The 55,015-nt window shown below is 62.7% G+C and carries 56 protein-coding genes, 1 tRNA gene, 1 pseudogene and 1 riboswitch (2 of these 59 cut by a window edge); of the genes and pseudogenes, 27 read left to right on the forward strand and 31 right to left on the reverse strand.

Going from position 1 to position 55,015, the window contains the following annotated elements:
• Together rimO and ACVWWJ_RS15635 are read right to left on the reverse strand one after the other, a co-directional pair.
• Window positions 1–976: the 5' portion of a 30S ribosomal protein S12 methylthiotransferase RimO gene (rimO, locus tag ACVWWJ_RS15630; protein ID WP_063574184.1), read on the reverse strand. 341 nt of this gene lie to the left of the window's left edge; 976 of the gene's 1,317 nt are visible here — the first part of the coding sequence; its start codon is at window positions 974–976; its stop codon lies beyond the left edge, outside the window.
• Between the two features lie 182 nt (window positions 977–1,158).
• On the reverse strand, window positions 1,159–1,767 hold the full coding sequence (locus ACVWWJ_RS15635) for a hypothetical protein (RefSeq protein ID WP_456968611.1): 609 nt from the start codon (window positions 1,765–1,767) through the stop codon (window positions 1,159–1,161).
• 1,061 nt (window positions 1,768–2,828) lie between these two features.
• On the opposite strand from ACVWWJ_RS15635, the gene ACVWWJ_RS15640 reads away from it, so the two are divergent.
• Both ACVWWJ_RS15640 and ACVWWJ_RS15645 read left to right on the forward strand, forming a co-directional pair.
• Entirely contained in the window at window positions 2,829–3,500 is a 672-nt protein-coding gene (locus ACVWWJ_RS15640) for a dienelactone hydrolase family protein (RefSeq protein ID WP_456968612.1), read from the forward strand.
• Window positions 3,497–3,928 carry an HIT domain-containing protein gene (locus tag ACVWWJ_RS15645; RefSeq protein WP_456968614.1) on the forward strand — a complete coding sequence of 144 codons (432 nt, stop codon included), beginning with the start codon at window positions 3,497–3,499 and terminating at the stop codon, window positions 3,926–3,928. The genes ACVWWJ_RS15640 and ACVWWJ_RS15645 overlap by 4 nt, the downstream gene beginning before the upstream one ends.
• Before the next feature lie 171 nt (window positions 3,929–4,099).
• On the opposite strand, the gene ACVWWJ_RS15650 is transcribed toward ACVWWJ_RS15645, so the two are convergent.
• The 3 genes from ACVWWJ_RS15650 to apbC all read right to left on the reverse strand — a co-directional run bounded on the left by ACVWWJ_RS15650 (window position 4,100) and on the right by apbC (window position 6,414).
• Window positions 4,100–4,618: a hypothetical protein gene (locus ACVWWJ_RS15650; RefSeq protein WP_159893888.1), complete on the reverse strand. Its 519-nt coding sequence runs from the start codon at window positions 4,616–4,618 to the stop codon at window positions 4,100–4,102.
• Window positions 4,619–4,704: 86 nt separating this feature from the next.
• Window positions 4,705–5,271: a dCTP deaminase gene (gene dcd, locus ACVWWJ_RS15655; protein WP_159893886.1), complete on the reverse strand. Its 567-nt coding sequence runs from the start codon at window positions 5,269–5,271 to the stop codon at window positions 4,705–4,707.
• 57 nt (window positions 5,272–5,328) lie between these two features.
• The gene (gene apbC, locus ACVWWJ_RS15660; protein ID WP_456968615.1) at window positions 5,329–6,414 is read right to left on the reverse strand and encodes an iron-sulfur cluster carrier protein ApbC; all 1,086 of its coding nucleotides are present in this window, start codon (window positions 6,412–6,414) and stop codon (window positions 5,329–5,331) included.
• A 163-nt stretch (window positions 6,415–6,577) separates the two neighbouring features.
• Here apbC and ACVWWJ_RS15665 point away from each other — a divergent pair, with 163 nt between their 5' ends.
• Window positions 6,578–7,024, forward strand: a complete 447-nt coding sequence (locus tag ACVWWJ_RS15665; RefSeq protein ID WP_159893882.1) for a DUF2147 domain-containing protein — start codon at window positions 6,578–6,580, stop codon at window positions 7,022–7,024.
• 74 nt (window positions 7,025–7,098) lie between these two features.
• Here the strand turns inward: ACVWWJ_RS15665 and ACVWWJ_RS15670 are convergent, their stop codons facing one another.
• Window positions 7,099–8,028: an IS110 family transposase gene (locus ACVWWJ_RS15670; protein WP_456966652.1), complete on the reverse strand. Its 930-nt coding sequence runs from the start codon at window positions 8,026–8,028 to the stop codon at window positions 7,099–7,101.
• A 341-nt stretch (window positions 8,029–8,369) separates the two neighbouring features.
• On the opposite strand from ACVWWJ_RS15670, the gene metG reads away from it, so the two are divergent.
• From metG to nth, 3 genes are read left to right on the forward strand one after another with little or no spacing between them, the layout of a single operon-like run.
• Window positions 8,370–10,481: a methionine--tRNA ligase gene (gene metG / locus ACVWWJ_RS15675; RefSeq protein WP_456968617.1), complete on the forward strand. Its 2,112-nt coding sequence runs from the start codon at window positions 8,370–8,372 to the stop codon at window positions 10,479–10,481.
• A 25-nt stretch (window positions 10,482–10,506) separates the two neighbouring features.
• A complete protein-coding gene (locus ACVWWJ_RS15680) occupies window positions 10,507–11,115 on the forward strand; it encodes an RnfABCDGE type electron transport complex subunit B (RefSeq protein WP_456968618.1) in 609 nt (202 codons plus the stop codon).
• Between the two features lie 20 nt (window positions 11,116–11,135).
• The gene (gene nth / locus ACVWWJ_RS15685) at window positions 11,136–11,750 is read left to right on the forward strand and encodes an endonuclease III (protein ID WP_456969721.1); all 615 of its coding nucleotides are present in this window, start codon (window positions 11,136–11,138) and stop codon (window positions 11,748–11,750) included.
• Between the two features lie 170 nt (window positions 11,751–11,920).
• Here nth and ACVWWJ_RS15690 read toward each other — a convergent pair whose 3' ends face one another.
• The 4 genes from ACVWWJ_RS15690 to ACVWWJ_RS15705 all read right to left on the reverse strand — a co-directional run bounded on the left by ACVWWJ_RS15690 (window position 11,921) and on the right by ACVWWJ_RS15705 (window position 16,296).
• Window positions 11,921–13,438 (reverse strand): SulP family inorganic anion transporter, encoded by a 1,518-nt coding sequence (locus ACVWWJ_RS15690; protein ID WP_456968619.1) that lies wholly within the window; start codon window positions 13,436–13,438, stop codon window positions 11,921–11,923.
• 14 nt (window positions 13,439–13,452) lie between these two features.
• The gene (locus ACVWWJ_RS15695) at window positions 13,453–14,142 is read right to left on the reverse strand and encodes a carbonic anhydrase (protein WP_159893874.1); all 690 of its coding nucleotides are present in this window, start codon (window positions 14,140–14,142) and stop codon (window positions 13,453–13,455) included.
• Window positions 14,143–14,272: 130 nt separating this feature from the next.
• Window positions 14,273–14,611: a hypothetical protein gene (locus ACVWWJ_RS15700; RefSeq protein WP_159893872.1), complete on the reverse strand. Its 339-nt coding sequence runs from the start codon at window positions 14,609–14,611 to the stop codon at window positions 14,273–14,275.
• Between the two features lie 296 nt (window positions 14,612–14,907).
• A complete protein-coding gene (locus tag ACVWWJ_RS15705) occupies window positions 14,908–16,296 on the reverse strand; it encodes a porin (RefSeq protein ID WP_456968622.1) in 1,389 nt (462 codons plus the stop codon).
• Window positions 16,297–16,505: 209 nt separating this feature from the next.
• Between ACVWWJ_RS15705 and rnt the strand changes: the two genes are divergently transcribed.
• The 6 genes from rnt (at window position 16,506) to phoU (ending at window position 21,899) form a co-directional block, all read left to right on the forward strand.
• Window positions 16,506–17,165, forward strand: a complete 660-nt coding sequence (rnt, locus tag ACVWWJ_RS15710; RefSeq protein ID WP_159893868.1) for a ribonuclease T — start codon at window positions 16,506–16,508, stop codon at window positions 17,163–17,165.
• Between the two features lie 146 nt (window positions 17,166–17,311).
• Window positions 17,312–18,328, forward strand: a complete 1,017-nt coding sequence (gene pstS / locus ACVWWJ_RS15715) for a phosphate ABC transporter substrate-binding protein PstS (RefSeq protein ID WP_159893866.1) — start codon at window positions 17,312–17,314, stop codon at window positions 18,326–18,328.
• A gap of 115 nt (window positions 18,329–18,443) precedes the next feature.
• A complete protein-coding gene (gene pstC / locus ACVWWJ_RS15720) occupies window positions 18,444–19,475 on the forward strand; it encodes a phosphate ABC transporter permease subunit PstC (protein WP_159893864.1) in 1,032 nt (343 codons plus the stop codon).
• Entirely contained in the window at window positions 19,475–20,344 is an 870-nt protein-coding gene (gene pstA / locus ACVWWJ_RS15725; protein ID WP_159893862.1) for a phosphate ABC transporter permease PstA, read from the forward strand. Before pstC ends, pstA begins: the two co-directional genes overlap by 1 nt.
• 1 nt (window position 20,345) lies before the next feature.
• The gene (pstB, locus tag ACVWWJ_RS15730; RefSeq protein ID WP_200851784.1) at window positions 20,346–21,170 is read left to right on the forward strand and encodes a phosphate ABC transporter ATP-binding protein PstB; all 825 of its coding nucleotides are present in this window, start codon (window positions 20,346–20,348) and stop codon (window positions 21,168–21,170) included.
• A gap of 21 nt (window positions 21,171–21,191) precedes the next feature.
• The gene (phoU, locus tag ACVWWJ_RS15735; RefSeq protein ID WP_456968623.1) at window positions 21,192–21,899 is read left to right on the forward strand and encodes a phosphate signaling complex protein PhoU; all 708 of its coding nucleotides are present in this window, start codon (window positions 21,192–21,194) and stop codon (window positions 21,897–21,899) included.
• 232 nt (window positions 21,900–22,131) lie between these two features.
• Here phoU and sugE read toward each other — a convergent pair whose 3' ends face one another.
• From sugE to rnr, 4 genes are all read right to left on the reverse strand, one after another.
• Window positions 22,132–22,446 carry a quaternary ammonium compound efflux SMR transporter SugE gene (gene sugE / locus ACVWWJ_RS15740; protein ID WP_456969722.1) on the reverse strand — a complete coding sequence of 105 codons (315 nt, stop codon included), beginning with the start codon at window positions 22,444–22,446 and terminating at the stop codon, window positions 22,132–22,134.
• A 148-nt stretch (window positions 22,447–22,594) separates the two neighbouring features.
• Window positions 22,595–22,879 (reverse strand): CBU_0592 family membrane protein, encoded by a 285-nt coding sequence (locus ACVWWJ_RS15745; RefSeq protein ID WP_159896236.1) that lies wholly within the window; start codon window positions 22,877–22,879, stop codon window positions 22,595–22,597.
• Window positions 22,876–23,622 (reverse strand): 23S rRNA (guanosine(2251)-2'-O)-methyltransferase RlmB, encoded by a 747-nt coding sequence (rlmB, locus tag ACVWWJ_RS15750; protein ID WP_456968624.1) that lies wholly within the window; start codon window positions 23,620–23,622, stop codon window positions 22,876–22,878. The genes ACVWWJ_RS15745 and rlmB overlap by 4 nt, the downstream gene beginning before the upstream one ends.
• Window positions 23,619–26,411, reverse strand: a complete 2,793-nt coding sequence (rnr, locus tag ACVWWJ_RS15755; RefSeq protein WP_456968625.1) for a ribonuclease R — start codon at window positions 26,409–26,411, stop codon at window positions 23,619–23,621. The genes rlmB and rnr overlap by 4 nt, the downstream gene beginning before the upstream one ends.
• A gap of 120 nt (window positions 26,412–26,531) precedes the next feature.
• Here rnr and ACVWWJ_RS15760 point away from each other — a divergent pair.
• The 3 genes from ACVWWJ_RS15760 (at window position 26,532) to lptA (ending at window position 27,840) form a co-directional block, all read left to right on the forward strand.
• A tRNA-Leu gene (locus tag ACVWWJ_RS15760) sits at window positions 26,532–26,616 on the forward strand.
• Window positions 26,607–26,843 (forward strand): hypothetical protein, encoded by a 237-nt coding sequence (locus ACVWWJ_RS15765; RefSeq protein ID WP_456968626.1) that lies wholly within the window; start codon window positions 26,607–26,609, stop codon window positions 26,841–26,843. The genes ACVWWJ_RS15760 and ACVWWJ_RS15765 overlap by 10 nt, the downstream gene beginning before the upstream one ends.
• A 475-nt stretch (window positions 26,844–27,318) precedes the next feature.
• Window positions 27,319–27,840, forward strand: coding sequence for a lipopolysaccharide transport periplasmic protein LptA (lptA, locus tag ACVWWJ_RS15770; RefSeq protein WP_456968627.1), 522 nt, complete (start codon window positions 27,319–27,321; stop codon window positions 27,838–27,840).
• A 159-nt stretch (window positions 27,841–27,999) separates the two neighbouring features.
• On the opposite strand, the gene ACVWWJ_RS15775 is transcribed toward lptA, so the two are convergent.
• From ACVWWJ_RS15775 to ACVWWJ_RS15785, 3 genes are all read right to left on the reverse strand, one after another.
• Window positions 28,000–28,647, reverse strand: a complete 648-nt coding sequence (locus ACVWWJ_RS15775; protein WP_456968628.1) for a dihydrofolate reductase family protein — start codon at window positions 28,645–28,647, stop codon at window positions 28,000–28,002.
• Entirely contained in the window at window positions 28,640–29,323 is a 684-nt protein-coding gene (locus ACVWWJ_RS15780) for an aspartate/glutamate racemase family protein (RefSeq protein ID WP_456969723.1), read from the reverse strand. Before ACVWWJ_RS15780 ends, ACVWWJ_RS15775 begins: the two co-directional genes overlap by 8 nt.
• Window positions 29,324–29,393: 70 nt before the next feature.
• Window positions 29,394–30,839 (reverse strand): DUF1254 domain-containing protein, encoded by a 1,446-nt coding sequence (locus ACVWWJ_RS15785; RefSeq protein WP_456968629.1) that lies wholly within the window; start codon window positions 30,837–30,839, stop codon window positions 29,394–29,396.
• A gap of 214 nt (window positions 30,840–31,053) precedes the next feature.
• Here ACVWWJ_RS15785 and ACVWWJ_RS15790 point away from each other — a divergent pair, with 214 nt between their 5' ends.
• Together ACVWWJ_RS15790 and ACVWWJ_RS15795 are read left to right on the forward strand one after the other, a co-directional pair.
• Window positions 31,054–31,230: a hypothetical protein gene (locus ACVWWJ_RS15790; RefSeq protein WP_456968630.1), complete on the forward strand. Its 177-nt coding sequence runs from the start codon at window positions 31,054–31,056 to the stop codon at window positions 31,228–31,230.
• Between the two features lie 453 nt (window positions 31,231–31,683).
• Window positions 31,684–31,884, forward strand: a complete 201-nt coding sequence (locus tag ACVWWJ_RS15795) for a hypothetical protein (RefSeq protein ID WP_456968631.1) — start codon at window positions 31,684–31,686, stop codon at window positions 31,882–31,884.
• A gap of 28 nt (window positions 31,885–31,912) precedes the next feature.
• On the opposite strand, the gene ACVWWJ_RS15800 is transcribed toward ACVWWJ_RS15795, so the two are convergent.
• On the reverse strand, window positions 31,913–32,368 hold the full coding sequence (locus ACVWWJ_RS15800) for a hypothetical protein (RefSeq protein ID WP_456968632.1): 456 nt from the start codon (window positions 32,366–32,368) through the stop codon (window positions 31,913–31,915).
• Window positions 32,369–32,586: 218 nt separating this feature from the next.
• On the opposite strand from ACVWWJ_RS15800, the gene ACVWWJ_RS15805 reads away from it, so the two are divergent.
• Entirely contained in the window at window positions 32,587–33,189 is a 603-nt protein-coding gene (locus tag ACVWWJ_RS15805) for a pentapeptide repeat-containing protein (RefSeq protein ID WP_456968633.1), read from the forward strand.
• A 5-nt stretch (window positions 33,190–33,194) separates the two neighbouring features.
• Here the strand turns inward: ACVWWJ_RS15805 and ACVWWJ_RS15810 are convergent, their stop codons facing one another.
• The 7 genes from ACVWWJ_RS15810 to ACVWWJ_RS15840 form a co-directional block, all read right to left on the reverse strand.
• Complete coding sequence (locus tag ACVWWJ_RS15810; RefSeq protein WP_456968634.1) at window positions 33,195–33,872, reverse strand: hypothetical protein; 678 nt, start codon at window positions 33,870–33,872, stop codon at window positions 33,195–33,197.
• 58 nt (window positions 33,873–33,930) lie between these two features.
• Window positions 33,931–34,710 carry a LytR/AlgR family response regulator transcription factor gene (locus tag ACVWWJ_RS15815; RefSeq protein ID WP_456968635.1) on the reverse strand — a complete coding sequence of 260 codons (780 nt, stop codon included), beginning with the start codon at window positions 34,708–34,710 and terminating at the stop codon, window positions 33,931–33,933.
• A 1-nt stretch (window position 34,711) separates the two neighbouring features.
• Entirely contained in the window at window positions 34,712–35,803 is a 1,092-nt protein-coding gene (locus ACVWWJ_RS15820) for a sensor histidine kinase (RefSeq protein ID WP_456968636.1), read from the reverse strand.
• Between the two features lie 19 nt (window positions 35,804–35,822).
• On the reverse strand, window positions 35,823–37,031 hold the full coding sequence (locus ACVWWJ_RS15825) for a family 16 glycoside hydrolase (RefSeq protein ID WP_456968637.1): 1,209 nt from the start codon (window positions 37,029–37,031) through the stop codon (window positions 35,823–35,825).
• Between the two features lie 176 nt (window positions 37,032–37,207).
• A complete protein-coding gene (locus ACVWWJ_RS15830) occupies window positions 37,208–37,606 on the reverse strand; it encodes a nuclear transport factor 2 family protein (protein WP_456968638.1) in 399 nt (132 codons plus the stop codon).
• A gap of 27 nt (window positions 37,607–37,633) precedes the next feature.
• Window positions 37,634–38,254, reverse strand: coding sequence for an NADPH-dependent F420 reductase (locus tag ACVWWJ_RS15835; RefSeq protein ID WP_456968640.1), 621 nt, complete (start codon window positions 38,252–38,254; stop codon window positions 37,634–37,636).
• A gap of 24 nt (window positions 38,255–38,278) precedes the next feature.
• Window positions 38,279–39,220: an SDR family oxidoreductase gene (locus ACVWWJ_RS15840; protein ID WP_456968641.1), complete on the reverse strand. Its 942-nt coding sequence runs from the start codon at window positions 39,218–39,220 to the stop codon at window positions 38,279–38,281.
• A gap of 127 nt (window positions 39,221–39,347) precedes the next feature.
• Here ACVWWJ_RS15840 and ACVWWJ_RS15845 point away from each other — a divergent pair, with 127 nt between their 5' ends.
• A complete protein-coding gene (locus tag ACVWWJ_RS15845) occupies window positions 39,348–39,800 on the forward strand; it encodes a winged helix-turn-helix transcriptional regulator (RefSeq protein WP_456968642.1) in 453 nt (150 codons plus the stop codon).
• A 27-nt stretch (window positions 39,801–39,827) separates the two neighbouring features.
• Here the strand turns inward: ACVWWJ_RS15845 and ACVWWJ_RS15850 are convergent, their stop codons facing one another.
• Window positions 39,828–42,968 (reverse strand): S41 family peptidase, encoded by a 3,141-nt coding sequence (locus tag ACVWWJ_RS15850; RefSeq protein ID WP_456968643.1) that lies wholly within the window; start codon window positions 42,966–42,968, stop codon window positions 39,828–39,830.
• Window positions 42,969–43,152: 184 nt separating this feature from the next.
• Between ACVWWJ_RS15850 and ACVWWJ_RS15855 the strand changes: the two genes are divergently transcribed.
• Window positions 43,153–43,710: a cysteine hydrolase family protein gene (locus ACVWWJ_RS15855; protein ID WP_456968644.1), complete on the forward strand. Its 558-nt coding sequence runs from the start codon at window positions 43,153–43,155 to the stop codon at window positions 43,708–43,710.
• Window positions 43,711–43,726: 16 nt separating this feature from the next.
• Here ACVWWJ_RS15855 and ACVWWJ_RS15860 read toward each other — a convergent pair whose 3' ends face one another.
• Window positions 43,727–44,098, reverse strand: coding sequence for a DUF6869 domain-containing protein (locus tag ACVWWJ_RS15860; protein ID WP_456968645.1), 372 nt, complete (start codon window positions 44,096–44,098; stop codon window positions 43,727–43,729).
• Window positions 44,099–44,199: 101 nt separating this feature from the next.
• On the opposite strand from ACVWWJ_RS15860, the gene ACVWWJ_RS15865 reads away from it, so the two are divergent.
• From ACVWWJ_RS15865 to ACVWWJ_RS15875, 3 genes and pseudogenes are all read left to right on the forward strand, one after another.
• The gene (locus ACVWWJ_RS15865) at window positions 44,200–44,703 is read left to right on the forward strand and encodes a hypothetical protein (RefSeq protein WP_456968646.1); all 504 of its coding nucleotides are present in this window, start codon (window positions 44,200–44,202) and stop codon (window positions 44,701–44,703) included.
• Window positions 44,704–44,797: 94 nt separating this feature from the next.
• Window positions 44,798–45,758: pseudogene (locus ACVWWJ_RS15870) on the forward strand (alpha/beta hydrolase).
• Between the two features lie 43 nt (window positions 45,759–45,801).
• Window positions 45,802–46,182 (forward strand): VOC family protein, encoded by a 381-nt coding sequence (locus ACVWWJ_RS15875; protein WP_456968647.1) that lies wholly within the window; start codon window positions 45,802–45,804, stop codon window positions 46,180–46,182.
• On the opposite strand, the gene ACVWWJ_RS15880 is transcribed toward ACVWWJ_RS15875, so the two are convergent.
• From ACVWWJ_RS15880 to ACVWWJ_RS15890, 3 genes are all read right to left on the reverse strand, one after another.
• Window positions 46,179–46,829, reverse strand: coding sequence for a TetR family transcriptional regulator (locus ACVWWJ_RS15880; protein ID WP_456968648.1), 651 nt, complete (start codon window positions 46,827–46,829; stop codon window positions 46,179–46,181). The two genes, ACVWWJ_RS15875 and ACVWWJ_RS15880, sit on opposite strands and share 4 nt — an antisense overlap.
• Window positions 46,830–46,846: 17 nt before the next feature.
• Window positions 46,847–47,626, reverse strand: a complete 780-nt coding sequence (locus ACVWWJ_RS15885) for an SDR family NAD(P)-dependent oxidoreductase (RefSeq protein WP_456968649.1) — start codon at window positions 47,624–47,626, stop codon at window positions 46,847–46,849.
• Between the two features lie 61 nt (window positions 47,627–47,687).
• Window positions 47,688–48,320, reverse strand: coding sequence for a TetR/AcrR family transcriptional regulator (locus ACVWWJ_RS15890; protein ID WP_456968650.1), 633 nt, complete (start codon window positions 48,318–48,320; stop codon window positions 47,688–47,690).
• 79 nt (window positions 48,321–48,399) lie between these two features.
• Between ACVWWJ_RS15890 and ACVWWJ_RS15895 the strand changes: the two genes are divergently transcribed.
• Complete coding sequence (locus tag ACVWWJ_RS15895) at window positions 48,400–49,131, forward strand: SDR family oxidoreductase (RefSeq protein ID WP_159893019.1); 732 nt, start codon at window positions 48,400–48,402, stop codon at window positions 49,129–49,131.
• Between the two features lie 142 nt (window positions 49,132–49,273).
• Here ACVWWJ_RS15895 and ACVWWJ_RS15900 read toward each other — a convergent pair whose 3' ends face one another.
• On the reverse strand, window positions 49,274–50,179 hold the full coding sequence (locus tag ACVWWJ_RS15900) for a LysR family transcriptional regulator (RefSeq protein ID WP_456968651.1): 906 nt from the start codon (window positions 50,177–50,179) through the stop codon (window positions 49,274–49,276).
• Between the two features lie 97 nt (window positions 50,180–50,276).
• On the opposite strand from ACVWWJ_RS15900, the gene ACVWWJ_RS15905 reads away from it, so the two are divergent.
• The 3 genes from ACVWWJ_RS15905 to ACVWWJ_RS15915 all read left to right on the forward strand — a co-directional run.
• Entirely contained in the window at window positions 50,277–51,104 is an 828-nt protein-coding gene (locus ACVWWJ_RS15905) for an SDR family oxidoreductase (RefSeq protein WP_456968652.1), read from the forward strand.
• Window positions 51,105–51,255: 151 nt separating this feature from the next.
• Window positions 51,256–51,351, forward strand: a riboswitch (glycine riboswitch).
• 41 nt (window positions 51,352–51,392) lie between these two features.
• A complete protein-coding gene (gene gcvP / locus ACVWWJ_RS15910; protein ID WP_456968653.1) occupies window positions 51,393–54,263 on the forward strand; it encodes an aminomethyl-transferring glycine dehydrogenase in 2,871 nt (956 codons plus the stop codon).
• Between the two features lie 234 nt (window positions 54,264–54,497).
• Window positions 54,498–55,015, forward strand: partial view of a carbonic anhydrase gene (locus tag ACVWWJ_RS15915; RefSeq protein WP_159893029.1) — the 5' portion only. The gene runs 154 nt beyond the window's last position; the window shows 518 of its 672 coding nt (coding positions 1–518); it begins with the start codon at window positions 54,498–54,500; its stop codon lies beyond the right edge, outside the window.

The raw sequence follows: 55,015 nt of genomic DNA on the forward strand, positions 1-55,015 counted from the left end.
CGAGTTCGGCTTCACGAAGGAAACCGAGCAGTTCCTGGAACTCCGCGTCGGTCTCGCCGGGGAAGCCGACGATGAAGGTGCTGCGGATGGTGAGGTCCGGCACCTGGCGGCGCCAGTTCTGGATGCGCTCGAGCGTCTTGTCGACGTTACCCGGGCGCTTCATCAACTTGAGGATGCGCGGGCTGGCGTGCTGAAACGGAATGTCGAGGTACGGAAGGATCTTTCCATCCGCCATCAGCGGCATGATCTCGTCGACGTGCGGATACGGATACACGTAGTGCAGGCGCGTCCAGATGCCGAGCTCGGAGAGGCCTTCGCACAGTTCAGTCATGCGCGTGCGATACGACTTGCCGCGCCACTCGCGCTCGGCGTAACGGACATCCACGCCGTAGGCGCTGGTGTCCTGGGAGATGACGAGCAGCTCCTTCACCCCGCCCTTCGCCAGCTTTTCCGCTTCCATCAGCACCTGGTCGACCGGGCGGCTGACGAGGTCGCCGCGCATCGATGGGATGATGCAGAAGCTGCAACGATGATTGCAGCCTTCGGAAATCTTCAGGTAAGCGTAGTGCTTGGGCGTGAGCTTCACGCCGATGTCCGGCACCAGGTCGAGGAACTTGTTGCGCGTCGGCGGAATCGCCTGATGCACCGCGCTCATCACGCTGGCGTAGTCCTGCGGACCACTGATGGAGAGTACATCGGGGTAGCTTTCGCGAATGAGTTCCGAGCGCTTGCCGAGGCAGCCGGTGACGATCACCTTGCCGTTCTCATGCAGTGCTTCGCCGATCGCGTCCAGCGATTCCTGCACGGCGGAGTCGATGAAGCCGCAGGTGTTCACCACCACGGCATCGGCCTCGCCGTAGCTCGGGACGATCTCGTAGCCCTCGACCTTGAGCTGCGTGAGGATACGTTCGGAGTCGACGAGCGCTTTCGGACAGCCGAGGCTGACGAAACCGACTTTGGGAGCGGCCTGGGACATTGCCGTGGGTACCGGGGTGTAGGAAGCCGGGCATTATAGCTGGTTGGCGAACATGGGATCGGGCGGCCCTTTACGCCGGTCGAACGACATCCGGGCGCGTCGGCGTTACCGCGCCCTTTCAGGCCCGCGCAAAGGCCCTCAGGGGGACAAACTTCTCGTCACGGCAAAAGCAGCCCGGCGCATCAGTGCGTCCCCGAAAGAGCGGGCGGCGGCGGCGGCGGCGGGACACTTTGCCCGGGCAATGGGCGAGGACTCTCGGGTAGCGCCTGATAGCCGGGACAGCCGCGCACCCCCTTGCCACAGCGATGGTCCTCCCGATTCAGAAAGGCCATCAGCGCGGCACAGGTCTCTTTCGACGCCCCGCAGAGTATCGACCGGCGCAGCTCTATATGGCCTGGAACAACGACATAACGGACGCGGACGACGGAGGGATAGAAGAGGTTTCCCTTAACGAATGCCTCAAAGAACTCCTGCTTGTGCGCAGACCTGAAAGTTACGATTCCATACTCAGGGTGATTTTTCACCAGTATGTAGAGATTCGACTCGTTCGTCAGCGCTGCAATCCCTTCATTGGCCGTGCCAAACGGAATCGGTACCGAGGAATCATGGGATTCATCAATGAGGCCGTCTTGCTTCAAACGATCGTCGATAGATGTGAACCCGGTCTTCTCGGGTGATTTGGACTGCGCCGCACCGTACTCAGGTGCCACTGCCAAAGGCGGCTGATTGAGCACCTGCGCATATGCAATTTCACTGGTTAACAGCATCAGCAAAGAAGCTAGGACCTTCACGAATTCCCCCCTATTGGACAGCACAGATTTGCGCGACTCGAAGACGCTGACTCACAGAAGCGTGCGCTACGGAAGGCTTCAATCCTCCGGCGCAGTTACACACCCGATGCGCATCAGAAAGCCCTAGCCCCACGTCTGAGGCCTGCTCTCCGTCGGAAACGGAAATTTCAGGCGGGCAGCTTCGCTCATCGCCCTCTGCCTAGCAATGGGCTGTACCGGCTTCGATTCGCTTCTGGAAATGCGTATGGCAAGCGGCGCGATATAGATACCGTAGCCTAGGGACAGCCGAGGCTGACGAAACCGACCTTGGGAGCGGCCTGGGACATTGCCGTGGGTACCGGGGTGTAGGAAGCCGGGCGTTGTAGCCGGTTGACGGCCACGCGGCCGGCCCTTCACGCCCGCTCCAACGGTATCCGGGCACCCCAGCGTTGCTGCCCACCTTCCCGGACCGTGCAGCGCCCCTCAAGGGACAAACTCCCCATGATAAACACTCTGCTGGAGGATCCGCCGTCCGAAACAGTCACACGCTGGCTGAGACATCCGCGACGCAAGGTCCCGCTATGGATCGAAAGGGGACATTGAAAATTGGCTCATCTACTTCCGACTTTTGAGGCGATCGAGCAAGTTTTGCGTCAATTGGTTAACTCGGCAGCCACGCAGTCAGTCGGCGACACAGCAGCGCAGGCTACGGCGGAAAAAGTTTCCAATCTGACTGTGCATACTGACGGCGCCGCTGCCTCTATCGAGTACGACTATGAGATTCCCCAAGGATATGGGCATACGTACTGGACATTGGTCGCAACTAAGGACGCCTGGAAGATTACCTCTATTGTTTATTCGATCAACATAAGACCGTCAGCGAAGTAGCCCTTATTGACCATCGCAGGGCCTTGATCAGTCTCGAAGGGGTCGTGGCCTATGAACATAAACAGCCCGGCCTGGGACATTGCCATTGGTACCGGGGATAGGTAACGGGCGTTATATCCCGTGGCCGCCACACCATGGACACTCTCCGCCGGTTACGCTTGGAGAATCTTTCTCACAGCCACGGAGACCCACCCATGGGCCGCACGCTTATCCTCGATACCTCCCGCCCCCACGAGAGCATGGACGCCTACCTGGCCGAGCCCGAAGGCGCGCCCAAGGGCGGCGTTGTGGTGATCCAGGAGATCTTCGGGGTCAACGCCCACATCCGCAGCGTAGCCGACCGCTTTGCCGCCGAAGGCTACGTCGCCATTGCACCCGCCCTGTTCGATCCGGTGCAAAAGGATGTGGAACTGGGCTACGACCAGGACGGCATGCAGAAGGGCTTGAAGTACATCTCCGAGCTGGGCCTCCTCCGCCCCATGCAGGACGCAGGCATCGCCGCCAGCCTCATCGCCGACCAGTACAAGGTCAAAGTCGGTACGGTGGGCTATTGCTGGGGCGGCACCGTGGCAGCATTGGCCGCATTGCGCCTCGGCCTGCCTTCATCGAGCTACTACGGCTCGCGCAACGTGCCCTTCCTCACGGAGCCGGCCAAGGCCAACGTCATCTTCCATTTCGGCGAACGCGATCACTCCATTCCGCCGGAAATGGTTGTGAAGCACCGCGAACTGAAGCCGGAGATGGACACGTGGGTGTATCCGGCCGACCACGGCTTCAACTGCGATGTCCGCGCCAGCTACGACGAGCCCAGCGCAAAACTGGCCTGGGAACGCACGCTGTCGTTCTTCGCACGCGAACTGGCATGAGCGCAGGGTTCGACCTGGATGCGAGGCTTGCCGGCGACACCCTCGTCGTCGGCGACCTTCCGTTATGCCGGGTGCTTCTGATGAGGGACAGCCGCTATGCGTGGCTGATCCTTGTGCCGCGCCGGCCGGGACTGGCCGAGGTGTCCGACCTCGGCGAGGAGGAGCGCGCCCTGCTCTGGCGCGAAGTCGACACCGCCGGAGCCGCGATTCGGGCTGCCGCGCCCTGCGACAAGCTCAACATCGGCGCCCTGGGCAATATCGTCCGCCAGCTGCATGTGCACGTCGTGGCACGGCGGGAGGGCGATGCCGCGTGGCCCGGGCCCGTGTGGGGCTTCGGCAAGGCAGAGGTCTACGCTGAAGGCGAGGCGGAGCGATTGGTTGCAGCGTTACGCGAGAACCTCGACCTACCCGCTGGCGACTCCCTGTAGGAGCCGCTTCAACGGCGAACCGCGGCAGCGGGCCGGGTTATCGCAAGCACCCTATCGCCGCTGAAGCGGCTCCCACAGACAGAGACAGGCACAGACAGAACAGACACACAAAGAAAAGCCCTGCTGCGAGCCGCCGGGGCGGTCGCAGCAGGGCTCTTTTACCCGAACAGCTTAGCGCTGGCCGGCGCCGGCGTTGCCGCCACCACCGTTCTGGGTGTCGTACGGGCTGCTGGAGGCTTCCTTACCCGCCATGCGGTCAGGCAGGGCGCCCTTGTTCGGGGTGTCTTCCAGCTGGCGGGCCTGGGATTCGACGGCGTTCAGGCGGACCAGTTCGCCCTTCTTGTCGTAGTACACGGCGAAGTTGTAATCGAGCGCCATGCGGGCCATGAAGCCAAGATGGTTGTCACGAATCTTCGAGTCGTCGCTGGGCAGCACGAGCACGGTCTTCGGCAGCTTGCCCTGGTCCTTCAGGTAGGCAAAGTGGCTGCCGGTATCGGCGGCCGAGAGCACGGCACCGTCGACGATGAACTGGCCGCTCTTGTACGCCTTGATGGTGTAGTCGAACTGACCCTGCGTCGTCGAGATGTGGTCGTTCTTCGAGACGCCACTGTGGCAGCCGGCAAGCACGAGCATGCTGGCGAGAAGAATCGCCGCGGCGGCGCGGGCCATCAGGGTGGGAACTCGGATCATGCGTGTCTCCGTGCATTCAGTTGGGCGTGAAAGGGGCGAGTTTAACTCGCGCCCGTGTCGGGCGCGTCTGCGACGTGAAGAGTCGTTCAGGTGGTCGGCAGGGTGACGCCGCGCTGTCCCTGGTACTTACCGCCACGATCGGCGTAAGAAACTTCGCACTCTTCGTCAGACTCGAGGAAAAGCATCTGGGCGACGCCCTCATTCGCGTAGATCTTGGCGGGCAGCGGCGTGGTGTTCGAGAACTCCAGCGTCACATGACCCTCCCACTCCGGCTCGAGCGGCGTCACGTTGACGATGATGCCGCAGCGCGCATACGTGCTCTTGCCCAGGCAGATGGTCAGCACCTGGCGCGGAATACGGAAGTACTCAACGGTGCGGGCTAGCGCGAAGGAGTTCGGCGGGATGATGCAGACATCGGACTTCACGTCGACGAAGCTGCGTTCATCGAACGCCTTGGGATCGACGATGGTCGAGTTGATGTTCGTGAACACCTTGAATTCGGCGGCGCAGCGGACATCGTAGCCGTAGCTCGAGGTGCCGTAGGACACCAGGCGGTGACCGTCGCGCTCTTTGACCTGGCCAGGGGCGAACGGCTCGATCATGCCGTGCTCCGCGGCCATGCGGCGGATCCACTTGTCGGACTTGATGCTCACTAACTGATCTCCCTCGCTGGAGCCGGAAAGGTATAGGAACGCCGTCGAACACGCTACTTACGTGTTCTGGATGACGATCTTGGGGAAGGAAATGGCCTTGTTGCGCGCCTGCAGGGACAGCCTGGCGGCGGTCGAGCGGGCGATGGCGCGGTAGCGTGCGGCCAGGTCAGAGTCGGGGATGGCGGCCACGGTGGGCTTGCCGTCGTCCGACTGCTGGCGGATGCGGATGTCCAGCGGCAGATCGCCCAGGTAGGCAATGCCGGCTTCCGCCGCCATGCGCGCGCCGCCACCCTGCCCGAAGATATGTTCCTCATGACCGCAGTTCGAGCAGATGTGCGTGGCCATGTTTTCGACCACGCCCAGGACCGGCACCTCGACCTTGCGGAACATGCCCAGTGCCTTGCGGGCATCTAGCAGGGCGATGTCCTGCGGCGTGGTGACGATGACCGCGCCGGAAACCGGCACTTTCTGCGAGAGGGTCAGCTGGATATCACCGGTGCCCGGTGGCAGGTCGATGATCAGGTAGTCGAGTTCTTCCCAGCGGGTGTCTGTCAGCAGCTGCATCAGCGCCTGGGTGACCATGGGGCCGCGCCAGATCATCGGCGTGTCCTCCTCGATCAGGACGCCGATCGACATGGCCTGCAGGCCGTGCGCCCGCATCGGGACGATGCTCTTGCCGTCCGGCGAGCTGGGCTTGCCGGACAGGCCGAGCATGCGCGGCTGGCTGGGGCCGTAGATGTCGGCGTCGAGAATGCCCACTGTGGCGCCTTCGGCCAACAGGGCCAGCGCCAGGTTCACCGACACCGTGGATTTTCCGACGCCACCCTTGCCCGAGGCCACGGCGATGATGTTCTTCACGCCCGGGAGCGGGGCGAGCTGCCCCTGGACCTTGTGCGCATGGACCCGCCAGGTGACTGATACGGCTGCCGCTTCGATGGCAGGGTCAGCTTCCAGGGCAGCCTTCGCCTCGGCGGCGGCCTGCTCGACGTAGCCCACCGCCGGGTACCCGAGCTGGATATCGACTGACACACGGCCGCCATCGACGCCTACAGCGCGAATCGATGTGCCGAGCGCCTGCCCGGAGTGAGGGTCGATGACGCGATCGAGCAGACCGCGTACGAGGGTTTCGGTGGGCTGGGTCATGGGGAGATTTGGGCAAAATCGAAGATCGCCCATTATGCCAGTGCGTGCCCGACCCCGCCGGTTTACCTATGGCGGCCGCCCTCTGGCGCGATGCAGCTTGACGACTGCGGCGCTCCTCGTCAGTCTCCGGCCATACCTGACCGTATGGGGAGCTCCGCACCACATGAAGCCGCTGATCCGCGCCACCTTCGCCCTCGCCCTCGCCGCGAGCGCCCTCCCCGCCCTGGCCGCCAACGACACCCCGGTCGGCAAGTGGAAGACCATCGACGACAAGACGCAGGAAGTGAAGTCCATCGTGGAGATCACCGAGAACGGTGGCCTGCTCGAAGGCAAGGTGCTCCAGGTACTCAAGTCCGAGCACGGCCCGCACCCGGTCTGCTCCGAATGCGATGGCGAGCGCAAGAACAAGCCCATCGAAGGCATGACCATCATGTGGGGTCTTAAGAAGGACGACGGCGAATGGTCCGGCGGCCAGATCCTCGACCCGGCGAAGGGCAAGATCTACAAGGTCACGCTGAAGCTCGTCGACGGTGGCAAGAAGCTCGACGTCCATGGCTACATCGGCTTCTCGCTGATGGGCCGCAGCCAGGAATGGGTGCGGGCCGACTGAGGCCGGCCTGTTGGCCTGTTGGCCTGTTGGGGCCTGACGGGTTGGCAGGCTTTGTGTGGGAGCAACTGTCTTTTTCAGACAGCCGCCTCATGCCGCCAGCCGACCTGGTCACGGACCATCGCATTGATCGCCGTGATCAGCCATCGCATGCAGGCGACGAGAGCCACCTTGGCCACTTTTCCTCGCGCCCGTAGGGCGCGGTAGCGCTCTCCGAGGGCGCTGCCTTTGGTTCGGATGGCTCCCCAAGCCGCCATATACAGCGCGCGCCGCACGATCCAGCGGCCGGCACGCACATGCCGGGCGCCGTCGCGGCGACCGCTCTGGTCGACGTAAGGCGCCACACCGACCAGGGCGGCAATCTGCTGCCGTGTCAGCTGGCCCAGTTCGGGTAAATACGCGATCAGCGTCGCTTGCACGACGGGTCCGACGCCCGGCACCTCGCGCAATCGCGATGCCGGATCAACGTCCTTCGTCGCCGTTGCAATCTGTCGGTCCAGGTCGCGGATTTGCATGCTGGCCGCATCGATCATGGCCTGTAACGCTTGGCGAGCCGCCGTCAGCCTCGTCTGCTTCAGCCGCCGGAAGTTATCGTCGCGCTGGCTCACCATCTGCAAACGGCAACGTACCAGCTCGGCCAGGTCGGCGCGCTCGGGTGCCGGCGTCTGATAAGGCTGCGGCGTGATATGCGCGGCCATCCGCGCCAGGATCTGCGCGTCGAGCGAGTCGTTCTTGGCGAAACGCCCCATCGCTCTTGCGTAAGCCGTGGCGCGATGCGATGCCAGCCGGGTGACGCAATAACCCGCTTGCGCCAAGGCATCGACGATGCCTCGCTCGTAACCGCCCGTCGCTTCGATCGCGATATGCGGCACGTCCAAAGGCGCCAGAACGTGCAGTAAAGCACGGTGGCCTTCGGCCGTATTAGCGAAGCGCTCGCAGCGCTCCCCAGGAAAAAAACCCACGTCCAGCATGGATTTACCGGTGTCGATTCCTACATGGATGCTCATGACTTCACTCCGGAGTACGATCGGAAGTGAGAGCACCTCCACCATGCCCCGGCTTGTGAATTCGAGGTACGACTCGGGCAACTGTTCGGGCTATTGGTGGAGGGAGTGCGGCAGCCCCAGCTCCCACACGTGCTCGCAGCACCGCCGATGACGGGCTTGCCGCACTCCGCTCTCACCCCTAAGCCTACGCCGGTCCTAAGACACAAGCCGATTCATCGGCGATTGACCTTCCGGCTAAGCCGCTCCGTTGGCCTTTCGCCGCTGAAGCGGCTCCCACATGAAGCGGCTCCCGCATGGCCTACATGCCATAATCCCCGGTCCATCAGCTGACCGCGCGAATCATGGCCCGCCGCATACTCGTTACCAACGCACTGCCCTATGCCAATGGCCCGCTACACCTGGGCCACATGCTCGGCTATATCCAGGCCGACATCTGGGCGCGGGCGCAGCGAATGCAGGGCAACGAGGTCTGGTATGTCGCTGGCGAAGATGCCCACGGCACGCCGATCATGCTCGCGGCCGAGAAGGTCGGTAAGACGCCGGAGGACTACATCGCGGATATCCGCGCGGGCCACGAAGCGGACTTCACCGACTTTCATTTCAGCTACGACCAGTACCACACGACGCATTCGCCCGAGAATCGCGAACTCGCGACGACGATCTACACGCGCCTGCGTGACGCCGGCTACATCGCCCGTCGTGACATCCAGCAGCTGTACGATCCCGAGCGCGACATGTTCCTGCCGGATCGCTACATCAAGGGCACGTGCCCGAACTGCGGCACACCCGACCAGTACGGCGACAACTGCGAGAACTGCGGCGCTACCTACGCGCCCACCGACCTGATCAACCCGTATTCGGTGATGTCCGGCGCCACGCCGATCCTGCGCGACTCCGAGCACTACTTCTTCGAACTGGGCAAGTTCGAGCAGCTGCTGCGCGACTGGTTCGCCGGCAAGCTCACCGGCGGCAAGGCCGTCGCCCACAGCAGCGTTTCGGCGAAACTGGCCGAATGGCTCGACGGTGGCCTGCGCGACTGGGACATCTCCCGCGACGCGCCCTACTTCGGCTTCCCGATTCCGGACGCACCGGGCAAGTTCTTCTACGTGTGGCTGGACGCGCCGGTGGGTTACCTCGCCTCGTTCAAGGCACTGTGCGACCGCACCGATCTCCGGTTCGACGACTTCCTCGGTCCCGACAGCACCGCCGAGATGCACCATTACGTCGGCAAGGACATCATCAACTTCCACGGCCTGTTCTGGCCGGCGATGCTGCATGGCGCGAACATGCGCGTGCCGACCGCGCTGCACGTCAACGGCTACCTCACCGTTAACGGCGCGAAGATGTCGAAGTCGCGCGGCACCTTCATCCAGGCGCGCACCTATCTTGCGTCGGGCCTCGATCCGGAAGCGTTGCGCTATTACTTCGCCACCATGCTCAGCGCCATGCCGGTGGACGTCGACCTCGACCTGAAGTCCTTCGAGGAGCGCGTGAACTCGCACCTCGTCGGCAAGTGGGCGAACATCGCCAGCCGCACCGCCGGCTTCCTGCACACGCATTTCGCCGGCAAGCTCGCCGATCGCTTCGATGACGAAGCCCAGGCGATCTGGTCCGACCTGCTCGCCCAGTACGACGGCATCGAAGCGGTCTATGAAGCGGATGACTTCGCCGAAGTCTCGCGCCGTTTCGTCGCCATGTCCGACGCCGTCAACGGCTACATCGCCGCCAAGGCGCCGTGGGTCATCGCGAAGGACGAAGCGCGCCGCGACGAATTGCAGCAGGTCTGCTCGTTCGCGATCAACGCTTTCCGTCTGCTCTCCGGCCTGCTCAAGCCGATCCTGCCGACCACCGTCGCCGCAGCCGAGGCCTTCCTCGGCGCGCCGATCAGCAACTTCGCCGACGCCCGTCGCGAGCTGCATGGCCACACGGTCAACGCGTTCTCACCGCTTTTCAGCCGTCTCGATCCGAAGAAGATCGAAGCCATGGTCGAAGGGTCGAAGGAATCGCTGACGCCCGCCGAGCAGGCCAAGGCAAACGCGCCGGCCACCAAGAAACCGTTCAAGTCCAAAGAAACCGCCAAGCCCATGACCGACACCGCTCCCGCTGCCGCCGATACGGCTGCCACCATTTCGATCGACGACTTCGCCAAGCTCGACCTGCGCATCGGCAAGGTCCTCGCCTGTGAGTTCGTCGAAGGTTCCGACAAGCTGCTGCGCTTTGAGCTGGACGGCGGCCCGCTGGGCAACCGCCAGATCTTCTCCGGCATCCGTGCCGCCTATGGCGAACCCGAGAAGCTGGTCGGTCGCAACGTGGTGTTCATCGCCAACCTTGCGCCGCGCAAGATGCGCTTCGGCCTGTCGGAGGGCATGATCCTTTCCGCAGGCGACGGCGGCGCCGACTTGTTCCTGCTCGATGCCGACCAGGGCGCGGCACCGGGCGCCACCGTCCGCTGACCCACCTTTCGGCTACGCGCCAGCCATGACGCCAACGCTCGCCGATACAATCGACGCACTGCTTCCGCAGACCCAATGCGAGCAGTGCGGTTTCCATGGGTGTCGCCCTTACGCGGAAGCGATCGCCGAGGGCGAAGCCGGCATCGACCGTTGCCCACCGGGTGGCCGTGCCGGTATCGCACGACTCGCCGCCCTGCTCGATCGTCCTGTCGTGCCGCTCGACACCTCGCGCGGGATCGAGAAGCCACGGACGCTCGCCCGCGTGGTGGAGGCCGATTGCATCGGCTGTACCAAGTGCATCCAGGCCTGCCCGGTCGACGCGATCGTGGGCGCGGCGAAAATGATGCATGCCGTGATCAGCGACCTTTGCACAGGCTGCGAGCTTTGCGTTCCCGCATGCCCGGTCGATTGCATCACGCTGGATCCGATGCCGTTAGCCCAGGCCGGAGACGGCCTGCATGCAGACCAGGCACGCACTCATTTCGTGCGACGTGAGGCGCGACTGGCCCGGGAACGCGCCGCACGCGAGGTACAACTCGCCACGAGCAAGAGTGATGTTGCGACGCCCGCCGTACGCAACGCCGTGCTGGAAGCGCTCGCCCGCGCCAGGGCGCGGAAAAAGGACAATCCGTGAAGAAGGCCAACATAGTCGAGATGTTCAGCCGCCTCCGCGAGCTGAATCCGCATCCGAAAACCGAACTCGAGTACACGACGCCTTTTGAATTGCTCTCCGCCGTTGCGTTGTCGGCACAGGCCACCGACGTCGGCGTGAACAAGGCCACGCGGAAACTCTTCCCCGTGGCGAACACAGCGCAGAAGATCCTGGATCTCGGGCTGGACAAGCTCAAGACGTATATCAGCAGCATCGGGCTCTATAACAACAAGGCGAAGAACCTCATCGCCATGAGCCAGATCCTGGTCGACCGTTATGACGGGGAGGTTCCACCGTCGCGCGAGGCCCTCGAAGAGCTGCCGGGCGTGGGACGAAAGACCGCCAACGTGGTCCTCAACACCGCGTTCGGTCAGCCGACCATCGCGGTCGACACGCATATCTTCCGCGTCGCCAATCGCACCGGCCTCGCACCCGGCGCCGACGTGCGCAAGGTGGAGGACAAGCTGGAGAAGGTGATCCCGAAGGAATTTATCCAGGACGCGCATCACTGGCTGATCCTGCACGGCCGTTACGTGTGCAAGGCGCGCAAGCCCGAGTGTCCGAACTGCGCGATCATCGATCTCTGCGCTTACAAGCACAAAACAAAACCGGCCTGAGGCCGGTTTTGTTTTGCTCCTGTCGGAGCCGGCTTTGCCGGCGAATGTGGGAGCCGGCTATGCCGGCGAATGTGGGAGCCGGCTATGCCGGCGATCCCGCGGCAGCGGGCCAGGTTGCGGCAAGCACCCATTCGCCGCTGAAGCGGCTCCCACAGTCACGCTGCCCTCCATCAGGCCGCTTGTCGGGAACCCTCCACACGCCGGTTGAGTTCCTGCCAGTCGACGACGAGTTCGCAGCCGCGCTTGGACGCGTTCTGCCCCCACTCGCGCAGAAGTTCCAGCGACGCCTGATCCACGTGCTGCAAGCGATCCATCACCACGCTCAGGCGGGTATTCGGCGGCACCGTAGCAAGCGTGCGCGCCATGCTCGGCACCTTCAGGAACGTTGCCGAGCCCTCCATGTGCAGCGTGGCCTTGCCTGGTTCGTCATGATGTTCGACATCCATGCGCATCTTCGACGACAGCAGCGCCAGGCGGAACAGCGACAGGCCGAAACCGACGATCACACCGGTGAGCAGATCGGTAGCGACGATGGCCACCGTGGTCGCGACATACACCGCCGCCGTACCCTTGCCGTAAGCCGCCAGATCCTTGATCTGCTTCGGGTTGACCATCTTCACACCGGTATAGACGAGGATGCCTGCGAGGCACGACACCGGGGTCATCCGCATCAGCCACGGTAGCAGCATGACGAAGGCCAACAGCCAGGCGCCGTGCATGATCGCCGCCATGCGCGTGGCGGAGCCCGCCTGCACGTTGGCCGCGCTGCGCACGATCACGCCAGTCATCGGCAACGCGCCGAGAACACCGCAGATCATGTTGCCGACGCCCTGTGCAGTCAGCTCACGATCGTAGTTCGTGCGGACGCCGTTGTGCATGCGATCGACCGCCGCTGCCGAGAGCAGCGTCTCCGCACTGGCGATAAAGGCGAACGTGACGGCCGCGATCAAAAGCGACGAATCGAAGAGGCCGAACAGGCTGCCCATGCTCGGCAGGTGCACGGCCTCGAACAGATTGGCCGGGACATCCACGCGCTTCACGTCGAAGCCGCCGAGCTGCGCCGTCAGTGTCATGGCGACCACGGCCAGCAAGGCGCCCGGAACAGAGCGAAGCTTCGCCGGCCGCAGCTTCTCCCAGAACAGCATGATGGCAATGGTGCCGATGCCGATCAGCAAGGCTGCGGGCGCCTGTCCTTCTGCGGCGCCAGTAACCGATTCCCACGCGGCCGCCGGAAGCGCCGCAAAGTTCTCGAGACCACGAGCCTTGGGGATGGCATCGAGTAGCACATGCGACTGCGACGCAACGATGAGGATGCCGATACCCGACAACATGCCGGCCACGACGGCCGGCGAGGTCATCCGGAACCAGACACCGACCTTACACAGGCCGGCGGCGACCTGAATCAAGCCAGCCAGGAGCACGACGGGACCGAGGGCAGCCACGCCGTGCTCACGCACCAGTTCGAATACCAGGACCGCGAGCCCCGCCGCCGGCCCACTGACCTGCAGCGGCGATCCGGCGATGGCTCCGACGATGAGGCCACCGACGATGCCGGAGATCAGTCCCGCGCTGGCCGGCATGCCCGACGCGATCGCGATACCCATGCACAACGGCAGAGCGACAAGAAAAACGACCACCGATCCGAGGAGGTCGCGGCCAAACAGGCCCTGGGAAAAATAGGCGCGCATGTATATCTTCCTGATTAAGCGGCAGACGCGATCGGCAGCGGGGTCGAGAAACGCGCGTGCGGGGTGGCATCCGGCACGTTGGCGTCACGCGAATCCAGCGGACGGAAGCGTCCTTCGAGCGGGTCGAAGGCGGTGATCTCCGTGTTGGCGATATCGTAGATCCAGCCATGGATTCGCAGGCTGCCGTTGGCCATCGCGGCGGCGACGGCCGGCAACGTACGCATGTTTTCGAGCTGGCCGACCACGTTCTCCTCGGTGAGGTAGCGCAGGCCTTCCGTGCCGTGGATAGTGGGACGATTCTTCTCGACCACGTAGCGCGCGACATCGGCATGCTTCAGCCACTGCTCGACGGAGGGTTTGCCCTTGAGCGCGGCCGGATTCTGCAGGGCCTTCATGGCACCGCAGTCGGAATGACCGCAGATGACGATGTGCTGGACGTTCAGCGCGGTCACGGCGTACTCGATGGCTGCGACGACACCGCTTACGTGTTGCGCGTACGGCGGCACGATGTTGCCTACGTTGCGGTAGACGAAGAGGTCGCCCGGCTGAGCGTTGAACATCAGCTCCGGCATGATGCGCGAGTCCGCACAGGTGATGAACATGGTGTGCGGCGTCTGGCCCGAAGCAAGGCGCGCGAACAGTTCGCGGTGCTCCGAGGTCATGTCACGACGAAATTCTTCGAAACCCTGGATGAGACGTTCCATGGTGATTCTCTCTCTTTGGCGAGGATAAGGTGGCGAGCAGACACGCTCGCTGGCGGCCGGCTCTTGCCGACGCGCAGGGATAGGGTTTGGGTACAACAGGGCGCGCGCAGGAAGCGCACGCAGGCGTCGATCAGGCGATGGGAGGGCGCAGATCGAGGCTGGGGTGATGCGCGTGCGGCGCCGGGGCCACATTGGGATGGCCAGCCGTCGTCAGGCGCGGCACGGCGAGCGCGTGCTCCGTCGGAACATCGAAGGTGTCGTCGAGTCCACCGCTGTTGTCTTCGAGCGAAGGCAGCGTTTCGTCATCGATCGACTGGGTGCCGTCGTCGGCAACCAGCGCGACGTGTTCGACCAGACCATCGTGATCCGTGTCGCGGTCGCACGGGAACGCCTGGACACCCATGCATGCGACGAACAACGCGAGAAACACGAAAATCGTGCTCGCGAAGCGGCGCAGGGAAGATGTCATCGACGTAACCATGGAGCCGAACCTACGCGAGGCATCATGACAATCGCAAGTGCGGCGGTGCAGCAGATTCAGACTTCACCCCATTGCGGGGCGGAAGACGTTGGGAGACAAGGCACAGCGGCGTTGAAAAAGACGAAATAGTGCGCTGCCGGTTCAGTATTTGGACGTCCGGATGGGGTGCGCAGCACTGAGACGATTCGCAGCGAGAGGCTCCGAGGCACGGGAAAAACAAAAAAAACGGCGGGCTTTCGCCCGCCGCCGTTTCGTCCTTGAGAAGAACTCCGTTCCGATGCTCGTTAGAAGCTCAGCATGCCCCAGAAACCCACTTCGTTCGTCTTGTAGTGGTACGGGGTTGCAAACGGGCCGTCCAGCTTGTTGTGCTTGTAGACGAGCGCCAGCTTCAGATTCTTCAGCACGTCGTACGAGACGCCGGCGTTGTAGTACTTGTCCTTGATCTTTTCCTGAACCTGGAGAAGGTTGTTGTACTTGTAGTCCAGGTTGTCGTAGCGAGCGAAGACAGCCCACTGGTCGTAGAAGTGCCAGTCAGCCCAGGCCGAGTAACCGTCGGCCTTGTCCTTGGTCGTGTTCGCCGCAGCGCCCACGCCTGGGCCGGTGCCGGCGTACTTCAGGATGTCGTCCCAGTTCGAGGAGTGGAAATATTCCACACCGGCGCCCCAGGTCGAGTCGCGCCAGGCCACCAGGGCGTCGCCACGAGTCGCCGTACGGGTCGGAGCGCCATTCTCGACGTCGTTGCCGCGCTTGCCGGAGTAACCACCGACAGCGATGACCATCTGCTCGATCGGCGAGTAACCGAAGCGGGCTTCCGTATCGACGCTGTTCGAGCGGCTCAGGTTGCGGTAGCCGCGGCCGTTGACCACGGACACCTGGTAGTTGACCGAGTTGTCGCCGGTCGTCGCGCCAAGAGCGTGGACACCCCAGTCGGACGAGTTGCCGAACGCGCCGACGCCGCCGGCGGTTGCGGTACCACCACTACGACCACCTTCGAACGAACGGTCGGTGATGGTGTTCTCGACGTAGCGGTAGCCGTACCACTTCTCGACGAACGGGATCCAGGGCATGTCAGCCGCACCGAAGCGGACCGTGAAGAGCGGATCGAACTTGCCCTGCACATAGGCTTTCTTGACGAACAGGCTGGTGGACGCGATGGCCGACTGATAGCTGAAGTCGGTGGTCAGGTTCGCCGACCAGGTGTCGTTGAACTTGTGGTCGACGGTCAGGTAGAAGCGCTTGACGTCGAAGCCGGTGCCATTGGTCGAACCATGGCCGTCCTTCTTCGTGTTGGCGCCGGCGCCAACCTTCTCGTCGTGCGACTGGTTGGTCGCGTCGAAGAACATCGTGCCGCCGATCTTCGTGTTGTCGACGATCTTGTTCAGCGCATCGAGCTTCTTCGAGAGATCTTCGGTCGGCTTGGTAGCGGCGACCTGGACGTCGTTGACGGCCTTGGCCGTTTCGACCTGAGCATCAGCCTGCGCTTCCTGCTTGGACTGGAGGTCGGCGACCTGTGCCTGCAGCGCGGCGAGCTGCGCCTGCAGCTGCTGAAGGGTGGCGGCGTCGACCGTGACACGAGCCGGCTGCTGCGACGACTTGGAAGTCGCGGCAAGGGCCGAGAAGCTCGTCACGCCCAGACCGGCGGCAATGGCCACCGTGAGCAACTTGGAACGCATGGGATTTCTCCGCTAGGTATGGATTAAGTGTTTTCCCCTGTCCCCCTCCTGAGATCTTTCTGTCCGAAAAACCTCAAGCGGGGCCAACGGCGCGAAGGATGAGCCGCCGGCTTTACCGTTCCATGCCTTTTTTGTTACAGATCGGAGACACGAGCACATCCGCTTAACGTAAGCGCCTCATAGCGGCCCGGGCTGATATCCTTCACGGCATGGATACGACGAGTAACAGCACCGCTACGGCGATGGCCGGGCGGTTCAGGGGGTTCCTTCCCGTGATCGTGGATGTCGAGACCGGCGGTTTCGACTCCGAACGGGATGCGCTCCTGGAAATCGCCGTGGTCGCGGTCAAGATGGAGCCCTCCGGGCTTCTCGTGCCGCAGCCGGCCGTGGCAGCCAACGTGGAACCCTTCCCGGGCGCCAACATCGACCCGCGCTCGCTGGAAATCACCGGCATCGACCCGGACCACCCGTTCCGTGGCGCCCTGCCCGAGCGCCAGGCGCTGGACCATATCTTCAATGCCGTGCGCGAGGCCGTGAAGGCCGCCGAGTGCCAGCGCGCCGTGCTGGTCGGCCATAACGCCGCCTTCGACCTCGCTTTCCTTAATGCGGCGGTGCGACGGGTCGGCCATAAGCGCAACCCGTTCCACCCCTTCAGCTGCTTCGACACCGCCACCCTCGGTGGCCTGGCCTACGGGCAGACGGTATTGAGCAAGGCCGTCATGGCGGCCGGCATCCCTTTCGACAGCCGCGAAGCCCATTCGGCTATCTACGATGCCGAGCGCACGGCGGAGCTGTTCTGCGAAATCGTGAACCGCTGGCGCCGTCTGGAGCTCTTCGAGCGCGATCAGACCACCCCGATCGCGGTTTGAGACGTTTCGTAAGTTCCTGAATATGACAGCGAAAAGGCTGCTGTCATCGGTTTGAAACATTCAGTACGTCTCATTGCAACACGGCAGGGCTGGAATACAGCCCCAGGCGGGCTCCGCCTGACACTCATTCTTCCGAGGACTACTCCGTGTTCACACGCAAACTCCGCATCGCCGCGTTGGTCGCTGCTTCGCTGTTCGGCATGTCCGCTCAGGCCACCGACATCACCGGCGCTGGCTCGAGCTTCGTTTACCCCGTTCTCTCCAAGTGGTCCGCCACGTACGCCGAGAAGACGGGCAATAAGCTGAACTACCAGTCCGTCGGTTCGGGTGCAGGTATCGCCCAGATCAAGGAAGGCACCATCGACTTCGGCGCGTCCGACGCCCCGATGAGCGCCGAAGACCTCACCAAGTTCGGCCTGGGCCAGTTCCCGGCCGTGGTCGGTGGCATCGTTCCCATCGTCAACCTGCAGGGCGTGGCCGCTGGCCAGCTCAAGCTGGACGGCGCCCTCCTCGCCGACATCTACCTCGGCAAGATCGCCCGCTGGAGCGATCCGCGCGTCGCCGCCCTCAACCCGGGTGTGAAGCTTCCGGACGTCAAGGTCACCGTCGTGCATCGTTCGGACGGTTCGGGCACCTCGTTCAACTTCACCAACTACCTGTCCAAGGTCAGCCCGGAGTGGGCGTCCAAGGTCAAGTTCGGCACGGCCGTCGAATGGCCGGCCGGCGTCGGCGGCAAGGGTAACGAAGGCGTTTCGCAGTACGTTCGCCAGATCCCGGGCTCGATCGGTTACGTCGAATACGCCTACGCGAAGAAGAACGCGATCGCTTACACCCAGCTGCAGAACGCCGCCGGTAAGTGGATCGAGCCGAGCGCCGTCACCTTCGCCGCTGCTGCTTCGACGGCTGACTGGAAGAGCGCCAAGGACTTCAACCTGATCATGACCAATGCCCCGGGCGACCAGGCATGGCCGATCACGGCGACGACCTGGATCATCATGTACAAGAAGTCCAAGAACGCCTCGCACACCAAGGTCGCCTTCGACTTCTTCAAGTGGTCCATGGAGAACGGCCAGTCGCAGGCCGCTTCGCTCGACTACGTCGCCCTGCCGGATACGCTGGTCAAGCAGATCGAAGCCTACTGGGCAGCCGAGTACAAGAACTGATCCTTTCTCGACAGGCCGGCTGACACATAAGCGGCCCAGAGTAGGAAACCGGGTCGCCGCTCCCCAGGGAGCGGCGACCCACACTTTTGCATAGGCTCGGGGAAACGCACTCATCATGCATGCGACCGTCAGCAGCAACGCTCCAACCACCGCCCGTGCGGAGGAAGCGGCGCGCAACGCGAGGGATACGCGCAACGACCGCCTGTTCGGAGGGCTGCTCAAGGCCTGCGCACTGATCGTCCTGGTGTCCCTGATCGGCGCCGCCGCGTCGACCCTGTGGCTGGGCCGTGATGCGTTCGCCACCTTCGGCTGGGGCTTCCTGACCAGTGCCGAGTGGGATCCGAGCAACAACCGTTACGGTGCGCTCGTGCCGGTCATGGGCACCGTGACCACCGCACTCATCGCACTCATCTTCGCCGTGCCTGTCAGCTTCGGCATCGCCCTCTTTCTTACCGAGATCGCGCCCGGCTGGTTGCGCGGTCCGGTCAGCTCCGCCATCGAACTGCTCGCCGGTATCCCGTCGATCATCTACGGCATGTGGGGCCTCTTCATCTTCGCCCCGTTCGTCGCCGCGCACATCAAGCCGTGGCTGATGAACAACCTCAGCCTGGACCCGCCGGATGGCCAGGTCTCGTGGCTGGTGCAGCATGTGCCCTTCATCGCGAAGTTCTTCTCCAGCGAATACCCGTTCTTCGGCGCAGGCGTCCTGACCGCCGGCCTGGTACTCGCGGTCATGATCATCCCGTTCATTTCCTCGGTGATGCGCGAAGTCTTCCAGACCGTGCCCACCCGCCTGAAGGAGTCCGCGTATGCGCTGGGCTCCAGCACGTGGGAAGTGGTCTGGGACATCGTCGTGCCGTACACCCGCACGGCCGTGATCGGCGGCATCTTCCTCGGTCTGGGCCGCGCCCTGGGCGAGACCATGGCCGTGGCCTTCGTGCTCGGCAACACGTTCAAGTTCACCCCGTCGATCCTCGAGACCGGAAGCTCCATCGCCTCCACCATCGCCAACCAGTTCGGTGAGGCCGAAGGCCTGCAGAAGTCGGCGCTGATGGCGATCGCCTTCCTCCTCTTCGTGGTGACCTTCATCGTGCTGATGATCGCCCGCCTCATGCTTCGCCGCCTGGCTCAGAAGGAAGGCTCCTGATGTCCGCCTCGCTGTACACCACGCGCCGCATCAAGAACATCCTCGCGATGATCCTGAGTGTCGTCGCCACCTGCATCGGCCTGCTCTTTCTCGCCTGGATTCTCTGGGAGACGCTGAGCCAGGGCATTGCCGGCCTCAAGCCTGCGCTGTTCACCAAGATCACCGCCTACCGCGAGGAAGGCGGCCTGGCCAACGCCATGGTCGGCAGCCTGATCCTCAACGTCCTCGGTATCGCCATCGCCACGCCGATCGGTGTGATGGCGGGCACTTGGCTGGCGGAATACTCGCGTCGTTCGCGCCTCGGACCCACCATCCGTTTCCTCAACGACATCCTGCTGTCCGCACCGTCGATCGTGTTGGGCCTGTTCGTTTACACCATCATCGTGTTGCCCTCGAAGTGGCTGACGAACGGTGACGTGACGTTCTCCGGTATCGCCGGTGGCATCGCGCTGGCCCTGATCGCCCTGCCCGTCATCGTCCGCACCACCGACGAAATGTTGCGCCTGGTGCCGGGTACGTTGCGCGAGGCCGCGCTGTCGCTCGGCGTACCGCAGTGGAAGCTCACTGTGCAGATTCTGATCCGCGCCGCGCGCTCGGGCATCGTGACCGGTGTGCTGCTCGCCCTCGCCCGCATCAGCGGCGAAACAGCACCGCTGCTGTTCACGGCGTTCGGCAACAACTTCATGACCTTCAACCCGATCGACAAGATGCCGAGCCTGCCGCAGGTCATCTACGAATACACGAAGGACCCGAGCCCGGACATCAACACCCTGGCCTGGGCCGGTGCATTCGTCCTGACCATGTTCGTGCTGGCGCTCAGCCTTCTCGCCCGCTTTGTCTTCTCGCGCTCCAAGGTGTCCCATGACTAACATGAACGAAGTCGCCTCCAAACCGGGTTTCGGCACCTCGCCGCATGAGTCCGGAGTCGATCTTGGCCAGGTGCCGGCGAAGATGACCGTGCGCGATCTGAACTTCCATTACGGCGAGTTCCACGCGTTGAAGAACATCGCGATGGACGTGCCGGAGAAGAAGGTCACCGCCATCATCGGTCCGTCCGGCTGCGGCAAGTCCACCCTGCTGCGCATCTTCAACCGCATCTACGCGATCTACCCGAGCCTGCGCGCCAGCGGTGAAATCGTGCTCGACGGCGAGAACATCCTCGACCCGAAGTACTCGCTCAACCGCCTGCGCAGCAAGGTCGGCATGGTGTTCCAGAAGCCCGTGCCGTTCCCGATGACCATCTTCGAGAACGTGGCCTACGGCATCCGCCATCACGAAAAGCTCAACCGCACGGACATGGAAGGCCGCGTGGAGCAGGCATTGCGTGGCGCCGCGCTGTGGGACGAAGTGAAGGACAAGCTCAAGCAGAGCGCGCTCGGCCTCTCCGGTGGCCAGCAGCAGCGTCTGTGCATCGCCCGCGGTATCGCGCTTAAGCCGGAAGTGCTGCTTCTCGATGAGCCGACCTCGGCACTCGACCCGATCGCAACCAGTCGTATCGAGCAGCTGGTGGAAGAGCTGAAAAGCCAGTTCACCATCGTCATCGTCACCCACAATATGCAGCAGGCCGCACGCTGCTCGGACATGACCGCCTTCATGTACATGGGTGAGCTGATCGAGTTCGACCGGACCGAGAAGATCTTCACCAAGCCGAACAAAAAGCAGACCGAAGACTACATCACCGGCCGTTTCGGCTAAGCCCCCCTTACGAGGCATGCGATGAACACTCCGCACCAGCACATCATCAAGAGCTACGACGACGAACTGAAGCGCCTCACCGGCGAAATCGTCAAGATGGGCGAGCTCGCCGTTGCCCAGCTCGAAGCCGCCATTGACGTGGTCCAGCGTCGTGACGAGCGCGCTGCCCAGCGCGTCGTCGACAACGACGAAGCCATCGACGCGCTCGAGCAGGAAATCAGCCAGGACGTGGTCCGCCTGCTCGCCCTGCGCGCACCGATCGCCGGCGACCTGCGTAGTGTGTTCGCCGCGCTGCGTATCGCTGCCGACATCGAACGCATCGGCGACTACGCCGCCAACGTGGCGAAGCGCTCCATTCCGCTCAGCCGCGTGGCACCTATCGCCGTCGTCGGCGGCCTGGCGAACCTCGCCGAACTCGCCATCGAGGAACTGCGTGACGTGCTCAAGGCGTATCACGAGCAGGACGCCGAGGCCGCCTACGAAGTATGGAAGGCGGATGCGCGCCTGGACGAGGAATACACCCTGGTCTTCCGCGCCCTGCTTACCTACATGATGGAAGATCCGCGCAATATCACGCCGTGCACGCATCTGCTGTTCATGGCGAAGAACATTGAGCGCATCGGTGATCACGCGACGAACATCGCTGAGAACGTGTGGTTTGTTGTTAACGGCGAGCCGCTGGTGGCGCCGCGCATCAAGAAGGATACGACGGCGAATCCGGAGTTTTGATTTGGTGTTGGAGTGGCGCGACGGCCGATGGGGTGGCGCGAGCACCCATCGCCGCTGAAGCGGCTCCCACAAAAGAGCGTCGTCGCTGAAGCGGCTCCCACAAAGAGCATCGCCGGCGTAGCCGGCTCCCACATGTACCGCCGTATGTGGGAGCCGCTTCAGCGGCGATGCTCGGCTCCCACATGTACCGCCGTATGTGGGAGCCGCTTCAGCGGCGATGCTCGTGCCACGATCAGGCAGTCAACTTCAACCCCAGAATCCCCGCCACGATCAACCCCACGCAAAGCAGCCGCAATGGCTGCGCGGACTCGCCGAACAGGATGATCCCAAGCGTGACGGCACCGACGGCGCCGATACCCGTCCACACCGCATAAGCGGTACCCAACGGCAGCTTCTTCGTCGCGTACGCCAGCAACACGATGCTGACCAGCATGGCCGCGCCCGTCAGGACGCTGGGAATGAGCTTCGTAAAGCCCTCGGTATATTTCAGGCCAACGGCCCAGGCGATCTCAAAGAGACCTGCCAGAACAAGCACGAACCAGTACATGGTGTGGCTCCGCAGAAGCGGGGTCGTCCCCGCGGAGATGTTGCGCGCCATGGGGTCGTCCCCACGGGCAGACCGGCCTTGCGCCGATCTGCCACCATTATACGGAGCGTGTGTAACCCCTCGCTGACCCGACGCCTTTACGGCTACGTCAGGGCAGCGTATCGGGCGTGATCACGGCCGCCCTGCGTGCCCGCACGCCACGGACGATGCCGTAGACGCTGATCAGGAACCAGGCCATTTCCTGCAGGAACGCCGGCAGATTGAACATGCCGAAGATCAACGAGAGCAGGATGCCGAAGGCGCCCACCAGGTTCATCACCTGGTAGGTATAACCCTGTCCCGACAGCTTGTGCGCCTGGAGCAGCAGGAACGCGATCAACACCAGTGCCACGCCGACCAGGCCGGCCCAGTCATGCCACAGCAAGCTGCTCATCGCTTCGCTCCCCGCTGCCTCAATGCCTCGAACAGAACGACGCCGGTGGCAACGGAGACATTAAGGCTCTCCATGCCGCCGGGCATCGGGATCTTCGCCACGAAGTCGCAGGTGTCGCGCGTGAGACGGCGCATGCCGTCGCCTTCGCTACCCATGACCAGGGCGACCGGACCCTTCAGGTCCATGTCGTAGATCGACTTATCGGTATCGCCATCGAGACCGGTGATCCACACGCCGGCGTCCTTGAGCATGCGCATGGCACGCGCCAGATTCGTCACGGCAATGACCGGGATCAGGTCCGCACCACCGGCCGACGCACGACGCACGGTGGGCGTGATGCCGACCGCGCGATCCTTCGGGACCACGACAGCGGTGACGTTCGCCGCCGCCGCGCTGCGCAGGCACGCACCAAGGTTATGCGGATCCGTCACGCCATCGAGCACCAGCACCAGCGCATCGGCGCCGGCTGCTTCGAGAAGCGGCGGCAGATGCGTTTCGTCCTTCAACGGCGGCGTCTGGTACAGCGCGATAACGCCCTGGTGGCGAGCTTCGCCGCCGAGCTTCTCCAGCTGTTCCTTGCTCACCGGCTTCAGTATCAGGCCGAGCTTGCGAGCCAGCGCGGCGATTTCCAGCACGCGCGCATTCTTCGAGTTCTGTTCGACCAGAACTTCACGGACACGATCCGGGTCGTTGGCGAGAGCGCCCTCGACCGGATTGATTCCTACGATCCACGACTCACTCATGCTTCTGGCTTGCTCCTGGGTTTACGCGTCCGACGCCTGGCCGATTTCTTGGCCGGTGCCGGTGTTTCCGAAGTCGTCGCCGGGGCTTGCCGGCTTGGCGTCTTCGTCACGGCCGTCTTCTTGGCCGCCGTCTTCTTAGCGGTGCTCGTGCGTGCGGGCTGTTCGCCACCACGCGCGGGCTGCTCGCTCCGTGCCGACCGCTCACCACGTGGCGACCGCTCGCTACGGGCAGGCTGCTCTTGCGCCTGTGCCGGGTTACGACGACGCGGCGGCCTCGACGACTGCTGCTCACTCGCGGCGGGCTCGGCCGCACGACGACGCGATGCCGGCGCGGGGGCCGGATGTTGCGCTGCCGGGGTTTCGACCGCAACCGGAGCCTTGGTCTTCTTGCCGAAGATGCTGTTCATCGCCTTCTTCGCCGCACGGCCGATGGCCTTACCGGCCTTAGCCATGCCCGAGCTTGGTGCCACTGGAGCGGCCACTTCGACCTTCGGCGCCGGCTTCGGCAGCTGGGCCAGACGCGCGACCAGACGGAAGTCGATCTTGCGGTCTTCGAGGCTGGCACGAAGCACCTGCACGCTCACGTAGTCGCCGAGACGATACGTGGAACCGGTGCGCTCGCCACTGAGCAGGTGACGGATCGGATCGAACTTGTAGTAATCGTTCGGCAGCTGCGACACGTGCACCAGACCGGAAACGCGCGACGCCGACAGTTCGACGAACAAACCGAACGAGGTCACGCCGGTGATGGTGCCAGCAAATTCCTCGCCGACATGCTTCTCCATCCAGGCGCACTTGAAGCGCTCATCCACATCGCGCTCGGCCTCTTCGGCACGACGCTCACGCTGCGAACAATGCACGGCCATGGCCGTCATCTGCGTGTCGCTGTAGACGTAATCGGCCGGCTTGCCCTTGCTCAGCGCATAGCGAATGGCGCGATGCACGAGCAGATCGGGATAGCGACGGATCGGCGAAGTGAAGTGGGCGTACGCATCCAGCGCCAGGCCGAAATGGCCCTGGTTCTCCGGATGGTAGATAGCCATGCTCTGCGAACGCAGCAGCACCGACTGGATCAGCTCGGCCTCGGGGCGATCGTGCACACGCTTGAGCAGCGCCGAGAAATCCGCAGGCGTGACTTCGCCCGCCGGCGGCATCTTCAGCTTGAACTCCTTGAGGAAACGCAGGAGATCTTCGTATTTCTCCGCCGGCGGCGGTGCATGCACGCGATACAGCGCGGGAATCTTGCGCTTGGTGAGGTAGCGGGCCGCCTGCACGTTCGCGGCGATCATGCATTCCTCGATCATCTTGTGCGCATCGTTGCGATCCGATGCGCCCATCGATTCGACGTCACCCGCCGGACCGATACGGAACTTCACTTCCGGTGTTTCGAAATCGATCGCGCCGCGACGCTTGCGCGCCTTGGCCATCACTTTGTACAGGCGATGCAGGGCTTCGATATGCGGAAGCACGTCGGAGATTTCCTGACGCACATCGGCGTTGCGCTCGCCTACCGCCTGCCAGACCTTGTTATAGGTAAGGCGCGCGTGCGAGAACATCACGGCATCGTAGAACTTCGAACGCGTGACCTCGCCTTCCTCGTCGATCTCCATGTCGCAGACCATGCACAGGCGTTCCACCTTGGGCATGAGCGAACAGATACCGTTCGACAGCGTCTCCGGCAGCATGGGGACAACAAAGCCGGGGAAGTACGTGGAGGTGCTGCGGTTGTAGCCTTCCACGTCCAGCGGCGTGCCGACGGGCACGTAGTGCGAGACGTCGGCAATGGCGACCACCAGGCGGAAACCGCCATCTTTCAGCGGCTCCGCGTAGACGGCATCATCGAAGTCGCGCGCGTCGTCACCGTCGATCGTGACCAGCGGAAGCTTGCGAAGATCGACGCGACCCTTGCGTTCCTCGGAGGTGACCTTCGGCTCGACTTCTTCGGCCTGGCGGACCACCTGCGGCGGAAATTCGTGCGGCAGGTCGTGGCTGGCGATAGCCATCTCGACGACCAGCGACGGCTGCAGGCGCTGGCCGAGGACGGCGCGGATCGTGCCCATCGGACCGCGGTGCGGTGTCGGTGGATCGGTGATCTCGACGACCACGATCTCCCCGGAGTTGGCACCGGCTTCGCGACCCGCGGGGATCATGATGTTCTGGTGCAGGCGGCGATCGTCCGGCTCGACCAGGGTCACGCCGTTTTCGATAACGACACGACCGACGAGGCGCGGCGAGCGGCGCTCGAGCACTTCGACGATGGCACCCTGGCGGCGGCCGCGGCGGTCGATACCGACCACGCTGGCGAGCACGCGGTCACCGTGGAGCACGCTGCGCATCTGCGCGGGCGACAGGTAGAGATCTTCTTCCCCGCTCTCGTCCGGACGCAGGAAGCCGTAGCCCTCGGCGTTGGCGATGACCCGGCCCGGAATCAGGCTCAGCTTCTGCGCCGGGGCGTAGTCGCCCTTGCGGTTCCGCAGCAGCTGGCCGTCACGGACCATGGCGCCCAGGCGCTTGCCTAGGGCATTGATCTCGTAATCGGTGAACAGGCGCAGGGCGTGGGCGATGCTCTCTTCGGAAAGCAGCTCGCCGCGATCGTCCAGGAGCGCGAGGATGGCCTCGCGGCTGGGAATGGGCTGGTCGTAAAGCGCAGCTTCCCGGTCGGCATGGGGATCGACCACGGCGGAACCCGCCGGGCGATCACGATACTTGTCCAGCGCCTTGCCGGGGCGGCTGGCCTTGGGTTTACGGGGACCGCGATCGGCTCCCGAACCTGAGTTTTTCTTCGTCACGTAAGGACCTTTGAAGGTGGATGCGAAATAGTTTCACATCCTGTGTGCAAAATCGTTGACAAGTTTCCCGGACCTACCTAATCTACGCGGCTCACGGGACAGCGATGCTCTGTGACACCTGCCCAGGTGGCGGAATTGGTAGACGCACTAGTTTCAGGTACTAGCGGGTAAAACCGTGGAGGTTCGAGTCCTCTCTTGGGCACCAATTATAGACGAAGCCCCGCAGCGATGCGGGGCTTTGTTGTTTCTGGGGTTCAGAAAGGTTGGTTATCGAGCCGGATCGGGGCATTCGACGAACAGCATGCGGCCCGGATGGTGCTCTCGCACGGTGCTGACGGCGTCGTCGACTTCGACGGAGTCCTGCGGGTCGAACCAACCCATAAACACCGTCAGACCTCGGCCGAGCGCTTCGCGACCTCGCTGACGCAGTGACAGATGAGTTACGGCTCGAGCTTCCCTTCGTCCAATAGGTACTCGACGGCGCTTTTCTCAATTGCTACTTCCAAATCCCGATGCTCTATCGGTCCGGTTTCAAGACGTCGGGCAAGAGCCTGCGCGATGAGGCTCGTATTCCGGAAAGTAATCGGAAAGTGCCTGGACCGAAGATAGAAGAAAATGTAGTTCTGCATGTCCCAAGGCACGCCTCTCCAGGCCGAGTCCTCCAAAGTGCCTGATCGCTCGCTTGACATTGACCCCTCCGTGATCCGTAAGCCTCGCGAAGCAAAGAGTGAGCCAGTACTCACGCAGAGCCAATTCACCAGGAAGAACGGTGTCCGCGGACAATTTTCACCGGACAACCGGACACCTCCTTAGCGCGTCTGGATGATCCATGGTATTACCGTCCATGCCTGTGCTGATGATGCCGTTGTTGTCTCGGTGAAGCTCAAATGCCATTGGAGGGTGTCTCTTGAACTCAACACTTAGACTCGTCCTCACGACCTGTTGCATAGGCGTTGTTCCTGCGATCGCATCGGCGAAGTCGAGCGACCGCTCACAACCGCTTCAAGTCGACGGTTCATCCACCTCAATGTTTCAGGGTCCCAACACTAAATCGATCGTTAGCGGGCAAGTCAAAATTGTGCAGGGCACGATCCTGGTCACCGGCGACACCGCGGAGTTGTATGCGGGGCCTGATTCCCGCATCGCGCGAGTAGTGGTTCTAGGCAGGAAAGCGCACATCGAGCAACAGGACGAGAAGGGCCAGTTGCTCAAGGCGGACGCAGATCGTGTCGACTACGACCTGACAACCGGGCGCGCGGTATTGACCGGCAGCGCGCAGGTTGTCAAAGCTGGCTCCATGACAATTACTGCGCCAAAGGTCATCTACAACACCGACGACTCAACCTGTCAGGCAGAGGGGAACGAGCGCGAGGATGTGCACGTTACCCTGCTTCCGAAGTCCGGGCCTTCCGCAAGCACTCCGCCATGAAAGAACCATCCGACTCGAAACCCATCGTCATGGTTGGAACGCACACGCCGCCAGTCACGGATGCAAACCATGAGCACTTTCGGCACTTATGCTGCTGACGGGTAGCGTCTGCGCGCTTCTACGTGGCTCGGGATGTCATTCCTGGTCCGGCCGGTGACCCTAACCAGTTTTCGCGAGCACGATATGCGTCGCCCGCTCCGTCGGCACATGCTCAACCGTCCGATATCCCATGGCATGCAGATCAAGCCCACTGAAGAGCGCCTCCCCCTGCCCCAGAACAACGGGCGCAATCGCCAGATGAATCTCATCCACGTGGCCGGCCTGGATGTACTGTCTCACTGTCTCGGTGCCGCCACCAATCTTGATGTCCTTTCCGCCAGCAGCCTCGCGTGCCTTCTGTAAGGCGACCTCGATGCCTTCGGTAACGAAGTGAAACGTCGTCCCACCCTCCATCTCGATGGAAGATCGCGGGTAATGCGTCAGGATGAAGGTCGGCGCGTGATACGGCGGGTTGTCGCCCCACCAGCCCTTCCACTCATCGTCCGGCCACTCGCCACGGATGGGCCCGAACATGTTGCGACCGAGGATGAAGGCACCGAAGCCGGCCATCGCGCGCCTTGCGAAATCGTCATCGGGGCCGGTCTCACCATCGTTCTTCCCCTGCATCTGACGAAACGTCAGCGTCGGGAAAAACCACTGGAAGAGCTCCGGCCCGCGCAAGCCAAGCGGCTGATCCAGACGCTGATCGATGCCCGCGGCGAAGCCATCAAGCGACACGCCGAACCCGGCAACTTTTACTTTAGTCATGGCCCACTCCAGCGAAATCCAGCGCAGCTTCGCAATGAATCAGTGTCGTGTCGAAGACGGGGACGGATACGTTCCCCTGGTTGAGAAGCATACCTACCTCGGTGCAGCCAAGGATCACCGAATCCGCACCGCGCTCAACGAGCCGGGACGCGATAGCGATGTACCGTGCTTCGCTCTCCGGCGTCGTCACGCCGCGGCAGAGCTCCTCGTAGATGATCCGATGCCCCTCCGCGCGGTCGTCGGCATCAGGAACGATGGGGTCGAGGCCCGACGCGGCCAGGCGGTCCAGATAGAACGACTGTTCCATGGTGAACGCAGTGGCGATCAGCCCGGGTCGGCGCAGGCCCTTACGTCGTACCGCCTCTGCCGTCGCGTCTGCGATGTGCAGCAAGGGAATCGACACTCCCTGCATCATCGGGCCCGCGAGCTTGTGCATCGTGTTCGTCGCGAGGATCAGGAACGCCGCCCCTCCCCGCTCGAGGGCCTTCGCCTCCGCGTTGAGGATGTCGCCAGCCTTGTCCCAGTCGCCCGTCGCCTGCAAGGCCTCGATCCCCGCAAAGTCGAGGGACCGAATGAGGAGTTCCGGCGAATGAAGGCCCCCGAGACGCTTGCTCGTTAGCCGACACAACTCACGGTAGTAAATCTGCGTGGAGGCGGCGGACATGCCGCCAAGCATCCCTATCGTTTTCAACAGACCATCCCCACTCAAGGTGCTGGAACCCGAAGGGTAGCAGCGCCAGCGGAGCCTAGGGAGAGGTCGACTGGATGTCGGTCAGGCGCCAGGTCTTTTCCATCAGCGGCTTTCCTGGCCCATAGAAACGGAACAGGATTTCGAACTGGCCTTTGGGGTCTGTCGGAATCCAATTGGATTTGCCGACTGGCGGTGCCTTCGGTCCGAAGAACAGGTCCACTGAGCCGTCGGCGTTCTTTTTCAGTGCCGGGTTCAGTGAGGATCGACTAGCCCACGGCATCTCGCGGATCAGAGTATGTGTGGCGCGGCCGTATGCCGTAACGGACCAATACTGCGCAACGGGCACATTCGCTGGCACCGTAAGCCGGTAGTTACCGCCACCGTTCAAGGCGCGCCCCTCGCTGTCCTCGATAGCCAGAAGATAGAACTGCCCCTGCCCCAGATGCTTTGCGCTGAAGAACGCCCACGAGTATGCCGTACCCCGACTATCGACTGAGTAGCTGTCGGGGCTGATGTAGTTGGTCATGATGCCTGTCATGAACTCAGGCGAGACCGGTAATGCCCAGTGCGTACCGTCGAAGAAGGGTGGCACGAAATCCGCTTCATAGCGGGCTTCGAGCCACGCGTGCGCGGTGGAAACACCTCCTTTCATCGCATCCTGCGTCGCCTGATCAGGCATGAATGCCTTGCCCTTCTCGATACCAAGGCTCTTCAGCTGATCGATCATGACCTTGTCGCGGGTGAGCCACGGTTCGCTCTGCACCATGCGATCCAGTGACTGGAAGAAGCGCAGGTCGTAAGGGATCGAAGCGTCGAAAAGGTCGTTCCTGAGGTCGACGAAGACAGTCGGCGGCGGGTGTGCCGCCTGCGAGAGCGGATAGATCTTGATCCGCTTCGCATACTTCACGGCCCTGGCAACATCCGCGACGCTGTCGCTTTTCAGCGTTGAGCGCAAGAGTGCGTAGTTGCTGTTAGTCCCCGAAGGCATCGGAATGTATCCCTCGGGAATATCGCCTTTGTAGTCAGGCGGAAGGACGAGGTATTTGCCGCCTTTCCCTTTGTCGACTCCCGCCGGACCGACATCCTCGATCGCCGTCTGCCAACAGTCCATGATGCTGCCGTTGATAACGCCGCCATCAGCGGGCGGAATCTCGACGACCACCGGTCCGACATCCTTGGTGCTGATGAATGGCATCAGGTAGATGGTGTCGGGATTAGGCGTCAGCGTCTGGTTCTTCCAGTCCGATGGACGCGACCAGTAAACGATCTGGTTCGGCTTCGCGTTATTGCGAAGCGCCGCCTGATACATCAGGTCGTAGTTGACAATGGGCATGCCCCAGATCACGGCCTCCGCGGCCCGTGCTTCCAGCACGCGTCGCTCGATGTCACTCGCGTCAGCTGCCCCCTCACCAACCGGGGCAGGACGGCCCTCTCGCGGCAATACGAGTAAGGCCATGCCGCACAATGCCGCAAAGCAGGCAATCGCAGTCTTCCGCGCCATCTCTGTATCTCCAGAACAGCCACAGTGGACGTTCGGGACGAGATTGCGTCCGTAAACAACCCTTCGAAAGCGCAAGGCTACGCGCCGGGGCTACGTAGAGTTACCTAGCCCCGCTTGTGGTGAGCGAAACGAATCAATAAAATCATGAGCTTAGCGACGCTCAATCGCGTCCGCTCCGGCATGCCCAGGCATCGCCCCTCCAAGGAAAAGAAACTTGAAACCATCCTCACGTCTGCGCCAGGAATGGCTCGGTAACGTGCGCAGCGACAAGAATCGTGAATGCATGGGCCAGGGCATCGCCAATGTAGCGACCGGCTTCATCGGCAGCATGGCCGGCTGCTGGTGTTCAAGTTCCGCAGTGAAGGGAAGCAGGTCGAGGTGGTGGGGATGAATGAGGCCAGTGCGGGACTGGTCGGGAAGCTGGGAACGCACCATAAGGCGGGCGCTGCCGATATGCCCGCGGTCCACTGACCGAATGCGTCTTCCTTGGGGCGACTAAGCTGATCGCCGCCCTGGTCGCCGGTCAGTCACTGAACAACCTGACAGCCGTTGCAGCTCCTCCGTGAACGGCTTCCCACAAGGAACATCACTTCCGATGCGATGCCTGACACCCGACCGGAGCACAAGAGTGAGCACGGTGTCGTTCCGGTCTGCACGCCTTTCAAGGTCAGCAATGTCCGCGTAAGCAACGTAACGCCGGCATCGCCATCCGAACCGGACCCCCGACTGATCGAGGCGAACGCCGAAGAAACTTCGAATCAGGACGAAAAGTGTGCCGAGCAGCCCGAAGAGTGCCATCGGCCAAGTCTGGTCTCGCGCTTCGTGATGATCGACCGCGAAAGCCATGAGCGTCGCAAACGAGGCTATTGAGAAGAAAAGCAAAACAATCCATCTCGGCGACTTAAGCTCACCGGTCGCCCCGAACAGCTGCGCGTTCTGGCTTTTCGTGCGCGAATTCTTTAGCGCAACATACGTCACCAACGAGGTGCATGAAAACAATAGTGCGATGGCCAGGCTGTTTGTCATCCGTACATTCACTCTGTAAAACCGTATTCGAGCATCTTGCCGGTTTGCTAATCCACCGCATGCACACGAAGCCAGCGGCCCTTTTTGATGAAATAGACGTCCGCCACCGCTTCTAACTCGCCGAACCAGAATCCTGCGCAATCGCTAGCGATATTTTCCACCGCACCTGGCGATGGTTTGAAAGCATAGGCCTCTGTATGCGAATAGGTGCCCGGCTTCGCCACGTCGACAAATAGATTGACGACCGGTGCATTCGACGACTCAAGCCCATTCACCTTGAAGCCGCCGGGTGAATGCACCGCCACAATCAGGCGATAACCCGGCGCCGCCTTCTTAGGCAGGATAAGCACAAAATCGGACCGTCCGTCGCCGTTGAAGTCAGCTCTCGCGATCAGCGGACAGGTGGACCCGCCTTCCCCGGGGACCTTGCGACGCGCTGACGGCGAGTCAGTCGTCAGCGGAAGCCCCGCGTCGTGAAAGCGTTGCGCGAGTTCCTGACCCAAGACAGCCGGAACCATCGCGGCGCAAGCGTCCGTCGATGTCCCTTGGGGGGCTCCGAAACCTACAACCGCCAAAAATAACGAATACATATCCCCCCTTGGTCGTCGCCACTTCCCTTCCACATCCAGTATAGGCAAATGTTCCGCTCGGATAGGAGGACTTTCCTTGTTCGGGTCTAAGTCCGGACAATGGCCCCGAGCCCGCCGAGGAAGAATCAAGAATGAGCAACGTGATCGGCGAAGAAAAGGACTTCTACCTGAAGACCTTCCAGGGCCTCGACCACGCCGAAGGCATGATCGCCTCGAAAACCTTCGAAGAATGCACCTTCGTGAGTTGCTCCTTCAGCGACGCCCAGTTCGACCACTGCAAGTTCATCGAGTGCACGTTCCGCTCGTGCGACCTGAGCAACGTCAAGCTCAACGCCAGCAAGTTCCAGTCGGTGACCTTTGAAGAATGCAAGGTCATCGGTGTGGACTGGACGCGTGCGGACTGGCCGCGATACTCGGCGCCGGCGAAGCTCGCTTTTCGCAAGTCCATCGTGAACTACGCGTCGTTCTTCGGGCTCAACCTGCAAGAGCTGGTGCTCGAAGAGTGCAAGGTTCGTAACGTCGATTTCAGGCAAGGCGACTTCGCCCGCTCGAACTTCACTTACTCCGACTTTGCAGAAAGCATGTTCGGTGGGACGAAGCTTCAAAGCGCCGACTTCAGCGAAGCCACGAACTACGTCATGGATATCCGCGAGAACCAGCTCAAGGGCGCACGCTTCACGCGGACCGAGGCATCCGGACTTCTGTATGGGCTGGGCATCGAACTGGTGGACTGACCGTTTCAGGCCATCGAACGGGACATCGTCCTCATCGCACCGTTTTCGTAGTAAACCACGCCATTGGCGCTTGAATGGCTCACGAATTCGGCGACAAACGCCCGCCCGATATCGTCCTGGTCCACCGTGCCGAATCCACCCGGAACCAGGCGCCCAAGCCACGCCACGTAACCGGGCGTGTGAACATTGCCCGCGATAATGCCGGGACGAAAGATTGCCAGGCGCTTGAAGCCGACCGCTTCAACGGCAGCCTCCTTCAGCCCCATAACGCGTACGTAGCGAAACCGGCTTTTCGGCGTGCTCCCGACGGCTGAAAGCAGGGCGAAGTGAGTGATCCCTCCGGCATGGCAACCTCGGGCAAAGCCTCCGACCACACCCACCTCGAGAGCCTTCAGCTCTTCCTCGCTCCATTTCATACTGCCTGTGCCCACACCGACGCAGGACGCTGCGTAGACGGGATCGCCTTGCGCAGCCAGGTCATGAACGAGCCGGGCGACTTCCCATTGAAAGCCTTCCGATTTCGTGTCCAGAACCACCTGTCGGACACGCGAGCCCGGGACTGGGGATACCTCCCGACGATTGACCATGACCACTTCGACGCAAGATGGCTCGGCAACGAGGGCACGCACCACCGCGGCACCGACCTGCCCTGTGCCACCGATGATCAAGACTCGGAACGCCATGGCTGATTTCACTTTTGAAAGAGAGGCCACCCCATCCTACGCGCGATCGCACGCCCGATCACAACGCCTGCCCCAGCGCAGCCTCCAGAAGTGCCTTATACGTACGGCTTACCCTGATCCGCTGTCCGTGACGAAGCACTGCTTCAAACTCACCGTGCGATATCGCCGCCAGATGAACGATGCTGTCCACGTTCACCACCGCCGACCGATGCACGCGGACGAAGCGCTTAGGATCCAGCCGGTCGACCAGCTCACTCAATGCCGCCCGGTGCACGATCTGCTGCTTCCCGACATGCAACGCTACGTACGCACCAGCGCTCTCGATGCAGTCAATGCTCGCCACCTTCACGAGTTCGGTCCGCCCCTGGTCCTTGACGGCGATCTTGTCCAGCCAGGTTTTCTCTGCCCCGCGCCTTTCCAGTATCCCGACAAGACTTTGCCCGAACGCACGCAGGCTCAGGTCATCCAGACGACCCTTGGCACGTGCCAGCGACGCCTCGAAGCGCTCATCGCTATACGGTTTGAGCACGAAGTCGAGCGCGTGCAACTCGAACGCGCGTACCGCGTGCTGGTCAAAGGCGGTGACGAACACGGTGATCGGCATACGTGATGGGCCCACGGCTTCGATGACGTCCAAACCGCTCAAGCCAGGCATCTGCACATCCAGCAGCACGAGGTCCGGATGCTCCCGCTCAATCATGTCGACCGCCTGGAGCCCGTCGGTTGCCTCGAGTACGCGCGTGATCGCGGTATCGCGGTCGAGCACTTCCCGCAGCCTTGCGCGTGCATGGCTTTCGTCGTCGACAACGAGTACGCACAGGGACTGGTCCTTCGTCATGTCACGCAAACTCCTTGCCGCTGGTCTGTGGAAGCGTCACTTTGACGGACGTACCACCACCAGCGCGACGACCTATCTCCAGACCTGCGTCCGGCTCATCGTGAAGCATGGCGATGCGCTCCCGAGTCACGGCAAGGCCGAGTCCGCCTAGCGGTTCCGTCCACTCATCGGGCAAGCCTACGCCGTTATCTTCGACAACAATCGTCAGAAGGTCACCCGCCGAACGGGCAGTCACGGTCACGGTGCCGCCCTCCACACGCGACGACAAGCCATGCCGCACGGCATTTTCGACCAGTGGCTGCAGGATGAGGCTAGGCACCATGGCGCGTCGTTCCCTTTCTGGCACGTCGATCACCACGTCGAGCTTGTCGCCGAACCGGATTTTCTGGATCGCGACATAGTGGCTCAACATCACGATTTCGTCGGCCAGGCGAACCTGCATACGCCTGTCCGGCTCGAGGGAAAGGCGTAGCAGGTCGCCGAGGTGCTCGATCATCTTTCGCGCCATCTGCGGCTCACTGACCACCTGCGCGGATATCGTGTTCAATGCGTTGAAGAGGAAGTGAGGGTCGAGCTGCATGCGAAGCGTGTTGAGGCGGGCCTCGGAGAAGCTGCGCTCGAGCCGCTCCAGCCGCAGTTCGGCGGAAAGATACTCCCGGCTGTAGCGGATCGACCGCCACCCGCCAACGATCAGAAGGTAGACGAGCACGCTCCACAAGAAGCCGCCGTGGATCACGCTCCGCACCGGACCCGTGGCGATGATGTCCGACCACGGTCCAACGCCAAGCAGCGCGAGTAGGACGGCATCCACGTAAACGTAGGCGACAGTCATGACCAGGTCCAGCACCGCATGAGCCGCGAAGCGGAGTGCCGGCTTCTCCATCGCAATCGGCAGGCGGTTGTCGACCGCGATAATGGCCGGTACGAGAACGCCCCATGACCACCAGTCCCCAAGCGAGGTTCTCAGGACAACCGTCCAGGGCGCGGCCTGAGAGAAACGTGGCAACGCGAAGATCACGCCGACAAGTGTCCAGGCAAGGAAGGCCAGCAGGATCCGGACCGGCCTGCCGGGGTGAATCGATGATGTTTGCATGCCTGCCAAGCCGGATTCCTCACATACCGCCAATGCCATCCGCATCACGCATGCGCATCAGCATGCCCCAACCGAAGTGCTGCGCACCGCCAGCAAAATTATCGTCCAGTGCCACGACGATATGGTTGCTGCCCTTGCGAAGTGGAAGGTCGAACGAGCCGTTGGTCAGCGACAGGCGACCGTCGGGCTCCTTGCTCGCCCCATCGACACCGTAAAGGTTCTTGCTCGCAAATACTCGCTTTCCGTTGACGAAGACCCATACCTCCCTCGTCCAGCCCATGTCGACATGCTTGGTCTGGGCATGATCGGACTCCACCGTGGTCTTCAGCCAGATACCGGTAATCGACGGGCCTGTCTGCGCGGCACCATACCAGCGGGTCAGATTAATGAGCCCGCCGGGGTCCGGCACGACCGGCGTCCACGTTGCCGCTTCCGCCGGAACCGAAGCGTAAGTGGGGTCCACACCCGTTTTTTCCTGAAGCGTCGCGTCCATGCGGGAGGGCATGACGAAGGGCGACGAAGCCAGCCAGTGGCTGATATACCGACGATCTTCTTTCGCCGGGTCGCCTGCAGGCTCGGCGGACAGTCCCTCCGTTTTGTCCGGAGTGATGGTCAGGTTCGCGTACGAAGCCGGACCGTGCAGCCTTATCGAACCGTCGGGAAACCCGCCAACCAGGGCCCCGATCGCCAGGGAGGGCGACGCCGACCCGTTAACGAAAACATTCATTCGCCCACCCGAAACAACCAGCTTGATGTGGTTCCAGTCATCTTGCTTGATGGGTGCATGCGTCTGGTATTGACCGTACAGATCCCATTCGAAGACGTGGTACGCCGTCGGCATGTACTGGATGCATTCGTCGGAGGTGGCGCAATCGGGGCTGGGTCGAAAGTACACGGCATCCGCCAATTCGCCGTGCTGGCGGAATGTGATGCCGGTGATCCGGCTGCCGACAAACTTCATATCGAACTCGACGGTGCCGTTGCCGAAGTCGCCCTGCTTCAGCTCCGCATAGCCTTTCGTGACGACCACGATGTCCTGCTTGACCGGGTCGTGCGCGAAGGCCGCATCCCCATCGACTCTCCATCCGTCGGCCGTCATCGGGATCCGGGACAGCTCCGAGGCCGATGCCGTCAGGGGCGCCCCGACGATCACGCCCAGGAGCAAGGCGCACTTGAAGAGAGGGTGATGCGACGTCTTGAGCGCTAGCTCGGGCGCGTGATCGGGCATGGCGTGTTTTCCTTTCGCGAAGAGGCTTACCTGGCCGCGAATCTAGAGGTCGCACCCAGCGTGCTCCAGCGAAATGGATTCAACAGGTCGCCCGACGTGCCGAGGCGGATCATGGACCGCATGACCCGGCAGCCGCCGCGCCTCCCTTCTCGTCACGACGCACCCCGGCGTCGACGCTACGTTGCGGACGCGCGGGCCAGAGCCTGCGTGTCGATGTACTCCCGGATCTTCGCGAGCTTGCCGTCCCGAACCGTGATGGCGAAGACCCAGTCGTCCTCGAACGTCTTGTTCGTGGCTTTGATCTTGCCCGTAGCGAACCCAACGACCAGAACGCGATCTCCCTGTGCGACATACTCGGGAGGCTCCGGGAAGGATGTTTCCACCGTTTCCGAAGCCTTCCGAAGAAACGCTCCCAACCCCGCGTGTCCACGGTGTGTGCCGGCCAGCGGCCAGCCGTCTCCAGGAATGATCCATTCGATGTCTTCAGCCGACAGCGCCAGCAGACCTTCCTTGTCTCCGCGGTCGAGTGCTGCAAAAAAGTCCTTTACCACCTGGACGTTGTCGTTCGTGTTCATTGAAGGGTTCTCCGTTGCGCTGCTGATTCAGCCGATATCGACGTTCAAGGCAATGTCAAAGCTCCCGGCACCGTTCTTCGCCAAACCGATAAGCATCAGGCCGATCGCCTCGAGTGTCGCAGCCATGGGCAGCCCGCCGATATCGAGCGGACGCAAGCCGAGGCTCGCTATGAAAGCGGAAACACGTGCCTTCGCATCCTGATCGTCAGCTGCAATGAACGCGTCGAGGCGCTCGCGCTTCGCAAGAACGGGCCCGAACAACGTATTGAACGCCTTCACGACATGTGCGCTGGCAGGAGCGGCCTTGGCGATCTCCTGTGCACCTGAACTGCCAGCGGGTGTCACGAGGCTCGTCGCGTCGGCCGAGACCGGGTTGGTGATGTCGATGATGATCTTGTCTTTGAGCGCGCTGCCGTAATCGGCTACCACCGCCGCGGCACTGGTGTACGGCACCGCGAGGATCACGATGTCGCCTGCCGGCGCTGCGCCGTAGGTCCCCGTGGTCGCTCCGGAAGCGAGCTTGTCGGCAAGTGCCCGCGCTTTGGTCTGATCGCGACTGACGACTTCCACGACGTGTCCGGCCTTCGCGGTGCGGCCACCGATCGCAGCGGCCATGCCGCCCGAGCCAATAATGGTGATGGTGCTCATATGCAGTTCCTCTTGGGTTGGGAATCAGGCGGCAGGAAAGTAATGACCGTTGTGCAGGTCGTCGAGCAGACCGGGTTGCCTGGGCTCCCAGCCGAGCGTCTGGCGAGTGATGCGGTTGGAAGCCGGAAGGTCGAGCGTGACCAGATTCGCGAGGAATCCGAAGTATCCCGGTAGCATCAAGACATCCGCGGGGATGCTGACGGCCGGCAATCCCAGCCGGCTACCAAGCGCTTCGGCGATATCGCGGAAGCGGATGCCCTCGCTCTCGACGCCGTGCCAATATTTGCCGGCCTCTCCTTTCTCCAATGCCAGGCGAAACACCACGGCGAGGTCGCGGGTATGCACGGCGGGCCAAAGGTTCTCGCCCTTTCCGGGGTAGCCGATAACGCCCTTCTCCTTCGCAAGCCCGATAAGTATCGGGAGAAAGCCAGCAGCATCGGTCGCACTGTGCGCGATGGTAGGAACCCGCACGATCGAAGACCGCACGCCCCGCTGCGCAAGACCAATCACGGCGAGTTCCACGACGTTACGAACGCGCAGCGTGCCTTTGTATTGTTCGCCGCCCGGCAGCGCGGGGTCTTCTTCCGTGGCGGGACGGCCAAGGCCTTCCCATCCGGGTGAACCGATGCTGCCCGCCGCGACCAACGGCTTTCCGCTGCCGGCAAGCGCTTCGCCGTAGGCGAGCATGATCTGGAGTTCCGCAGCGGCGACGGCGTCGATTCCGCCGGAAGGAAGCAGGTCCTGCCTGTGCGCAAGGTGGATAACACCGTCGGATGCAACGGCCGCTGCCTTGAGCGTATCGAGATCGGAGATATCCCCGCGATACACCTTTGCGCCAAGCGCGAGCACCGCTGCCGCAGACTCGTCCGACCGGGCCAGGCCAGTGACCTCGTGTCCGGCGGCGATGAGCTCGGGGATGACGTACGAACCGATATGACCGGTGCCGCCAGTAACCAAAACGTGCATGTGGGTGATCCTTTTGAAGACAGAGAGACGAAAGGTCTTCAAACGATGCTAGTCCTATTCACTTGCTTAAAACAAGTGACATGACGAAATTTAACTTGCTGAACGCAAGTGATGTTAAGATTCGGTCATGAAGACGACGAGCAAAGAAAGCCTCCGGTCCCACTGCGCGGTGAACTACGGCGTGGAGGTCTTCGGCGACCGTTGGTCGCTCCTGATCATTCGGGACATCGTTTTTGCAGGCAAGAAAACGTACGGCGAGTTCCTGAAATCGGAAGAAGGTATCGCCACCAATGTCCTCGCATCGCGCCTCGCCTTTCTTGAGGAGCAAGGCATTCTCTCGAAGACGCCCAGCCCCGATGACGGCCGCAAGGACATCTACACGCTGACCGAGAAAGGGCTGGATCTCATCCCCGTCACGCTCAGCATCGTCTTATGGAGCGCAAAGCACGATTCGGATTCGTACGTGCGCAAGTGCAAGGAACTCGTTGCCCGGCTGAATCGAAATCCGGTCAAGGTGGGCGAGGAAGTGAAGGCAGTCGTCCGCAGCGGCGGATGCATGTTTCCGGAGAGCAAGACATAGTCGAGTGCACCGGGGAACACGCAGCAGTCAATGTGTCCACGCGCCCGATTTTCTGCACGTAGCCACCGCATTGGCGTGCAACGTCGGCATGAGTTCCTTCACTGCCCGCTCCAACTGCGCGTCGCCGCTCCCCACCGGATCGTTATCGATCTCGATGTCAGGGTGAGTGCCTTCGTTCTCGATAATGCGCTGGCCTTGCGGCGTCAGCAGCACATCCTTCGGTACGTTGGCCGAGCTGCCATTCATCAGCGGCCACGCGCCGAGGATGCCGCGCACGCCACCCCACGTCCGCGTGCCGATGACCGGGCCTAAGCCAAACTCGCGGAAGAAGTAAGGAAACTGATCGCCATCCGATGCCGAGTAGTGGTTCACCAGCACCGCCTTCGCACCGATCTGCAGGCCGTCGGGCATGCTCTCGCAGGCCATCTGTCGATTGACGAAGATGCCGGCCAGCGGTCGACGCAGGCGCTCCAGCATCAGCTGACTGGTGAAGCCGCCCGAGTTCCAGCGCACGTCGAAGATCAGGCCCTCCTTGTCCTGTTGGGCATAGAACTGGTCGATGAACTGACTGGTCCCCAGCTCAGCCATGTTCGCGAGATAGATGTAGCCAATGCGGCCACCGCTAAGCCGGCCCACTTCTTCGCGGCTGCGTTGCATGAAGTCGAACCGGCGCAACGCCAGTTCGCTCTCCAACGGACTGACGACAACGTTACGTGGCGTATCCGTCGCCTTCGCTGCCAGGCTGAGGGTGACGTTTCCCGAAACTCCGGCGAGCAGCTCATCCGGATTCCGCGGAGCAACCAGCGGGATGCCGTTGATCGCCAGCAGGTAATCGCCATCGCGCGCGTCGACGCCAGGTGCCTTCAGAGGACTGCGCAGCGTCGGCCGACTGTTGTCACCGGGAATGATGCGCGCTATCCGGTAGCGCCCGGCAGCCGCATCGAGGGCCAGATCGACACCCAGCAGCGCCTCGGCCTCGTGTGGCGAGGCGTCCTTCGCCCCGTTGTAATACGTGTGCGAACTGCCGACCTCGCCCTGTAGTTGCCCAAGCGCGTAGTTGAAATCGGAGCGGGACCCGAGCAACGGCATCATCTTCCTCATCGTCACGCGCACGCGCGCCCAGTCCGCACCGTCCATCGTCGGGCTGTAATACATGTCGCGCTGCAGCCGCCAGGCGTTTTCGAGCATCTCGCTCCAGACGTGCTGCCAGACGACGCTGCCGCGCATGCCGGTCAGGTCGACTTTGGTGTCCTGACCTGACCGTCGATCCAGCAGGTGGTACGTTTTCCCCTCGAGATACGCGACGGTCCCGCCGTCATTGGTGACGTCCACGCTATCCGCGCCCGTCTGCACATCACTGGCCCTGCCCGTGGCGAGATCGATACGGATCAAGCGCGCTTCCTCACCTTCAAGATGACCCTCTGGCGTTGCTGTCGGCTTGGCAACCACGAACAACCCACCGCCCCGTTCCCCGATCAGGTCGTAGGCCCCGCCCGGCAGGTCCAGGGGCTCGGCGTCGTCCATTCGCACCTGCCCATCGCGAATCGGCGCCCGATAGATGCCTGCCGAGCGCACGGCCACCATGTCGACCTCGCGGTCGGACATTACCGGTTGGCTATGACGGCTCGATTGAAAGAACAGCGCCGTGCCGTCGGTGGCGAAACGTGGTTGCCAGTCGCCGAACATCGGCGAGCTCAACACGTGATCCTGTGACGTCGCGACGTCGAAGATGTGCGTCACGTGTTGACCGTTGGCACCGAGCACGCTGTAAGCCACCTGCTTGCCATCCGCGGAAAACGCCGCGTCACGGATTTCGGCCGCGGGGTCGGACGCGATGCGCACGGCGGAGCCACCATCGGCGTGAAGCAACCAGAGACCGTGGCTCGCATCGGCGACCAGGAGTAAGCGGCCGTCGCCCGACCAGGTGGGCATGTAGTAATACCCGGAGTGCGTACGGGTAAGTGGCGTTTCTGCCGTGCCATCCAGCCGGCGAACGACGACCTGCTGCTCGCCGGAGCGGTCGGTGACGTAAGCGATCGAACGACCGTCGGGTGAAAAGACCGGGTGATCCTCGTCGATACTGTCCGTCGTCGTCAGGTTCGTCGACTTTCCTGCCGCATCGACACGTACGATATCGCCCAGCGCTGAAAAGACGATCGAACGGCCATCGGGAGCGACGGCGTAGTTCCGCTGTCCCGTGACGTCACCAGCACGGATCGATGTCGACAGATCGACTGCCTGGGCCCGGGTCGCCATGCCGTCGTCAGGCACATCAACCGTGACCTCGTGCGCTGCACCGGCGGCAACATCAAAGACCCAAAGCTTGCCCGCTTGCTGGAACGCGATGCGTCCGTCGCCCAGAGATGGGAAGTCGATGTCCTGGTCGGTGAAATGCGTCAGCTCCCGTGCGTTTCCGCCGGATGTATCCATAACCCACAGGTTCGCATGTCGCGACGGGTCACGATCTGAAAGAAAGTAGATGTTCGAGCCAGACCACATCGGGAAGGCATCCGTGCCCTTCCAGTCCGTCAGGCGCTGGACCTGGCCGCTGTGGAAGTTGAAGACGGAGATATCCGGTGCCAGGCCACCGTCGTAGCGCTTCCAGGGACGATATTCGGTATAGGTTCGCGTGATCGCGGCGGCCGCTCCGTCCGGACTGTAGCTGATGCTCACGGCATCATTGAGGGCGTCACGCGTCGGCATGCCGCCGTCGACGGGCACCTGCCAGAGCTGTGGTTGGCTTCGCGAGATCGTCGTCTTCCGAGAGAGAAACAGAATACGTTTTGAGTCAGGGCTCCAGGCCACCACGCGGTTGTTTGGACCTAACCACGCCGGAACCGACCCCGACACGTCTGCCGACCAGGTCAGGCGACGCACGGCTCCGCCCTTGGCAGGCATCACGAATACATCGTCGTTACCCCGCTGACGCGCGGTGAATGCAATCCAGCGGCCATCCGGCGAATAGCGAGGGCCGACCGGCTGCCCGGGCGCGTCGACAAGCTTCGTGGCCGCCCCACCCTGGGTCCCCACGGTCCACAGGGCATCCCTGGCGACGAACACAATGGCATCGCCATAGACGTTCGGGTAGCGGATCAGCGTCGTCGTCGCCGTCGAGCAGGACGCATAGGCCGCCAGAGCGGCGCCAAGGAACGCGAGGCAGGTGCGCAAACGGGTTCTCCAGTTCGTCAACGGCCACCGACAACCGCCGTCTCGATTATGTCGGCAAGAATCTGCGCACGCCCCGCCCAGAGGTCACGTGAAAGCCCCAGCCAGCCGACCCTTATCGTCATGAATCTGCCCCGCCGACGCGGTACATTGGTCGCCAGGACCCACCCGCCGCAGAGGTGTGATCGTGACGACCGTTGCCCTTGTCATCGATATGCAGGCCGACTTCTTCGGCCACCAGCGGCTGTCCCTGCTTCGGTCAGTCCTCGCAGGGCATACCAATGCCCTCACCGCCATGGCGCGTGAAGCGGCCATCCCCGTCGTCTGGGTCCGGCAGGAATTTGCGGCCGACCTGAGTGATGCCTCACTGGAGGTACGGAGGGGTCAGAAACAGGTCGTCATCGAGGGGACGCCCGGCGCTGACCTCCTGCCGGAACTCGATATCGATGCGACGGACCATTTCATTCTGAAGAAACGGTACAGCGCGTTTTTCGGAACCGGGCTGGACGAACTCCTGGAGACGCTAAACTGTGATCGATTGATCGTCGCCGGCGTGAACACGCACTCGTGCGTTCGTACCACCGTCGTCGATGCTTACCAGAGGGACTATGACGTGATCCTCGCGAAGGATTGCATCGACTCGCTGGATCGGGAGCACCACGACGTGACATGGAGATACATGGATGGGAAGTTGGGGCGTGGCATGGCGAATGAACAGATACGGGCTTTGCTCTCCCAGGTCTGATGCCACTCGCTCTGACTTACGTTGCGCAGGCGCGCTCGACCCTATCCCAAACCGCTGGCGATCCGCTCTCCCATACGCCGCGGAGCAGTAAGCGAAACGCCGGATCGCGCCGGCCGAGCAGTTCAATCCGGTCGATGAAATCGTCACCCTTGTAATGAATCAGGTCTTCAAGTGGACCCGCCGCCAACACGCCGAGAACTTCTTCAGGCGGTGACTTCGCCAGAACGCGAAGAATGACGAGCCAGATGTCCTCGGGATCAGTAGACGAATCGTGGAGGCGCTCGATGGCCCACCACAACGGGTGGTCATCCTTGAAACGAGTTGGGTCCTGCACCCCTTCGATATAAGCGAGCGCCCAGGCCTCAAGGTCTGCATCGTTCATTGGCATGGTTGCGATTCCTGATTCGCAACTATGCTAGCCGACGTGGGCAGGTAGAGCGCGCGCCGGTGCGCGAGTAACATCGCGGGAAGCCATGGGAGATATCCAGGATGACCGCCCGACCTTCGTTTGCGCGTCGCGCGGGAGTCGCGCTGGGGAGCCTGGCACTCAGCGCCACCGTCATACCCGCTATATCCGCCACCCGTGCTAAAGCCGACCCTTTGTGCGCAGCGCTGAGGACTTTTGTCGCTTCGGTGAAGCCCGACGAAAAGCGAAAGATCGAGTTCCGGACCTCTTGGTTCTCAAACTCCAAGAACACCGATCTCGGCTTGATCGGAAAGAGTTGCGACCACGGAGGCTACGACCCCGCCCGGACCGCATGCGCTGCGCTCATGAAGAACACTTCCATAGAATTCGCCGGACTGAACGCCATACGCGTCGTCCAGTGCCTGTCCCCGGGAACCCGATTCGCCTCCGACGTGCAACTTGGACACATCGACGTCGAATTCACCTATGGCTCGAAAAACCGCGGGCAGATCGTCTCTGTGGAACTGAAAGAACCCACCAAGACTAACGATCCTCAAGTCATGACCATCGAGGTCGATGGCTATTGAACCACTGAAGCTCGCCCCGCCCAGCCAGTTCGCAGCCACAAAATCGCCCCTTCCCGGGGCTAGCCTCAAACCCTCACACGAGGGGATTAAATCCATGCATCTCACCTGGCATCTCGTCGGGCTGGTCACAGCCCTATGTTTCGCGAGCGTGGCGGCTGTCGCGTCCCCTTCGGAAGCGCCCGCAGCCCAAAGCGCACCGGCAACCTGGCAGCCCCCTGCCCCGCTAGCTCAGATACCACTCTGGCCCGAAGGCCACTCGATAGCGCGCCCGCCAGTCACGGGTCCGGAATCGGTCAGGGACGGCGGCATCATCGAGAACGTGACGCGACCCACCATGACGATCGTCCCGCCGAAGGGAGCGCCTACTGGTACGACCGTCGTCGTGTTTCCGGGCGGAGGATTCCGGGTCGTGGCCATCGAAGGTGAAGGCACGGAGATCTGCGACTGGCTGACCAGCAAGGGCGTCACCTGCGTTCTTCTCAAATACCGCGTGCCGACAAGTGGCCCGCAATGGGATGGCTCGTGTGACTGCCGCCGCGAACCGAAAGTGCATATGGCGCTGCAGGACGCCCAGCGAACCATTCGGCTATTTGCGCCAGCAGGCAAGCACCCTGAAGATAGATCCGAACAAGATTGGCGTCATCGGCTTCTCGGCCGGCGGCAACATGGTCGCCGACATCAGCACTGCGACCGAGCACACCTATTCCCCTGTCGATGCTGCAGACAAACTGAGCGCCCGGCCGAACTTCGCCATGGCCCTCTACCCGGGTCGCCTGTGGGAAGAAAGGGGCATCGTGCTCAACCCGACGCTTCATGTGACGACAAAGACGCCGCCGACCTTCCTCGTCCAGGCGGAAGACGATCCTGTCGATGACGTACGAAATTCAGTCGCGTATTACCTCGCGCTCAAACAGGCCGACGTCCCGGTGGAGATGCATCTCTACGCAACGGGGAGCCACGCGTTCGGGCTGCGCAAGAAGGATCAGCCCATTGGCGCGTGGCCGGAACTGGCGGAGAAATGGATGAGGTCCATCGCCATGCTGCCCGCAAGCTGATAAGCGAATATATTCGGGGTCTGTCCCCTGACCGGAGATCGGCATGCACCATTCAAGGCTGTGCGCGGTGTTGATCGACTGCTATACCGACGATGTGAGCAAGGCCGCGGGTTTCTGGTCGAGCGCGTTGGGACGCCCGACGGACCCGGATCATGCGGGTTCCAGCGAGAATTACATGATGCTCGTCTCGCCACCCGAGGAGCCCATCGTACAGATCCAGCGTGTGAGCCACGGAAGCCGGGTGCATCTCGATATCGAAACCGACGATATCCCTGCCGAGGTAAAGCGTCTGGAGAGTCTGGGGGCCGCTGTCGTCGAGCGACTCGAACGCTGGGTGGTGATGCAGGCGCCGACGGGACAAAGGTTCTGCGTCGTACGCCCCCAGAGACCCGACTTTCCGGGTAACGCCAATCGCTGGGACTAACCCTGGCTTCGCAGCCCGCGCCAGTAGCGATCAAGCGACGCCTTCAGCTCCGTGGCAAAGTCCAGGCTGGTAAAAGCCACGGCGGCATCGCCCATCATCTCGCGGCAATCGGGCGGGATGTCGAGCGCCTGCCACAGGCCTTGCGTAAGCGCGTAACTGTGCACGAGCACGTGCGCGCCCTCGCCTTCCGTCAATCCAAGGGCTGCCTCGACCACCGCACCTGCACCAACCAGGGCCGAGCCGAGTTCCTGCTTATAGGCACGAAGCCTCTCCTGCTCGATGTTGCGTTCGAGCACGCTGTAACCCAACGATTCCAGCTTGAGGATTTCCGGCTGTGCGGCGGCATGTGCGACGTAGGCCGCGATGAAGTCCGCAATCTTCTGTTCCACCGGGCGACCGTCCGGCGCGAACGCCTCGCGGATACGCGTCATCATCCCGATGCGCTCGATATGGAGGAGCGCCATGAAGATCTCTTCCTTCGTCGCGAAGTAGAGATATACGGTCCCCTTGGCCAGACCCGCCTCGGTAGCGATCGCCGCCGCGGAAGGCAACTTTTCCGGGTCGCGCAGGAACAGCGCGCGTGCGGCGGCCAGGATCGCGTCGCGACGCGCTTCCTTATCTTCAGCCGCCAGGGCGTAACGAACCATGCACGCTCAATCCATCATCAGGGCATCGCCATTCTATAGGTGATGCGCGAAAGCTGCTGCCGCGAGAACAGGCGCGACAGGAAGGCCATCACGCGATTCGCGCGACCGGCGACGACCGCTGACTTTCCCGCTGCCATGGCTGCGAGACCTATATCGACGACGGGACGCGGCTTCATCATCATCCGTTTCATCGCCGCGTTAGCCGCTTCGCCGGCGGCATCGAAGAACGACGTCTCGGTGACGCCCGGCGAAAGCACAGTAACTACGACCTTTTTCGCCTTCAACTCAGTGTGCAGCGCCTCGCCAAGCGAGAGCACATAGGCCTTGCTGGCGGCATACGCCGCGAAATGAGGGCACGGCTGGAAGGCCGCGACACTAGCGACCAGCATGACGCTGCCACCACCGCGCCTGGCCATGTCGTTGGCGAAGATGTGGGTCAGATCGGTGAGTCCGAGCACATTGAGTCGAAGCATGGCGTTGATGCGATCGACCGGAGCGTCGAGGAACTCCGCGGTGAGGCCATGGCCGGCATTGTTGATCAGCGTGTCGACGGCGATGCCTTCCGCATCGAGGCGAGATTTCAGCGATGCTGCGGCGCCTTCGGTTGAAAGATCCAGGGCGACGACATGCGCTTTTACGCCATAACGCGAGCGCAGATCGGCCGCGAGCCGCTCCATGGGCTCCTCACGACGCGCCGCCAGCACGACGTTGTTGCCCTTCTCCGCCAGGGCACGTGCAAAGTCCTGACCCAACCCACTCGATGCGCCGGTAACCAGCGCCCAACCTTGTGATGCCACGGCACACCTCCGAAATGACCAGTGGTCATAACGTAAATGACCGTCGGTCATTTTGCAAGTGCTATGGCCGTGCCGCCACCATCAGGTAAGCGCGGCACATCACCGGGAGCTGGCTACGCAGCATCGCCAGCGTCCCAGGGGATGCGTCGTTCTCCAGCCCCGCCCTCACCGTGCCGACGAGCATCGTCCGCAGCGCAAACGTCACCTTGCCAATGTCGTCGAAGGTAGCGTCGGCAGCGCTCGCCAGCAGCCGCTCGACAGCCCGATCGACACGTTGCACGACATCGGCGACGAGACTTGCCGTATCCAGATCGGCAGCGACCGCATACAGCGCCAGGGAAGCCGGCATGTGACGCAACTTCGCATCCAGGTAGGCCTGGGCGAGTCCGTCCGACAACTCGACCAGCCGGGCGCCTGACAACCGCGTGCAGGCCTCTTCCACCGCAAACACGACGTGCTCCAGGTACTCATCGAGCACCGCATAGAGCAGCGCCTGCTTGTGCGGGAAGTACTGGTACATCGTGCCCACGGACACGCCGGCCCGCTCCGCGACGCGCGTCGTCGTCAACTTTCCGATGCCATCGGACAGCAAAACCTGAAAGGTCGCCTCGTGAATTGCCGCCACGGTGGCGGAGGAGCGCGCCTGACGTGGGGTTTTACGGGCCTTGAGCGCGTCTGAGGGCACCACGGGCATATGCGAATGTAAAAACCGAAGGATGATTCATAAATTAGAACACAGCATCACCCGCCATCCACCAATCAAAGGACATGCCATGAACGCAGCAGATCGCCGTATCGCCCTGGTCACGGGCGCCAACAAGGGCATTGGCCTGGAAGTCGCCCGCCAGCTCGGGAAAGCCGGCTACCGGGTCCTGCTCGGCGCACGCGACACGACGCGTGGCGTCGAAGCCGCGAAGGCCCTCCAGGCTGAGGGCATTGATGTACGCCATATTCCCCTCGACTTGTCCGACGCCTCGTCGCTCAAGGCGGCAGCATCCGATATCGAAGCCAACGAAGGTCACATCGATGTGCTCGTCAACAACGCAGGCGTCGCCATCCAGGGCGACGGCCTGCCCGGTAGCGTCGACCTCGACGCCGTGCGGCGCACCTTCGAAACAAACTACTTCGGAACGGTCGCTGTCACGCAGGCCCTGTTGCCGCTGGTGAAGAAGTCCTCCTCGGGCCGTATCGTGAATGTTTCCAGCGGCCTTGGCTCGATCACGCACAACGCCGATCCGGATTGGCCGTACGCAGCGGTCAAGCTCACCGGCTACAACGCCTCCAAAGCGGCACTGAACATGTTCACCGTGCTGCTTGCGGCCGAGTTGAAGGACGCGGGCATCAAGGTCAACGCCGTGGATCCGGGTTACACCGCTACCGACCTCAACGGAAACAGCGGCCACCAGACGATCGCCGAAGGTGCCGCGGAGACCGTCCGTGTCGCTCTCCTTATCGATGGGCCGACGGGCGGCTTCTCGAACACTGAAGGCGTCGAGCCTTGGTAAGCCTTGTCTAGAAAAAACGTAGGGCCACCGCCGCGGCCCTACGCCTACATCTAGACGCGTGGGTGGCCTACAGCAACGAAGGTCACTCGCTTTACATGGTGCTTGCGGATCTGATCTACAGCTACGATCAGCGGCATTTCATCTAAGGCGCGCCCGCTTCCGCCTTCTCACGAACCAGATCAATGAACGCACGTAACCCCGCCGACATGTGGCGATGCGCCGGGTAGTACACGCTCAACCCATCGAAGTACGGACACCAATCCTCGAGCACAGCCACCAGGCGACCATCGGCCAGGTACGGTGCGACGTTCCACTCGCTGGTCCAGATCAGTCCCATGCCGTCCAGGGCTGCGGAAACCATCAGGTGATGATTGTCGAGCCCAACGGGTCCGTCCACGTCGATGCGACGCTCCTGCCCTCGCTTCTCGAACTCCCACCGGTACCAGGTGCCACTCGGGAGGCGACTACGAATGCACATGTGCTGGAGGAGATCCTCCGGCACTTTCGGCTTGCGGCGATCCTTGAAGTAGGCCGGTGAGCCGACGACGACAAAACGCATGCGGCCCGTGCAGCGAACGCCGACCATGTCCTGCGGCACATCGTCGGCAATACGCACACCGGCATCGAAGCCCTCGGCGACGATGTCGACGAAGCGGCCTTCGGTTACGACATCCAGGCGCATCTCGGGAAAACGCCGCACGTATTCGAGCAGCATCGGTTCGAGGATCATCGCCGCCGCTCCCTCGGAGGTGTTGATGCGGAGGGTGCCTGTCGGGCTGTCGCGGAACGCGTTCGCCGCTTCCATCGCTGCCGATATCTCGCCAAGCGCCGGACGTATCCGCGCGACGAACTGTTCTCCCGCCTCGGACAGGGACACGCTGCGCGTCGTGCGGTTGAACAGGCGTACGCCCATGCGCTGCTCGAGGGCGGCCACCGCATGACTCAACGCCGATGGCGACATGCCCACGGCGATCGCCGCGCGACGGAAGCTCTGGTGCGTCGCGACTGCGAGCACCGCCTGCAGTTCGATCAGGCCGGCCTTGTGCATTGTGCGAATTCCCGCATCGATACGTCCCGGATAAGCCTGATTGTTAGTACGCCGGGACGCAACTACTTTGTTTCAGGTCTTCAACAGGAACTCCGTCATGACCCCGACCGTACTCATCACCGGCGCCTCGACCGGCTTTGGCAAGGCCGCCGCCCTGCACTTCGCTGCTCAGGGCTGGCAGGTGATCGCCACCATGCGCGACCGGGCAGCCGGCGCGGACCTTGCCACTGCTCACAAGAACATCCTTGTCGCCAGGCTCGACGTGCAGGATCTCGCCAGCATCGACAGCGCCATCGCCGAGGGCATTGCCCGCTTCGGTGCTATCGATGCCATCGTGAACAACGCGGGCTTCGGCCTGTTCGGCATCTTCGAAGGCGCCAGCCGGGAAAAGATCCAGGAACAGTTCGACGTGAACGTGTTCGGCGTCATGGACGTGACACGCGCCATCCTCCCGCACTTCCGTTCGCGGCGCAGCGGGACGATCGTCAACGTAAGCTCTGGTGCCGGCGTGTTCGGCCTGCCGATGATCTCGCTGTACAACGCCAGCAAGTTTGCGCTGGAGGGGTTCTCAGAATCACTGTCGTACGAGCTGGCCTCGCAGGGCATCACGGTAAAGATCGTCGAGCCGGGTGGCGTGCTCGATACGAAATTCGGTGCGCGATCGTCGGACGAGTTCGGCAACGCGATGGTGCCGGCGGGTTATGAGGACTTCGTGGCGGCCACGGGGAAGGTGTTCGAGGGCCTGCGCGCCAACCGGCTCGCGACCTCGGAGGACGTGGCCTCGGTAATCTTCCAGGCGGTGACCGATGGGACGCGCCAGCTGCGATATGTGGCGACCGAGGACATCAAACCCCTGGTCAAGGCGAGGCGAGAGACCTCGGAGGGGGCTTATATGGCCTTGATGCGTGGGCAGTTTGAGGGCTGAGGGGGCTGGGATCGCCGATGAATCGGCTCCTACATACAGGGGCGGGCGCCTGTATAATGCCGGGCAGCAACACCCGGTGGGAGAAGCGGAAGGACCCGCTGCCGAAGGCGCAACGCCCGTAATCGCTCAGGCCCCCATGACCACCGACGTGCTTCATCACTCTGGAGAGACCGGTTAAATCCGGCGCCGAAGGTGCAAGAGGCTTACCTGCCTCCAAACTCTCAGGCAAAAGGACAGAGGGGCGCCCCACGTGCCGGCACGGCACGTTCTTTCGGATGCCTCCAAGTCATGAGCCAGAAAAACTCTCCTTCGCTGCGTGAGCTCGAGAACCATGGCGCGTTCATCGAACGCCACATCGGTCCGAACGATGCCGAGATCGCCGAGATGCTCCGCGTCGTCGGCCATAACACGCTGGATGCGCTGACCGACGCCATTGTTCCCGGCTCGATCAAGTCTCCCGCCCCGCTCGCCCTGCCCGCCGCGGTGACCGAGGAAGAAGCGCTGGCCAAGATCCGCGCCATCGCCGACCGCAACACCGTCTTCCGCAGCTTCATCGGCCAGGGCTACTACGGCACGCTCACCCCGAACGTCATCCTGCGCAACGTGCTCGAGAACCCGGCGTGGTACACGGCGTATACGCCGTACCAGGCGGAGATCTCGCAGGGCCGCATGGAAGCGCTGATCAACTTCCAGACCATGGTCGCCGACCTCACGGGCATGGACATCTCCAATGCCTCGCTGCTGGATGAAGCCACCGCCGCCGCCGAAGCGATGACGCTGGCCAAGCGCTCGGCCAAGTCGAAGTCGAATGTCTTCTTCGTCTCGAAGGACGTCCATCCGCAGACGCTCGAAGTGCTGCGCACGCGTGCCGACGGTATCGGCATCGAGCTGCACATCGGCGATGACGCCGAGGGCGCCAGCGTCGACAGCTTCGGCGTGCTGCTGCAGTACCCGAACACCTTCGGTCGCGCGAACGCCTATCAGGCGCTGGCCGACGCGACCCATGCGCGCGGCGGCATCGTCTGCGTCGCGACGGATCTGCTCGCCCTCACTCTGCTCGCTTCGCCGGGCAGCTGGGGTGCGGACATCGTCGTCGGTAACACGCAGCGTTTCGGCGTGCCGTACGGCTTCGGCGGCCCGCACGCCGCCTACCTCGCCTGCCGCGACGCGTACAAGCGCTCGATGCCGGGTCGCCTGATCGGCGTGTCCGTCGACACCGAGGGCAAGCCGGCTTACCGCCTCACCCTGCAGACCCGCGAGCAGCACATCCGCCGCGAGAAGGCCACGTCCAACATCTGTACCGCGCAGGTGCTGCTCGCCGTCATGGCCAGCATGTACGCCGTGTATCACGGTCCGGAAGGCCTCGCTCGCATTGCGCGTCGCACGCATCGCCTCGCTGCGATCCTCGCTGGTGCGCTCGGTAAGGCCGGTGTGACTGTCGGCAATGACTACTTCGACACGCTGCACGTGACCGGTATCGACGCGAAGGCCATTCACGCCAAGGCCGCAACCGCGGGCGTGAACCTGCGCGCGATCGACGCTTCCAGCGTCGGCATCAGCCTCGACGAGACGACCACGCGTGCGGATATCGCCACGCTGGCTGGCGTCTTTGGCGCGGACGCCACCGACATCGACGCGCTCGATGCCGCCACCGCCGACGCCCTTCCGGGCGCCCTGCTCCGCACCACCGCGTTCCTCGAGCACCCGGTGTTCAACACGCACCACAGCGAGCACGAACTGCTGCGCTACCTGCGTGGTCTCGCCGACAAGGATCTCGCGCTCGACCGCACGATGATCCCGCTGGGCTCCTGCACCATGAAGCTCAACGCGACCGCCGAGATGATCCCGGTCACGTGGCCTGAGTTTGCCAACATCCATCCGCTTGCCCCGGCCGACCAGGCACAGGGTTACAAGCAGCTGATCGACGAACTCGAAGCGATGCTGGTCGAGTGCACCGGCTACGACTCGGTGAGCCTGCAGCCGAACTCCGGTGCCCAGGGCGAATACGCCGGCCTGCTCGCGATTCGTGCGTACCACCGCTCGCGTAATGAAGGCCATCGCGACATCTGCCTCATCCCGGAATCGGCACACGGCACCAACCCGGCCTCCGCGCAGATGTGCGGCATGACCGTCGTCGTCACGCGCTGCGATGCCAACGGCAACGTCGATGTGGACGATATCCGCGAGAAGGCCGAGAAGTATTCGGACCGCCTCGCCGCCATCATGATCACCTACCCGTCCACGCACGGCGTGTTCGAGGAGGACGTGGTCGCCATCTGCGACATCGTGCACAAGCACGGCGGCCAGGTGTACACCGACGGCGCGAACATGAACGCGCTGGTCGGCGTGGCCAAGCCCGGGAAGTGGGGTTCGGACGTCTCGCACCTCAACCTGCACAAGACCTTCTGCATTCCGCACGGCGGCGGCGGCCCCGGCGTGGGCCCGTGCGCGGTCAAGTCGCATCTGGCTCCGTTCCTGCCGCGCACGTTCGGCGGTGAGGGCGATGTCGGCATGGTCAGCGCGGCCAGCTTCGGCTCGGCCTCGATCCTGCCGATCTCCTGGATGTACATCACGCTGATGGGCACCGAAGGCCTGCGCAAGGCGACCCAGGTCGCGCTGCTCAACGCCAACTACATTGCCAAGCGTCTCGCCCCGCATTACGACACCCTCTACACCGGTCGTAACGGCCTGGTGGCGCACGAGTGCATCCTCGACCTGCGTCCGCTCAAAGACGCCACGGGCGTCGGCGCGGAAGACGTCGCCAAGCGCCTGATCGACTTCGGCTTCCACGCCCCGACCCTGAGCTTCCCGGTCGCCGGCACGCTGATGGTCGAGCCAACCGAGAGCGAGTCGCAGCACGAACTGGACCGTTTCATCGACGCCATGATCCAGATCCGCGACGAAATCCGTGCAGTGGAAGACGGCCGCCTGGACCGCGAGGACAACCCGCTCCGCAACGCCCCGCACACGGCCACCATGGTCATTGGCACCGAGTGGACCCACGCCTACCCGCGTGAACTTGCGGCCTTCCCGCTGCCCTCGCTCCGCCTCTCCAAGTACTGGCCGCCGGTATCCCGCGTGGACAACGTCTACGGCGACAAGAACGTGATGTGCGCCTGCATCCCGATCGATGCGTACAAAGAGGATGCAGAGGCCTAAGCCTCTGCATCCCTAAGCAAATGTGGGAGCCGCTTCAGCGGCGATGCTCTGCGTGGGAGCCGGCTATGCCCCGTGTGGGAGCCGGCTACGCCGGCGATGGGGCTTGCCGCTACCCCGCTCCGTTGGCTTTTCGCCGCTGAAGCGGCTCCCACACCACTGTTTCGCCGCTGAAGCGGCTCCCACACTACTTTTATTGTCATAAACTGTTCGCCTAGCTTTTCCAAGGCAACGCACATGACCCAGGAAACTCCGCGCGACGACAGCCTGCTCGGCCTCCTCAAAGGCGTCCAGGACTTCAGCCATAACGTTTTTCCGGAACCGGAAAACCGCAAGCTGTTCAGCGAGCTGGCCGAAGGCCAGACCCCCCATACCCTCTTCATCACCTGCGCGGATTCCCGCGTGGTGCCCGAGATGATCACCCAGACCCAGCCGGGTGAGCTCTTCGTCTGCCGCAACATCGGCAATATCGTGCCGGGTTACGGCGAGATGCTCGGTGGCGTGTCCGCCGTGGTCGAGTACGCCGTCATGGTGCTCGGCGTGCAGCATGTCGTGGTCTGTGGTCACACCGACTGCGGCGCCATGAAGGGCCTGCTCAATCCTGAGTCCACCAAAGACCTGCCAACGGTCGAAGCCTGGCTACGCAATGCGCAGGCGGCCAAGAGCGCCGTGTTCGCACGCAAGCTCGAGGGTGCCGACGCCATGCAGGCGGTGATCGAAGAGAACGTGCGTCTCCAGCTCACCCATCTGCGTTC

This window comes from Luteibacter sp. HA06 (genome assembly GCF_054061215.1).

Coding starts and splice junctions, on each gene's coding strand:
- ACVWWJ_RS15650 (WP_159893888.1), bottom strand. CDS start 4,618: ATGATCCGAGTTCCCACCCTGATGGCCCGCGCCGCCGCGGCGATTCTT.
- ACVWWJ_RS15785 (WP_456968629.1), bottom strand. CDS start 30,839: ATGGCGCGGAAGACTGCGATTGCCTGCTTTGCGGCATTGTGCGGCATG.
- ACVWWJ_RS15815 (WP_456968635.1), bottom strand. CDS start 34,710: ATGACGAAGGACCAGTCCCTGTGCGTACTCGTTGTCGACGACGAAAGC.
- ACVWWJ_RS15690 (WP_456968619.1), bottom strand. CDS start 13,438: ATGCGCGCCTATTTTTCCCAGGGCCTGTTTGGCCGCGACCTCCTCGGA.
- nth (WP_456969721.1), top strand. CDS start 11,136: ATGTTCAGCCGCCTCCGCGAGCTGAATCCGCATCCGAAAACCGAACTC.
- ACVWWJ_RS15825 (WP_456968637.1), bottom strand. CDS start 37,031: ATGCCCGATCACGCGCCCGAGCTAGCGCTCAAGACGTCGCATCACCCT.
- ACVWWJ_RS15860 (WP_456968645.1), bottom strand. CDS start 44,098: ATGCCAATGAACGATGCAGACCTTGAGGCCTGGGCGCTCGCTTATATC.
- pstB (WP_200851784.1), top strand. CDS start 20,346: ATGAACGAAGTCGCCTCCAAACCGGGTTTCGGCACCTCGCCGCATGAG.
- ACVWWJ_RS15865 (WP_456968646.1), top strand. CDS start 44,200: ATGACCGCCCGACCTTCGTTTGCGCGTCGCGCGGGAGTCGCGCTGGGG.
- sugE (WP_456969722.1), bottom strand. CDS start 22,446: ATGTACTGGTTCGTGCTTGTTCTGGCAGGTCTCTTTGAGATCGCCTGG.
- metG (WP_456968617.1), top strand. CDS start 8,370: ATGGCCCGCCGCATACTCGTTACCAACGCACTGCCCTATGCCAATGGC.
- ACVWWJ_RS15875 (WP_456968647.1), top strand. CDS start 45,802: ATGCACCATTCAAGGCTGTGCGCGGTGTTGATCGACTGCTATACCGAC.
- ACVWWJ_RS15820 (WP_456968636.1), bottom strand. CDS start 35,803: ATGCAAACATCATCGATTCACCCCGGCAGGCCGGTCCGGATCCTGCTG.
- ACVWWJ_RS15705 (WP_456968622.1), bottom strand. CDS start 16,296: ATGCGTTCCAAGTTGCTCACGGTGGCCATTGCCGCCGGTCTGGGCGTG.
- ACVWWJ_RS15845 (WP_456968642.1), top strand. CDS start 39,348: ATGAAGACGACGAGCAAAGAAAGCCTCCGGTCCCACTGCGCGGTGAAC.
- ACVWWJ_RS15700 (WP_159893872.1), bottom strand. CDS start 14,611: ATGACATCTTCCCTGCGCCGCTTCGCGAGCACGATTTTCGTGTTTCTC.
- ACVWWJ_RS15795 (WP_456968631.1), top strand. CDS start 31,684: ATGAGCGTCGCAAACGAGGCTATTGAGAAGAAAAGCAAAACAATCCAT.
- ACVWWJ_RS15665 (WP_159893882.1), top strand. CDS start 6,578: ATGAAGCCGCTGATCCGCGCCACCTTCGCCCTCGCCCTCGCCGCGAGC.
- pstC (WP_159893864.1), top strand. CDS start 18,444: ATGCATGCGACCGTCAGCAGCAACGCTCCAACCACCGCCCGTGCGGAG.
- ACVWWJ_RS15810 (WP_456968634.1), bottom strand. CDS start 33,872: ATGGCGTTCCGAGTCTTGATCATCGGTGGCACAGGGCAGGTCGGTGCC.
- ACVWWJ_RS15680 (WP_456968618.1), top strand. CDS start 10,507: ATGACGCCAACGCTCGCCGATACAATCGACGCACTGCTTCCGCAGACC.
- phoU (WP_456968623.1), top strand. CDS start 21,192: ATGAACACTCCGCACCAGCACATCATCAAGAGCTACGACGACGAACTG.
- ACVWWJ_RS15695 (WP_159893874.1), bottom strand. CDS start 14,142: ATGGAACGTCTCATCCAGGGTTTCGAAGAATTTCGTCGTGACATGACC.
- ACVWWJ_RS15840 (WP_456968641.1), bottom strand. CDS start 39,220: ATGCACGTTTTGGTTACTGGCGGCACCGGTCATATCGGTTCGTACGTC.
- pstA (WP_159893862.1), top strand. CDS start 19,475: ATGTCCGCCTCGCTGTACACCACGCGCCGCATCAAGAACATCCTCGCG.
- rnt (WP_159893868.1), top strand. CDS start 16,506: ATGGATACGACGAGTAACAGCACCGCTACGGCGATGGCCGGGCGGTTC.
- ACVWWJ_RS15900 (WP_456968651.1), bottom strand. CDS start 50,179: ATGCACAAGGCCGGCCTGATCGAACTGCAGGCGGTGCTCGCAGTCGCG.
- ACVWWJ_RS15835 (WP_456968640.1), bottom strand. CDS start 38,254: ATGAGCACCATCACCATTATTGGCTCGGGCGGCATGGCCGCTGCGATC.
- ACVWWJ_RS15775 (WP_456968628.1), bottom strand. CDS start 28,647: ATGACTAAAGTAAAAGTTGCCGGGTTCGGCGTGTCGCTTGATGGCTTC.
- ACVWWJ_RS15670 (WP_456966652.1), bottom strand. CDS start 8,028: ATGAGCATCCATGTAGGAATCGACACCGGTAAATCCATGCTGGACGTG.
- ACVWWJ_RS15905 (WP_456968652.1), top strand. CDS start 50,277: ATGACCCCGACCGTACTCATCACCGGCGCCTCGACCGGCTTTGGCAAG.
- ACVWWJ_RS15890 (WP_456968650.1), bottom strand. CDS start 48,320: ATGCCCGTGGTGCCCTCAGACGCGCTCAAGGCCCGTAAAACCCCACGT.
- ACVWWJ_RS15805 (WP_456968633.1), top strand. CDS start 32,587: ATGAGCAACGTGATCGGCGAAGAAAAGGACTTCTACCTGAAGACCTTC.
- apbC (WP_456968615.1), bottom strand. CDS start 6,414: ATGACCCAGCCCACCGAAACCCTCGTACGCGGTCTGCTCGATCGCGTC.
- rlmB (WP_456968624.1), bottom strand. CDS start 23,622: ATGAGTGAGTCGTGGATCGTAGGAATCAATCCGGTCGAGGGCGCTCTC.
- ACVWWJ_RS15880 (WP_456968648.1), bottom strand. CDS start 46,829: ATGGTTCGTTACGCCCTGGCGGCTGAAGATAAGGAAGCGCGTCGCGAC.
- ACVWWJ_RS15780 (WP_456969723.1), bottom strand. CDS start 29,323: ATGCTTGGCGGCATGTCCGCCGCCTCCACGCAGATTTACTACCGTGAG.
- ACVWWJ_RS15645 (WP_456968614.1), top strand. CDS start 3,497: ATGAGCGCAGGGTTCGACCTGGATGCGAGGCTTGCCGGCGACACCCTC.
- ACVWWJ_RS15830 (WP_456968638.1), bottom strand. CDS start 37,606: ATGAACACGAACGACAACGTCCAGGTGGTAAAGGACTTTTTTGCAGCA.
- ACVWWJ_RS15640 (WP_456968612.1), top strand. CDS start 2,829: ATGGGCCGCACGCTTATCCTCGATACCTCCCGCCCCCACGAGAGCATG.
- gcvP (WP_456968653.1), top strand. CDS start 51,393: ATGAGCCAGAAAAACTCTCCTTCGCTGCGTGAGCTCGAGAACCATGGC.
- ACVWWJ_RS15895 (WP_159893019.1), top strand. CDS start 48,400: ATGAACGCAGCAGATCGCCGTATCGCCCTGGTCACGGGCGCCAACAAG.
- ACVWWJ_RS15745 (WP_159896236.1), bottom strand. CDS start 22,879: ATGAGCAGCTTGCTGTGGCATGACTGGGCCGGCCTGGTCGGCGTGGCA.